56 protein-coding genes (1 of these 56 only partly in view) are annotated in these 56,256 nt (G+C 68.8%); 27 read left to right on the top strand and 29 right to left on the bottom strand.

The annotated features are described in order from the left end of the window. Nucleotides 1-1,778, bottom strand: the 5' portion of a protein-coding gene (locus AADI75_RS03005; RefSeq protein ID WP_341207567.1) for an efflux RND transporter permease subunit. Its footprint begins 1,432 nt before the window's first position; the window shows 1,778 of its 3,210 coding nt (coding positions 1-1,778); it begins with the start codon at nt 1,776-1,778; the stop codon falls past the left edge of the window. 14 nt (nt 1,779-1,792) lie between these two features. Further along, nucleotides 1,793-2,971 carry an efflux RND transporter periplasmic adaptor subunit gene (locus tag AADI75_RS03000; RefSeq protein WP_341207566.1) on the bottom strand — a complete coding sequence of 393 codons (1,179 nt, stop codon included), beginning with the start codon at nt 2,969-2,971 and terminating at the stop codon, nt 1,793-1,795. Between the two features lie 164 nt (nt 2,972-3,135). Between AADI75_RS03000 and AADI75_RS02995 the strand changes: the two genes are divergently transcribed. Next, nucleotides 3,136-3,867, top strand: coding sequence for an SIMPL domain-containing protein (locus tag AADI75_RS02995; protein ID WP_341207565.1), 732 nt, complete (start codon nt 3,136-3,138; stop codon nt 3,865-3,867). Between the two features lie 153 nt (nt 3,868-4,020). On the opposite strand, the gene AADI75_RS02990 is transcribed toward AADI75_RS02995, so the two are convergent. From AADI75_RS02990 to AADI75_RS02980, 3 genes are all read right to left on the bottom strand, one after another. Beyond that, complete coding sequence (locus tag AADI75_RS02990) at nt 4,021-4,278, bottom strand: GlsB/YeaQ/YmgE family stress response membrane protein (RefSeq protein WP_159758412.1); 258 nt, start codon at nt 4,276-4,278, stop codon at nt 4,021-4,023. A gap of 155 nt (nt 4,279-4,433) precedes the next feature. Then, nucleotides 4,434-4,736 (bottom strand): DUF1153 domain-containing protein, encoded by a 303-nt coding sequence (locus tag AADI75_RS02985; RefSeq protein ID WP_341207564.1) that lies wholly within the window; start codon nt 4,734-4,736, stop codon nt 4,434-4,436. A 101-nt stretch (nt 4,737-4,837) separates the two neighbouring features. After that, the gene (locus AADI75_RS02980) at nt 4,838-4,966 is read right to left on the bottom strand and encodes a hypothetical protein (protein WP_341207563.1); all 129 of its coding nucleotides are present in this window, start codon (nt 4,964-4,966) and stop codon (nt 4,838-4,840) included. Between the two features lie 152 nt (nt 4,967-5,118). On the opposite strand from AADI75_RS02980, the gene mnmA reads away from it, so the two are divergent. Beyond that, nucleotides 5,119-6,252 carry a tRNA 2-thiouridine(34) synthase MnmA gene (gene mnmA, locus AADI75_RS02975; protein ID WP_341207585.1) on the top strand — a complete coding sequence of 378 codons (1,134 nt, stop codon included), beginning with the start codon at nt 5,119-5,121 and terminating at the stop codon, nt 6,250-6,252. A gap of 137 nt (nt 6,253-6,389) precedes the next feature. Here mnmA and AADI75_RS02970 read toward each other — a convergent pair whose 3' ends face one another. Both AADI75_RS02970 and AADI75_RS02965 read right to left on the bottom strand, forming a co-directional pair. Beyond that, nucleotides 6,390-6,620: a hypothetical protein gene (locus tag AADI75_RS02970; RefSeq protein ID WP_341207562.1), complete on the bottom strand. Its 231-nt coding sequence runs from the start codon at nt 6,618-6,620 to the stop codon at nt 6,390-6,392. A 99-nt stretch (nt 6,621-6,719) separates the two neighbouring features. Further along, nucleotides 6,720-7,748 (bottom strand): SMP-30/gluconolactonase/LRE family protein, encoded by a 1,029-nt coding sequence (locus tag AADI75_RS02965; RefSeq protein ID WP_341207561.1) that lies wholly within the window; start codon nt 7,746-7,748, stop codon nt 6,720-6,722. A 76-nt stretch (nt 7,749-7,824) separates the two neighbouring features. Between AADI75_RS02965 and AADI75_RS02960 the strand changes: the two genes are divergently transcribed. Next, on the top strand, nt 7,825-7,974 hold the full coding sequence (locus AADI75_RS02960; RefSeq protein ID WP_341207560.1) for a DUF2256 domain-containing protein: 150 nt from the start codon (nt 7,825-7,827) through the stop codon (nt 7,972-7,974). 55 nt (nt 7,975-8,029) lie between these two features. Here the strand turns inward: AADI75_RS02960 and AADI75_RS02955 are convergent, their stop codons facing one another. Then, nucleotides 8,030-8,884 (bottom strand): type 1 glutamine amidotransferase, encoded by an 855-nt coding sequence (locus AADI75_RS02955; protein ID WP_341207559.1) that lies wholly within the window; start codon nt 8,882-8,884, stop codon nt 8,030-8,032. A 164-nt stretch (nt 8,885-9,048) separates the two neighbouring features. Here AADI75_RS02955 and AADI75_RS02950 point away from each other — a divergent pair, with 164 nt between their 5' ends. From AADI75_RS02950 to AADI75_RS02920, 7 genes are all read left to right on the top strand, one after another. Then, the gene (locus AADI75_RS02950; protein ID WP_341207558.1) at nt 9,049-10,638 is read left to right on the top strand and encodes an alkaline phosphatase D family protein; all 1,590 of its coding nucleotides are present in this window, start codon (nt 9,049-9,051) and stop codon (nt 10,636-10,638) included. A 200-nt stretch (nt 10,639-10,838) separates the two neighbouring features. Beyond that, nucleotides 10,839-13,160 carry a TonB-dependent receptor gene (locus AADI75_RS02945; RefSeq protein ID WP_341207557.1) on the top strand — a complete coding sequence of 774 codons (2,322 nt, stop codon included), beginning with the start codon at nt 10,839-10,841 and terminating at the stop codon, nt 13,158-13,160. Between the two features lie 29 nt (nt 13,161-13,189). Then, on the top strand, nt 13,190-15,607 hold the full coding sequence (locus tag AADI75_RS02940; protein WP_341207556.1) for a TonB-dependent receptor plug domain-containing protein: 2,418 nt from the start codon (nt 13,190-13,192) through the stop codon (nt 15,605-15,607). 5 nt (nt 15,608-15,612) lie between these two features. After that, entirely contained in the window at nt 15,613-16,704 is a 1,092-nt protein-coding gene (locus AADI75_RS02935; protein ID WP_341207584.1) for a glycerophosphodiester phosphodiesterase, read from the top strand. A 154-nt stretch (nt 16,705-16,858) separates the two neighbouring features. Further along, complete coding sequence (locus tag AADI75_RS02930) at nt 16,859-17,221, top strand: DUF6481 family protein (protein ID WP_028966862.1); 363 nt, start codon at nt 16,859-16,861, stop codon at nt 17,219-17,221. Next, nucleotides 17,218-17,889, top strand: coding sequence for a spermidine synthase (locus tag AADI75_RS02925; protein WP_341207555.1), 672 nt, complete (start codon nt 17,218-17,220; stop codon nt 17,887-17,889). The genes AADI75_RS02930 and AADI75_RS02925 overlap by 4 nt, the downstream gene beginning before the upstream one ends. 141 nt (nt 17,890-18,030) lie before the next feature. Then, nucleotides 18,031-18,999: a cation diffusion facilitator family transporter gene (locus tag AADI75_RS02920; protein WP_341207554.1), complete on the top strand. Its 969-nt coding sequence runs from the start codon at nt 18,031-18,033 to the stop codon at nt 18,997-18,999. Between the two features lies 1 nt (nt 19,000). Here AADI75_RS02920 and AADI75_RS02915 read toward each other — a convergent pair whose 3' ends face one another. The 7 genes from AADI75_RS02915 to AADI75_RS02885 all read right to left on the bottom strand — a co-directional run bounded on the left by AADI75_RS02915 (nt 19,001) and on the right by AADI75_RS02885 (nt 28,141). Beyond that, the gene (locus AADI75_RS02915; RefSeq protein ID WP_341207553.1) at nt 19,001-21,085 is read right to left on the bottom strand and encodes a prolyl oligopeptidase family serine peptidase; all 2,085 of its coding nucleotides are present in this window, start codon (nt 21,083-21,085) and stop codon (nt 19,001-19,003) included. A gap of 264 nt (nt 21,086-21,349) precedes the next feature. Continuing rightward, a complete protein-coding gene (gene nadA / locus AADI75_RS02910) occupies nt 21,350-22,348 on the bottom strand; it encodes a quinolinate synthase NadA (RefSeq protein ID WP_341207552.1) in 999 nt (332 codons plus the stop codon). Between the two features lie 319 nt (nt 22,349-22,667). Further along, nucleotides 22,668-23,375 carry a DUF4230 domain-containing protein gene (locus AADI75_RS02905; RefSeq protein WP_341207551.1) on the bottom strand — a complete coding sequence of 236 codons (708 nt, stop codon included), beginning with the start codon at nt 23,373-23,375 and terminating at the stop codon, nt 22,668-22,670. Next, complete coding sequence (locus AADI75_RS02900; RefSeq protein ID WP_341207550.1) at nt 23,360-24,217, bottom strand: MBL fold metallo-hydrolase; 858 nt, start codon at nt 24,215-24,217, stop codon at nt 23,360-23,362. The genes AADI75_RS02905 and AADI75_RS02900 overlap by 16 nt, the downstream gene beginning before the upstream one ends. Nucleotides 24,218-24,416: 199 nt before the next feature. Further along, the gene (locus AADI75_RS02895; RefSeq protein WP_341207549.1) at nt 24,417-26,027 is read right to left on the bottom strand and encodes a M56 family metallopeptidase; all 1,611 of its coding nucleotides are present in this window, start codon (nt 26,025-26,027) and stop codon (nt 24,417-24,419) included. Continuing rightward, nucleotides 26,024-26,392: a BlaI/MecI/CopY family transcriptional regulator gene (locus AADI75_RS02890; RefSeq protein ID WP_159758448.1), complete on the bottom strand. Its 369-nt coding sequence runs from the start codon at nt 26,390-26,392 to the stop codon at nt 26,024-26,026. Before AADI75_RS02890 ends, AADI75_RS02895 begins: the two co-directional genes overlap by 4 nt. A gap of 96 nt (nt 26,393-26,488) precedes the next feature. After that, a complete protein-coding gene (locus AADI75_RS02885) occupies nt 26,489-28,141 on the bottom strand; it encodes a thiamine pyrophosphate-binding protein (protein WP_341207548.1) in 1,653 nt (550 codons plus the stop codon). A 162-nt stretch (nt 28,142-28,303) separates the two neighbouring features. Between AADI75_RS02885 and AADI75_RS02880 the strand changes: the two genes are divergently transcribed. The 12 genes from AADI75_RS02880 (at nt 28,304) to AADI75_RS02825 (ending at nt 36,524) form a co-directional block, all read left to right on the top strand. Beyond that, nucleotides 28,304-29,017, top strand: coding sequence for a CoA transferase subunit A (locus AADI75_RS02880; protein WP_341207547.1), 714 nt, complete (start codon nt 28,304-28,306; stop codon nt 29,015-29,017). Next, nucleotides 29,014-29,961 carry an HAD family acid phosphatase gene (locus AADI75_RS02875; RefSeq protein WP_341207546.1) on the top strand — a complete coding sequence of 316 codons (948 nt, stop codon included), beginning with the start codon at nt 29,014-29,016 and terminating at the stop codon, nt 29,959-29,961. Before AADI75_RS02880 ends, AADI75_RS02875 begins: the two co-directional genes overlap by 4 nt. Further along, on the top strand, nt 29,958-30,272 hold the full coding sequence (locus tag AADI75_RS02870) for a DUF5076 domain-containing protein (protein WP_341207545.1): 315 nt from the start codon (nt 29,958-29,960) through the stop codon (nt 30,270-30,272). Before AADI75_RS02875 ends, AADI75_RS02870 begins: the two co-directional genes overlap by 4 nt. Further along, a complete protein-coding gene (locus AADI75_RS02865) occupies nt 30,272-30,922 on the top strand; it encodes a 3-oxoacid CoA-transferase subunit B (protein WP_341207544.1) in 651 nt (216 codons plus the stop codon). The genes AADI75_RS02870 and AADI75_RS02865 overlap by 1 nt, the downstream gene beginning before the upstream one ends. Before the next feature lie 5 nt (nt 30,923-30,927). Further along, on the top strand, nt 30,928-31,620 hold the full coding sequence (locus AADI75_RS02860) for a glutathione S-transferase family protein (RefSeq protein WP_341207543.1): 693 nt from the start codon (nt 30,928-30,930) through the stop codon (nt 31,618-31,620). 112 nt (nt 31,621-31,732) lie between these two features. Next, a complete protein-coding gene (gene leuC, locus AADI75_RS02855) occupies nt 31,733-33,163 on the top strand; it encodes a 3-isopropylmalate dehydratase large subunit (RefSeq protein ID WP_341207542.1) in 1,431 nt (476 codons plus the stop codon). Nucleotides 33,164-33,287: 124 nt separating this feature from the next. Next, the gene (gene leuD / locus AADI75_RS02850) at nt 33,288-33,917 is read left to right on the top strand and encodes a 3-isopropylmalate dehydratase small subunit (RefSeq protein WP_341207541.1); all 630 of its coding nucleotides are present in this window, start codon (nt 33,288-33,290) and stop codon (nt 33,915-33,917) included. Then, nucleotides 33,880-34,881, top strand: a complete 1,002-nt coding sequence (locus AADI75_RS02845) for an NADPH:quinone oxidoreductase family protein (RefSeq protein WP_341207540.1) — start codon at nt 33,880-33,882, stop codon at nt 34,879-34,881. Before leuD ends, AADI75_RS02845 begins: the two co-directional genes overlap by 38 nt. A 77-nt stretch (nt 34,882-34,958) precedes the next feature. After that, entirely contained in the window at nt 34,959-35,282 is a 324-nt protein-coding gene (locus AADI75_RS02840; RefSeq protein WP_341207539.1) for a DUF1476 domain-containing protein, read from the top strand. A gap of 5 nt (nt 35,283-35,287) precedes the next feature. After that, complete coding sequence (locus AADI75_RS02835; protein ID WP_184504217.1) at nt 35,288-35,521, top strand: BolA family transcriptional regulator; 234 nt, start codon at nt 35,288-35,290, stop codon at nt 35,519-35,521. A 36-nt stretch (nt 35,522-35,557) separates the two neighbouring features. Further along, nucleotides 35,558-35,896 carry a Grx4 family monothiol glutaredoxin gene (gene grxD, locus AADI75_RS02830; RefSeq protein ID WP_341207538.1) on the top strand — a complete coding sequence of 113 codons (339 nt, stop codon included), beginning with the start codon at nt 35,558-35,560 and terminating at the stop codon, nt 35,894-35,896. Nucleotides 35,897-35,930: 34 nt separating this feature from the next. Then, complete coding sequence (locus AADI75_RS02825) at nt 35,931-36,524, top strand: exopolysaccharide biosynthesis protein (RefSeq protein ID WP_341207537.1); 594 nt, start codon at nt 35,931-35,933, stop codon at nt 36,522-36,524. 230 nt (nt 36,525-36,754) lie between these two features. Here AADI75_RS02825 and AADI75_RS02820 read toward each other — a convergent pair whose 3' ends face one another. Then, nucleotides 36,755-36,937: a CsbD family protein gene (locus tag AADI75_RS02820; RefSeq protein WP_341207536.1), complete on the bottom strand. Its 183-nt coding sequence runs from the start codon at nt 36,935-36,937 to the stop codon at nt 36,755-36,757. Between the two features lie 83 nt (nt 36,938-37,020). Further along, a complete protein-coding gene (thiS, locus tag AADI75_RS02815) occupies nt 37,021-38,028 on the bottom strand; it encodes a sulfur carrier protein ThiS (RefSeq protein ID WP_341207535.1) in 1,008 nt (335 codons plus the stop codon). Between the two features lie 74 nt (nt 38,029-38,102). Here thiS and aroQ point away from each other — a divergent pair, with 74 nt between their 5' ends. From aroQ to accC, 3 genes are all read left to right on the top strand, one after another. Then, on the top strand, nt 38,103-38,537 hold the full coding sequence (gene aroQ / locus AADI75_RS02810) for a type II 3-dehydroquinate dehydratase (RefSeq protein ID WP_341207534.1): 435 nt from the start codon (nt 38,103-38,105) through the stop codon (nt 38,535-38,537). A gap of 39 nt (nt 38,538-38,576) precedes the next feature. Next, a complete protein-coding gene (gene accB / locus AADI75_RS02805) occupies nt 38,577-39,062 on the top strand; it encodes an acetyl-CoA carboxylase biotin carboxyl carrier protein (protein ID WP_341207533.1) in 486 nt (161 codons plus the stop codon). A gap of 131 nt (nt 39,063-39,193) precedes the next feature. Then, the gene (gene accC, locus AADI75_RS02800) at nt 39,194-40,543 is read left to right on the top strand and encodes an acetyl-CoA carboxylase biotin carboxylase subunit (RefSeq protein ID WP_341207532.1); all 1,350 of its coding nucleotides are present in this window, start codon (nt 39,194-39,196) and stop codon (nt 40,541-40,543) included. Nucleotides 40,544-40,939: 396 nt separating this feature from the next. Here accC and AADI75_RS02795 read toward each other — a convergent pair whose 3' ends face one another. Next, nucleotides 40,940-41,941: a glycoside hydrolase family 3 N-terminal domain-containing protein gene (locus AADI75_RS02795; protein WP_341207531.1), complete on the bottom strand. Its 1,002-nt coding sequence runs from the start codon at nt 41,939-41,941 to the stop codon at nt 40,940-40,942. Nucleotides 41,942-42,033: 92 nt separating this feature from the next. Between AADI75_RS02795 and AADI75_RS02790 the strand changes: the two genes are divergently transcribed. After that, entirely contained in the window at nt 42,034-42,906 is an 873-nt protein-coding gene (locus AADI75_RS02790) for a MipA/OmpV family protein (protein WP_341207530.1), read from the top strand. Here AADI75_RS02790 and AADI75_RS02785 read toward each other — a convergent pair. Together AADI75_RS02785 and argS are read right to left on the bottom strand one after the other, a co-directional pair. After that, complete coding sequence (locus AADI75_RS02785) at nt 42,896-43,630, bottom strand: SPOR domain-containing protein (RefSeq protein WP_341207529.1); 735 nt, start codon at nt 43,628-43,630, stop codon at nt 42,896-42,898. The genes AADI75_RS02790 and AADI75_RS02785 overlap by 11 nt on opposite strands. Beyond that, entirely contained in the window at nt 43,630-45,357 is a 1,728-nt protein-coding gene (gene argS / locus AADI75_RS02780; RefSeq protein ID WP_341207528.1) for an arginine--tRNA ligase, read from the bottom strand. The genes AADI75_RS02785 and argS overlap by 1 nt, the downstream gene beginning before the upstream one ends. Before the next feature lie 154 nt (nt 45,358-45,511). On the opposite strand from argS, the gene AADI75_RS02775 reads away from it, so the two are divergent. After that, the gene (locus AADI75_RS02775) at nt 45,512-45,799 is read left to right on the top strand and encodes a hypothetical protein (protein WP_341207527.1); all 288 of its coding nucleotides are present in this window, start codon (nt 45,512-45,514) and stop codon (nt 45,797-45,799) included. A gap of 183 nt (nt 45,800-45,982) precedes the next feature. On the opposite strand, the gene AADI75_RS02770 is transcribed toward AADI75_RS02775, so the two are convergent. The 9 genes from AADI75_RS02770 to AADI75_RS02730 form a co-directional block, all read right to left on the bottom strand. Beyond that, nucleotides 45,983-47,146, bottom strand: a complete 1,164-nt coding sequence (locus tag AADI75_RS02770) for a deoxyguanosinetriphosphate triphosphohydrolase (protein ID WP_341207526.1) — start codon at nt 47,144-47,146, stop codon at nt 45,983-45,985. Between the two features lies 1 nt (nt 47,147). Further along, nucleotides 47,148-49,142 carry an SPOR domain-containing protein gene (locus tag AADI75_RS02765; RefSeq protein WP_341207525.1) on the bottom strand — a complete coding sequence of 665 codons (1,995 nt, stop codon included), beginning with the start codon at nt 49,140-49,142 and terminating at the stop codon, nt 47,148-47,150. Nucleotides 49,143-49,391: 249 nt separating this feature from the next. After that, complete coding sequence (ftsZ, locus tag AADI75_RS02760; protein ID WP_341207524.1) at nt 49,392-50,900, bottom strand: cell division protein FtsZ; 1,509 nt, start codon at nt 50,898-50,900, stop codon at nt 49,392-49,394. A gap of 116 nt (nt 50,901-51,016) precedes the next feature. Next, nucleotides 51,017-52,276 (bottom strand): cell division protein FtsA, encoded by a 1,260-nt coding sequence (gene ftsA, locus AADI75_RS02755; protein ID WP_341207523.1) that lies wholly within the window; start codon nt 52,274-52,276, stop codon nt 51,017-51,019. Between the two features lie 12 nt (nt 52,277-52,288). Next, nucleotides 52,289-53,278: a cell division protein FtsQ/DivIB gene (locus AADI75_RS02750; RefSeq protein ID WP_341207522.1), complete on the bottom strand. Its 990-nt coding sequence runs from the start codon at nt 53,276-53,278 to the stop codon at nt 52,289-52,291. After that, nucleotides 53,275-54,222: a D-alanine--D-alanine ligase gene (locus AADI75_RS02745; protein ID WP_341207521.1), complete on the bottom strand. Its 948-nt coding sequence runs from the start codon at nt 54,220-54,222 to the stop codon at nt 53,275-53,277. The genes AADI75_RS02750 and AADI75_RS02745 overlap by 4 nt, the downstream gene beginning before the upstream one ends. Next, complete coding sequence (murB, locus tag AADI75_RS02740) at nt 54,219-55,127, bottom strand: UDP-N-acetylmuramate dehydrogenase (RefSeq protein ID WP_341207520.1); 909 nt, start codon at nt 55,125-55,127, stop codon at nt 54,219-54,221. Before murB ends, AADI75_RS02745 begins: the two co-directional genes overlap by 4 nt. Then, nucleotides 55,124-55,324 (bottom strand): hypothetical protein, encoded by a 201-nt coding sequence (locus tag AADI75_RS02735; protein ID WP_341207519.1) that lies wholly within the window; start codon nt 55,322-55,324, stop codon nt 55,124-55,126. The genes murB and AADI75_RS02735 overlap by 4 nt, the downstream gene beginning before the upstream one ends. Then, nucleotides 55,321-56,256: Mur ligase family protein (locus tag AADI75_RS02730; RefSeq protein WP_341207518.1), on the bottom strand; the 936-nt coding region annotated here is incomplete at its 5' end. The genes AADI75_RS02735 and AADI75_RS02730, both read right to left, overlap by 4 nt.

The raw sequence follows: 56,256 nt of genomic DNA, 5'->3' as shown, positions 1-56,256 counted from the left end.
ACGCCCTGCGTCGTCTGGAGCGTGCTGCCCGGCGGCATCGTGATCGTCACCGTCGAGCGTGGCATGTCGCGCGCCGGCTGGAAGGTCATTGCGGAGGTCGCGAACATCGCGATCGTCGCCACGAACGCCAGCACGCCCGCACCGATCATCCACAGGCGATGATCGCGCCAGTAGCCGACGACGCGGTGCACCCCGCCCTTGGCGCGCGCGCGCGCCGCGCGGGTGCCGTCGAGCGTCCAGATCAGCAGCCGCTGATAGGTGTTGAGCAACCAGCCCCCGCCATGTTCGACATGCCCGCCGGCCTTGAGGAAGTACGCCGCGACCATCGGGGTGATGAGCCGCGCGACCGCCAGACTCATCAGCACCGCCGCGACGACGGTCAGCCCGAAATTCTTGAAGAACTGGCCCGCGATCCCCGGCATCAGCCCGACCGGCAGGAACACCGCGACGATCGCCATCGTCGTCGCCAGCACCGCCAGCCCGATCTCGTCGGCGGCGTCGATCGACGCCTGATACGCGGTCTTGCCCATCCGCATGTGGCGGACGATGTTCTCGATCTCCACGATCGCATCGTCGACCAGCACGCCCGCCACCAGGCTGAGCGCCAGCATCGTCATGTTGTTGAGCGTAAAGCCCATCAGGTCCATGAACCAGAACGCCGGGATTGCCGACAGCGGGATCGCCAGCGCCGAGATGATCGTCGCGCGCCAGTCGCGCAGGAACAGGAAGACGACGATCACCGCAAGGATCGCGCCCTCGATCATCGCGTGGATCGCGGTCTTGAACTGCTCCAGCGGATATTTCGACCCGTCGAGCCGCATCTTGAAGCGGACCTGCGGGTTGCGCTTCTCTAATGCCTCCAGCTTGGCCTTCGCCTCGCGGAACACGGTGACGTCCGAATAGCCCTTGGCGCGCGTGAAATCGAACGACAGCGCCTGCCGCCCGTCGACCGACGCGGCCGACCGCTGCTCGGCATAGAGGTCGCGGACCGTCGCGACATCGGACAGCCGGACGGTGCGGCCATTGCCGACGTTGATCTGCAACTGCCCCAGCTCATAGGCGGTGTGCGCATTACCGAGCACGCGCACCGATTGCTCGGCGCCCGCGATCTCGGCGCGCCCGCCCGGAGCGTTGAGGTTCACCTGCCGCAATTGCGCGTTGATCTGGCTGGCGGTCAGCCCCTGCGCGGCGAGCCGCGCGGGGTCGAGGATCACGCGGATTTCGCGACTGACCCCGCCGTTGCGCGTCACCCCGCCCATGCCGGGCACCGACATCAGCTCCTTGGTCACCGTATTGTCGATGTACCAGCTGAGCTGTTCCAGCGTCATATCGGTCCCGACCGCGGTATAGCTGCCCAGATCGTTGTCGTTGATTTTCACCCGCGCGACCTGCGGCTCGAGAATCCCCTCGGGCAGGTTGCCGCGGATCTGCGTGATCGCATCGCGCGCCTCGTTCACCGCGCGATCGATCGGGGTGCCGATGTCGAGCTGGACGATCGTGGTCGACGTGCCCTCGGACACGTAGGACTGGATCTCGTCGATCCCTTCCAGCGAGCGCACCGCCGCCTCGACGCGCTGCGTGACCTGCGTCTCCAGCTCGCTGGGCGCGGCACCCGGCTGGGTGATGTCGATCGAGACGATCGGGAAATCGATATCGGGCTGTTCGTTGATGTCCATCCGCACGAAGCTGACGATCCCGGCGACCGTCAGCATCAGGAACAGGACGATCGACGGCACCGGGTTGCGGATCGACCAGGCGGAGATATTGCGAAAGCCCATGACGTCCCGTCCTCCTATCGCGCGGCGGTCGGCTTGGCGCGCTGCGGCTTCACCAATTGTCCGGGGTTGAGGAACGCACCGGCCGATTGCACGACGCGCTCGTCGCCGTTCAGCCCGCTGGCGATCGCAACGCGATCGTCGGCGACCGTACCCAGCGTCACCGCGCGGCGCTCGACCTTGTTCTGCGCATCGACGATATAGACGTAATTGCCCTTCTCGTCGCTCAGCAACGCCGATTGCGGCAGTTCCGGCTGGCGCGCGCCGCCCGCGGTGATCGTCGCGCTCGCGAAGCCGCCGGGGCGCAGCGCCGGGTCATAGGACAGCTTGATCCGCGCGATCCCCTGCCGCGTTTGCGGGTCGATCACCGGCGCCACCTGCCACACCATCCCCACGAACGCGCGCGTGTCGCCGACCGGCACCACCTTTGCCGGCGATCCGACGCGCACCACCTGCAAATCGCCCTCGGCGAGCTGTGCGCGCATCTCCATCTCGCCGCCCTTGGCCATGCGGAACAGCATCCCCGAGCCCGAGCTGACGATCTGCCCCGGCTCGACGCCGCGCGTCAGGATCAGTCCGGCGGCCGGCGCGCGGATGTCGAGCCGTGCGTTGCGCGCGCGCTGCTCGGACAAGGTCGCCTGCGCCACCTGCAACCGTGCGCGCGCCGCGTCGCGGGTCGCGATCCGGCGCTGGACGTCGGCCTTCGAAATGAAGCCGCGATCGACGAGGCTCTGCGCGCGCTCCAGCTCGGCCTGCGCCAGCGTCAGGTCTGATTTGGCGACATTGATCTGCGCGGCCAGCGATTGCGCGGTCTGCGCCTGCACCGAACGGTCGATCGTCGCCAGCACCTGCCCGGCGCGCACCCACTGGCCCGGCTCGACCAGCACGCGGCTGACCATTCCGCCCTCACCCGCGACGCCGACCGGCATCTCGCGCGTCGCCGCCAGCGTGCCCGTCGCGCTGATGATGCGGGCGACCGATTGTGCCCCCGGCACGATCACCGTCACCGCCGGCGCCTGACTGGAGGCGGTGGCGGGCGGGGCCTCGTCGCCCTTGGGTCGGAGCACGTACCAGGCGACGGCCGCAACGATCAGCACCACCAGTCCACCGATCAGCAGCCAGCGACGCCGCGTGCGTGGCGAGCGATCCTCCAGCACCAGCTGTTCGCCCTGCATCTCCCCGCCCTGGTACGTCATGATTCCCCTTTCGCGCCCCGGCGTGTATTACACGCATACGTCACCGTGACAAGCGGCGCGCGGTTGGCCGCGTCTTATCGTGGTTGCAACGGCCTGTCCCGTTCATCTTGCATTCCGACGCACCGCGGCAGAGGTCTTCTTAACTGGATTAAGGGAGTTTTCGCATGAACCGCCTGTTGCCCGCGCTGATGCTGTCCGCCGCCGCCGTCATGGCGATGCCGGCCGCCGCGCAGGTCGCGCTGCCGATGGCGACGGTCGTGCCGGAGGGTACCGTGCTCGACGTCACCACCACCGGCCGCGTGTCGCGCACCCCGGATCTCGCGACGATCACCGCGGGCGTGGTCACGCAGGCGCCGGTCGCCGCCGCGGCCCTTTCGGAAAATGCGCAGCGGATGGACGCGGTCATCAAGGCGCTGAAGGCCGCCGGCCTCGCCGCGCGTGACCTGTCGACCAGCAACGTCGCGCTGTCGCCGCAATATCGCTATCAGGACGGCAAGCCGCCGGTCGTCACAGGCTATCAGGCGAGCAACTCGGTCGCGATCCGCTTCCGCGACATCGCCAGGGCCGGCGCGGTGCTCGACGCTTTGGTGCGCGCCGGGGCCAATCAGATCGACGGCCCGAACCTGTCGCTTTCCGATCCGAACGCGGCGCTCGACGAGGCGCGGACGCAGGCGATCGCCAAGGCGCGGGCGCGTGCCGACCTCTACGCCAAGGCCGCGGGCCTGTCGGTCGTCCGGATCGTCGCGATCAACGAAGCGGGTGAGAACGGCGGCGACCGTCCGCGCCCGATGCCGATGATGGCGCGCGCCGCCGTCCAATCGGACGCGGAAACCGTCGTGCTGCCGGGCGAAACCGACGTCACGGCCAGCGTCAACGTTCGCTTCTTGCTGAAGTAGGCCTCCCTCCGCCATCCCGGCCCCGATCGGGGATGAAGAAAGCCGGCGCTTTCTCGAGCGAAACCCGTCAAACCGACACGATCTCAGACACAAAAACGGCCGCCCGGTAATCCGGGCGGCCGCCTTGTCGTCGAACCGTGGTCGTCGGTGCGATTAACGCACGCGACCGCGACGGGCCAGGTTGACGATCGCCAACAGCACGACCGCACCCAGCAGCGAGACGAGGAACGAATAGATCGTCAGCGGCGCATTGTTGATCGAACCGCCCGAGAAGATCAGGCCGCCCAGGAACGCGCCGACGATGCCGACGACGATGTTGAGGAAGATACCCTGCTGCGCGTCAGTGCGCATGATCATGCTGGCCAGCCAGCCGATAACACCGCCGATGATAAGCCACAGAATGATACCCATGATAATACTCCCCTCAGATGCGCCCGGAGTGGCTGCTCTGGTGGGAATTACTCACGAGCCCGGCACATTGTTCCGGTCGCGTAATCCATAATGTAACAAGGTTTTGCACCCCGTCCCGCGCACCTGTATCGCCGCGGGACGGATGTGGGCAATCGTCAGAATTTCTGCTGACGCTCGTACAGCGATTTGTAGTGCTGGATACGCGTGACCCGCAGCCCGGGCATCCCCGAGCGGTCGATCGCGCGTTGCCAGCCGGCGAACTCCTCGACCGTCAGGCCATAGCGGGTGCAGACGTCGTCGACGCTCAGCAGCCCGCCGTTAACCGCGGCGACCACCTCCGCCTTGCGTCGCACCACCCAGCGGGTGGTGTTCGACGGCGGCAGCGTGTCGAGCGTCAACGGCTCCCCTAACGGACCTATGACCTTGGCAGGGCGACAATTATTTTGTTGTTCGATCATTCCAAACCTCGGTTCGGGGGCGCGACCCCATTCCATGTCGTGACTGTCGCGTAACGGCGATGGATTGAACGCCTCCTAAAGCGGTGCGGTAAACGACCTCTTCACGAGCGTTTCCAGTTGTTGAGCGCAGCCGCGGCATCGGCGTTGAAGGCGCCGCCATGCGGGCGCGTCGGCTCGTCCAGCGTCCGCGCAACCTGCGCGGTGCGCGAGGCGAGCTGGCGCGCCCGCAAGCTGCAAAGCAGCGGCACATCTTGAGGGGGTGTCTCGGCTGTCATCCCACCGATGTACGCCACACGGTCTGAAAGCCCGGTAAAGCCACGCGAAACGGTTCGTTCATTTCAGTTTACGCCGGGGGGCCGGCGGCTGTATGCTGCACGCCATCATGGACAGCGGTGAATTCCAGCTCGCGCCCGGTGCGCGACGCATCGTCGTGGCGATGTCGGGCGGGGTCGACAGCTCGGTGGTGGCGGCACTCGCCGCGCGCCAACCGGGAGCGGAGGTGATCGGCGTCACGCTCCAGCTCTACGATCATGGCGAGGCAACGAAGCGCGCGGGTGCGTGCTGTGCGGGTCGCGACATCCGCGACGCGCGCGCGGTCTGCGACAGGCTCGGCATCGCGCATTACGTGTTCGATCACGAAAGCAGCTTCCGCGCGACCGTCGTCGACGCCTTCGCCGACGAATATCTCGCCGGGCGCACTCCGATCCCGTGCGTCCAGTGCAACATGGGGCCGAAGTTCACCGATCTGCTGGCGCTCGCCCGCGATCTCGGCGCGGACTGTCTCGCCACCGGCCATTACGTGCGCCGCGTCGAAGGGCCCGCGGGTGCGGAACTGCACCGCGCCGCCGATCCGGCGCGCGACCAGAGCTATTTCCTGTTCGCCACCACGCAGGAACAGCTCGAATTCCTCCGCTTCCCGCTTGGCGGACTGCCAAAGGCGCGCGTGCGCGAACTCGCCGCCGAGCTTGCGCTGCTGGTCGCGGACAAGCCCGACAGCCAGGACATCTGCTTCGTCCCCGACGGCGATTATGCCTCGCTGGTCAAGAAATTGCGCCCGGAGGCAGCGACCGGCGGCGACATCGTCGACCTTTCCGGCCGCAAGCTCGGCGAACATCGCGGGCTCGTCCATTACACGGTCGGGCAGCGGCGCGGGCTGGAGATCGGCGGCACGCCCGAACCGCTCTATGTCGTGCGGCTCGATCCGGAGCTGCAGCGGGTCGTGGTCGGTCCGCGCGCAGCGCTGGCGGTCGCCGCCGCGCGGCTCGAGCGGCTCAACGTGCTCGGCCCGCTCGACGGTCCGCTCACCGCCAAGGTGCGGTCGATGGCCCGGCCGGTGCCGGCGCAGATGGTCGGAGAGCGACTGATATTCGACACCCCCGAATATGGCGTCGCGCCCGGTCAGGCGGCGGTGCTCTACGCGGGCGATCGCGTGCTGGGCGGCGGCTGGATCGCGGAGACCCAGCCGGCGCTCGCATTGGCCGAGGACGCAGCGCTCATGGCGTCCGCCTCAACCTGACCGCTCGTTGATCCGCAGCCGCTCCCCAGACAAAAGGTCCGGCGCCGCATGGGAGCACCGGACCAGTTTCGTCTAGGGAGCAACTCCAGACGGTAAGGATTGGCGGGCGGCGCCGTGGCGCGCCGCCCGCAAAATCGTCAAAGCGCGTTGGTGGTCGCGGCGCCCGCAACGTTGCCGTCGGTGGCGTTCAGCGGCAGCGCGCCCGCATCCGACAGGTTCTCGTCGACCGGCAGCGTCTCGTTCAGCGCCACGTCGTTGCCGATCTCGGCATTCAGCGCGGTGTCATTGGCGGTGTCGGTCTTCGTTCCGCACGCCGCCAGCGAGAGCGCCAGCGCCACCGCGGACATGCCCGCAACGATCTTCTTCATCAACGCACATCCCCTTCATGGTCGATGGCAATGCGCCATCGTCCCCGGTAAACTACACCGATTTAGTAGGAGATCAACCCCGATCTGTCTCCCGGTCCTTCATCGCTGCCATCCCGGCCGTAGCGCGACGCGCAGCACCTCATGATTGTTGGTGACGTACAGCGCCTTGCCGCCCTCGCCGAACGCCGCATTGGCGGCCGGCGTCGTCGTCTCGATCAGACCGATCGGCTCGCCCTCCGGGGTGAGGAACATGATGCCGCCCGGCATCGAACAGACCAGAGTGCCGTCGCGCGCCACCTTCATTCCGTCGGGCAGCCCCGGCTTGCCCTGCGCATGCCCGGCCTTCGCCGACACCAGCACCCGCGACGCGGTCGGCATCCCGTTGCGGCCAAGGTCATAGACCATGACGCGCGGGTCGTCGGCGTCGGAGATCGCGACGTACAGCCGCCGCTCGTCGGGCGACAGCGCGATGCCGTTCGGTCGGGTCAGCGATCCATCGACCAGCACCGCCTCACCGCCTTCCCGCCAGCGATAGACGCCGTTGATCGTCAATTCCTTGGCGGGCGACCGGTCGTCGCCCGCCAGTCCATAGGGCGGATCGGTGAACCAGATCGCGCCATCGCGCGCGACATGCATGTCGTTGGGGCTGTTGAACTTCTTGCCCTTGTAGCGATCGACCAGCACCGTGCGGGCGCGCGTCTTCAGGTCGACGCGATCGATCGACCGACCGCCGCTGTTCGCGATCAGCAACCGCCCGCCCCGATCGAGCGCCAGCCCGTTCGCGCCCGGCTCGCGCAGCACCGCGCGGTCGGGATCGGCTGCACCCGACGGCGACAGGAACGTCGCCACCCCGCCCCCGTGCGACCAGCGCCGCACGATATTGGCGGGCGGATCGGAGAACAGCAGATAGCCGCCACCTTCGGGCACCCACACCGGCCCCTCGGCCCACTGAATGTCGCGCGCGATCACCTCGACGCGCGTTCCCGGTGCGATGATCCGGTCGAACGCGGGCGTCATCCGCCGCAGCGTCACCACTGATGCCGGATCAGCGAATCCGCACAGCCCCGCCCCCGCGATCCCCGCCAGCACCGCGCGCCGTCCCGGCCGGATCGTCCCCTTGGCTATCATCCTGCATCCTCTCGCCAATTCTCTCGGTCGGCACGCTGGCACGGATCGCACCACGCGCCAAACGGGTTCAGCGGCGATGGCACACAAGAAACCGCATTTGCCCGAGAAGATCTGCGCGAGCTGCCACCGCCCGTTCGCGTGGCGGAAGAAATGGGAGCGCGATTGGGAGCAGGTCAAATATTGCTCGGATCGCTGCCGCGGCATCGGGGAGCAGCCCGCACCCTAGCGAGCGGCCGGGCCGCCGGTTTTTCCACACCGTTTTAGCGGCAACTTCGCAACCTTCACCGCGCCCCGCGCCGGTCGATCGTCGGCAGGGCCGCCAGGAAGTTCGCGATCTCCCGCCGTCGCGCGTCGGTGTCGGCCAGTTCCCCGTCCACCCCCAGCCGCCACCGCAGCGATCGCCGCTCCGGCGCCTCGTGCAGCGCCGCGATTACGTCGGCGCGTTCCTCGACCTCGTCCGGCGTCTCCGCCAGGCCCGCCTCGACCAGCCCGTCCGCCTGCCGCCGCAGCGCGATCGCGATCTCGCCCAGCGACAGTTCGGGATGATATTGCACGCCCCAGAACACGCCCTTGTCATGCCGGATCTCGGCGGCCTGGACGTGCGTCACCGCATTGCCCGCCAGCCGCGTCGCGCCCGGCGGTAACGTCTCGACCTCGTCGCCATGCACCGCCGGCGCGTCCCAGGTCGCGGCGCGCCCGGCAAGCAGCGGGTGGTCGCGTCCCTCGGTCGTGGCGACGATCCGTCGCGACAGCCCTGCCTCCATGCGCTCGGGCATCTTGCGCACCGTGCCACCCGCCGCCGCCACCGCGACCTGCAACCCGGCGCATGATCCGAACGACGGCGCGCCCGACGCGAACACCGCGCGCATAAACGCCAGTTGCCTGCGCACCTCGGGCGTGTCGTCATAGACGTGCAGCGGCGATCCGGTCAGGAACACCGCATCATACGCCGCCAACTGCGCGGGCGTGAACACCGGCGAGTCGTCGTCGGCCGGTTGGCAGATCTCGATCTCGGCATCGGGTGCCATCTGGTTCAGCGTGTCGGCATAGCTCTCGCCCGAACTTTGCCCGGTATGCGCCCGGCGCGCCTCGCGCTCCTCGGGGGTTTCGCTCTGCGCGATCAGAAATCGGGGCACGCCGGTTCACCTATGGTCATGTCGAGAAGTGGGGCAACGCACCGTGCCGCCGCCAAGCCCCTGCCCAGCCGCGAAAACGTCGGCGCGACACCATTTGTCATCAAGCCTCCACAAACCGCGCCCATCCGCGCCGCGATCCGCTCGCACAGAAAAGAGGTCAGCCCGTGCTCGTCTCCCGCCGCTCCCTGCTCGCCGGCGCCGGTGCCCTCACCGCCGCGCCGTTGTTCGCCGCCGGCGTCGCCGCCACCCGCGGCTTCACCCATTCGGTCGCGAGCGGCGAGCCGGGGGCAGACTCGGTATTGCTGTGGACGCGCTGCGTGATGGCGGGCGCGGGCGAGGTCACCGCCGAGATCGCCGAGCAGGCAGACATGAGCGGGGCGCGCGTCGTCGGCGCGCAGATCACCGGCCCGTGGCGGGACTGGACCGTGAAGCTCACCGCCGACGGCCTCGCGCCCGATCGCTGGTACTGGTTCCGCTTCGTCGCGCCGGACGGCACGCGCTCGGCGATCGGGCGTACCCGCACCCTCCCCGCCGACGGCGTCCGCCCGTGGCGCGCGGCGATCTTCTCGTGCTCGAACATGGGATACGGCTGGTTCAACGCCTATGGCCATGCCGCGGCGCGCGACGACCTCGACTGCGCGATCCACCTCGGCGACTATTTCTACGAATACGCGCCGGATCATTATCCGAAGACCGCCGAGCTGATCGCCGGCCGACTGCCGCAGCCGCTCGGCGAAACCGTCCACCTCGCCGACTATCGCCAGCGCTTCGCCAGCTACCGCGCCGACCCCGATCTTCAGGCGCTTCACGCGCGGCTGCCGATGATCGCGCAATGGGACGATCACGAAAGCGCCAACGATAGCTGGGAGGGCGGCGCGCAGAACCACGATCCCGCCACCGAAGGCGACTGGAACCAGCGGCGCGCCGCGTCGATCCAGGCGTATCGCGAATGGATGCCGGTCTCCGACGAGCCGTGGAAGAGCTACGATATCGGCGCGCTCGCCACCCTGTTCCGCACCGAAACCCGCCTGCTCGGGCGCACGCAACAGCCCGATCTCGGCCCGCTGTTCAAGGCCGCCGACCCCGCCGCCGCGCTGCGCGCGTTCCGCGACGGCGCGTGGCAGGATCCCGGCGTGACGATGATGGGCTGGCAACAGGAAAGCTGGCTCGACCATGCGCTCGCCGCGTCGGTGCGCAGCGGGCGGCGCTGGCAGGTGGTCGGCTTTGGCACGATCATGGGCCAGACGATGATGCCCGCCGATGCCGGAACCTGGACGGGCGGTAAGCAGGACGGCTATGTCAGCGAAGGCATCGCCGCGGCGAAGGCCGGGCTGCCGTTCAATTTCGACAATTGGGGCGGCTACCCTGCCGCCCGCGCGCGCTTTCTGCGCAAGGCGCAGCAGCTTGGCGGCAGCACGGTGCTGATCTCGGGCGACAGCCACAACGCCTGGGCCTATAATCTCGCGCAGGACGGCCACGCCGCAGCGGTCGAGTTCGCCGGGCACAGCGTCACCTCGCCGGGCTTCGAGAGCGGCACCGCCTACGATCCGCGCCGCATCGCCGCCGATCTGGTGCGTACCAATCCCGAGCTGAAATGGTGCGACACGTCGCGCCGCGGCTATATGGCGCTGACGATCGAGTCCGATCGCGTCCGCAACGACTGGATCATGGTCGAGACGATCACGAAGCGCACCACCGCCGCGACGATCGGTCACACCGCAACCGTCGCGCGCGGCCGCAACGTCATGGCGTAACTTGGCCCGTCCTCATTCCCGCACCGGCGGGAATGAGGATGCCGGCATGCCCGCGCACAAACGCCACGCAATCCGATAATCAACGCGATCGGCCCCGCCGTCACGAACCTGCAACCAATCGGTCACGCAGACGAAAGGAGCAGCGCCCAAAGGCTCGGTAACGACGGCCGTTAACGGCTGCGTCATCAAAGGGATTCACCATGCTCCGTTCGATGCTGCTCGCCGGCAGTGCGCTGTTCGCCGTCACCGCGACTCCTGCGCTCGCCGCGGATACGCCGCCCGCCATTTCCGCCGCCGACACGCCCGCCGAGACCCCGGCCGACACGCAAGGCAGCGAGGTCGTCGTGCTCGGCTTCGGGCAGGCGCGGCAGGTGCAGACGATCACCGCAGCCGACATCGAACGCCAGACGCCCGGCACCACCCCACTGAAGGCGCTCGCGAAGCTGCCGGGCGTGAATTTCCAGTCCGCCGACGCGTTCGGGGCGTATGAATGGGCGAGCCGCATCTCGCTGCGCGGCTTCAACCAGAACCAGCTCGGCTTCACGCTCGACGGCATCCCGCTGGGCGACATGAGCTACGGCAACGCCAATGGCCTGCACATCAGCCGCGCGATCATCTCCGAAAACGTCGGCACCTCGACCGTGGCGCAGGGCGCCGGCGCGCTGGGCGAGGCGTCGACCTCGAACCTTGGCGGCACGTTGCAATTCACCTCGCGCCGGCCGTCGGACGAGTTCGGGATCGCGGCCTCGGGCACGTATGGCTCCAACGACACGTACCGCGGCTTCGTGCGCGTCGACAGCGGCGACCTGACCGGCAACGGGCTGCGCGGCTATCTCAGCTACGGCTATCTCGAGGCTGGCAAGTGGAAGGGCGACGGCGTCCAGCGCCAGCATCAGGCGAATGCCAAGCTGGTGCAGGATTTCGGCGCGCGCGGCTCGATCACTGCCTTCTTCAACTTCTCCGACCGGCGCGAGAACGACTATCAGGATCTCAGCCTGGAGATGATCCGGCGGCTCGGGTACGATACCGACAACCTGAACCCCGATTACGCCACCGCGGTGCGGATGAGCCAGGTCTATTGGAACCAGCAGACGCGCGCCGCCTCGGCGACCGCGACGCTGCCCTATCCGGATGCCGGGCTGACCTTCCCGTCCCCCTATACCTCCGTCGACGACGCCTATTTCGACGCGGCGGGTCTGCGCCGCGATTATCTGACCGGGATCATGATGGACGCGCCGGTCAATGATGCCATCAAGCTGTCGCTGACCGGCTATTATCACGGCAACGAAGGTCAGGGTGTGTGGGTGACGCCCTATGTGCGCACGCCCGGCGGCGCGCCGCTGTCGATCCGCACGACCGAATATGGCATCGACCGCTTCGGCTCGATCGCGCGCGTCTCGGTCGATACCGGCGCGAATCATCTCGAACTCGGCGGCTGGTTCGAGGCGAACGGCTTCCGCCAGGCGCGGCGCTTCTACGGCCTTGCGGATCAGGCGACGATCTCGCGCAACGTGCTCAGCTTCCAGCGTGACCCGCTCGCCACGCAGTTCAACGTCGATTTCCAGACCAACACGACCATGTATTATGTCAGCGACCGGCTGACGCTCGGCCAGCTCACGCTGAACGGCGGCTGGAAGGGCTACAAGGTCACCAACAAGGCGATTCCGCTGGTCGGCACGCTCGCCAGCGGCACGATCGATGCGCGCGACTGGTTCCTGCCGCAGGTCGGCGCGGTGTACGGCTTTGGTCCCGCCGAGGCGTTCGTGACCTATACCGAGAACATGCGTGCCTTCGTCTCGTCGGCGACCGGCGCCTCGCCCTTCGCGACCACGCAGGACGGTTTCAACGCGATCCGTAACACGCTGCGCCCGGAACGGTCGAAGACCGCCGAGGCCGGCGTGCGCTTCCGTTCGGGCGGGTTCCAGGGGTCGATCGCGGGCTATTACGTCGACTTCGCGAACCGGCTGCTCGCCTACACCAACGGGGCCGGGATCGTCGGCAATCCGGTGACGCTCCAGAACGTCGGCGGCGTCGAGAATTACGGTGCCGAAGCCACCGCGCTCTACAGGATCACGCCCCCGCTCTCGATCTTCGCCTCCTATTCGTACAACCACTCCGAATATAAGGACAACGTTCTCGGCGCGAACGGCGCGCTCATCACCGCGACCCGCGGCAAGACCGTCGTCGACAGCCCGCGCCACATGGCCAAGGGCGAGATCGTCTATGACGACGGCCGCTTCCTCGCACGCGTGGGCGCCGATTACATGAGCAAGCGCTATTTCACCTATACCAACGACCAGTCGGTCGGTGACCGCGTGCTGGTGGATGCGACGATCGGCTATACGATCGGCGACTTCGGCGGGCTGCACGGCGTCCGGATCGAGGGCAGCGCCACCAACCTGCTCGACAAGCGCTACGTCTCGACGATCGGCTCGAACGGCTACACCGCCAGCGGCGACAGCCAGACGCTGCTCGCCGGCGCGCCCCGCCAGTTCTTCGTCTCGCTGCGCACCGGCTTGTGACCGCCTCTTTTTACCGAAAGTCTTTGCATATGCGTCATCTCCTGATCGCAGGCGTCGCGCCGCTCGCCCTGATCGTATCGGCCCCCGCGGTCGCGCAAAGCACCGCGCCTGCTCCGGCGGACGACACCGCCGCGGCCACGACGCCGGGTGACGACATCATCGTCACCGGCACCGCCACGCGCGCGGTGGCGCAGATCACCAATGTCGAGATCCAGAAGGTGCTGCCCGGCATCAGCCCGCTCAAGGCGCTCCAGACGCTGCCCGGCGTCACCTATCTGACCGCCGATCCGTGGGGCAACAACGAGCAGAACATCTCGCTGTTCGTTCACGGCTTCAACGCGCAGCAGCTCGGCTACACGCTCGACGGCGTGCCGCTCGGCGATCAGCAATACGGCAATTACAACGGCCTGAGCCCGCAGCGCGCCACGATCTCGGAGAATGTCGGCCGCGTCGTGCTCGCCTCGGGCGCGGGCGATCTCGGCACGGCGTCGACCAGCAACCTCGGCGGCACGATCGACACCTTCACCAGCGATCCGAAGCCCGAGTTCGGCATCTCGGCGGCGCAGACCGTCGGCAGCTACGAGGCGACGCGCAGCTACGTCCGCCTCGACAGCGGCGACATCGGCCAGAACACGCGCTTCTACATCTCCGGCGTGCGCCAGCGTGCGCGGGCGTGGGATTTCGAGGGCTATCAGAAGGGGTGGCAGGGCAATGCCAAGCTGGTCCACGATGATTCGAACGGCAAGCTGACCGCCTATTTCGCCTATTCCGACAAGGCCGAGCCGAACGAGGACGCGACCGTCGTCTCCGCGACGCAGACCTACCAGCCGTACATCCGTCCGTTCCTCTACCCGAACTTCGCGGGCATGCAGGCGTATCTCGCCAACCAGCTGCCCTACAACAACGCCGCCAGCTATGCGGCGTCGGGCGCGAACTACAGCAATTACTACAGCGCGGCGCTGCGCACCGACTATCTCGGCTATCTCAAGTACGACTGGAACGTCACCGATCGCGTGACCTTCTCCAACCAGGCGTATTTCCACCATAACGACGGCGTTGGCATCGTCGCCGGCCCGATCACCGTCGCCGGGCTGCCGCAGCTCTTCTCCTTCTATTATCCGGGTGTAGCGGGCAGCAGCCCGACCTCGACCGCCAACCTGGCGCGGCTGTCGACGATCTTCGGCGGCTCCGGCCTTGCGACCCGCACCACCGAATATCGCATCGACCGCGTCGGCGGCATCTCGACGCTGCGCGCCGAGCTGGGCAACCACACGATCGAACTGGGCGGCTGGTACGAGCATCAAAGCTCGGCCGCCTATCGCCGCTGGTACGCACTCGACGTCAACAATCCGTCCTCGCCCTATGAGCGTCCGCTCGACCTCGCCGATCCGCTCATCACGCAATATGGCAGCGAGATCCGCGTGACCGAGATCCAGGCGCACCTGCAGGACGCATGGAAGATCGTGCCGACGCTGACGCTCCAGGCCGGGTTCAAGAGCACCTTCCAGCACGCGCGCCAGCGCGTGCCCGTGCAGCCGATCCCGGGCTCGTTCACCGGCTCGCGCGAGCTGCCGGTCGGGCGGATCAACACCGACGAATGGTTCCTGCCGCAGGTCGGCGTGCTGTGGGATGCGACCGACCACGAGCAGGTGTTCGTCAACGCACAAAAGAACATCCGCCAGTTCCAGACCAGCGCCGCCGCCGGCCTGTCGCCGTTCGCGCTCGGCAGCCAGACGCTGTTCGAATTTTTCAAGGACAATACCAAGCCGGAAACGAGCTGGACCTACGAAGGCGGCATCCGCACCCGCCGCGCGCTCGATCTCGGGCCGCTGACCGGGTTCGAGGGCCAGATCAGCTATTATCACGTCGACTTCTCGAACCGGCTGCTCGCGATCAGCCCGACCACGACGATCACCGCAATCATCAGCGGCGCACCGATCATCGCCAACGTCGGCAGCGTGAAGACCGACGGCGTCGACGCGGCGGCGACGCTGCGCTTCGGCGACCGTTTCTCGCTCTACAATGCGCTGTCGTACAACAACTCGCGCTACGCGGATAACTACACGGTCGGCGCCGCGCAGACCGTCGTCCCCACCGCCGGCAAGAAGGTCCCCGGTTCGCCCGACTGGCTCAACAAGACCGTCGCCACGCTCAGCGGCGACGGGGTGGAGCTGCAACTGATCGGTGACTATATCGGTCGGCGCTATGCCACGTTCACGAACGATCTGAAGGTGCCGGGCTATTTCACGCTATCGGGTCGGGTCGGCTTCGACATGCCGCTGTCGGGCGAAGGCTTGGCCAAGAAGCTGAACGTCAGCCTCAACGTCACCAACATCACCGACAAGAAGGCTTTTTCGACGATCAGCGTCGGCGCGGCATCGGGGACGTACAATTTCTTCCCGCTCGCGCCGCGTCAGGCGTTCGTCACGCTCAGCGCTGGCTTCTGAGCGTGATGACCCGCCGCGCCGCCATCGGCTCCGCGCTCGCGCTGGGGGTGGCCTCCACCGCCGGCGCGGCCCCGGCTGCGAAGACGCCGCTGGTGTTCGCGCACCGCGGCGCCTCGGCGCTCCGCCCCGAACACACGCTGGGCGCCTATGCCAAGGCGATCGCGGACGGCGCGGACTTCATTGAACCCGATCTGGTCCCCACGAAGGACGGCGTGCTGGTCGCGCGGCACGAGAACAACATCGTCGAGACGACCGATGTTGCCGATCACCCCGAATTCGCCGCGCGCCGCACGACGAAGACAATCGATGGCGAGCAACAGACCGGGTGGTTCACCGAGGATTTCACGCTCGCCGAGCTGAAGACGCTGCGCGCCAAGGAACGGCTCGGCGCCGTCCGCCCCGAAAGCCGCAGCTATGACGGCCAGTTCCAGATCGTCACGCTCGACGAGGTCATCGACTTCGCCGCGGCCGAGGCGGCGGCGCGCGGTCGGACGATCGGGCTGGTGCCCGAGCTGAAACACTCTACCTATTTCGCGGGCATCGGCTTGCCCGTCGAGGACCGCTTCCTCGCGGTGCTCGCCGCGCACGCCTATACCCGTCGCGCGCCGGTGCAATTGCAGTCGTTCGAGGTCGCGAACCTGCGCTACGTCCGCGGCAAGCGGCCGAAGGGCGGCAACCTACGGCTCGTCCAGCTGATCGGCGACCCCACGCAAAAGCCTGCGGACGTCGCCAAAGCCGGCGGTGCGCTCGATTACCGCACGATGGTGTCGCCCGCCGGGCTGCGCGAGATGGCGGGGTACGCCGACATCGTCGCCCCGAACACGCGGATGCTGATCCCGCTCGCCGCCGACGAACGACTCGGTGCCCCGACCACGCTGGTAGCGGACGCGCATGCTGCCGGCCTCGAGGTCTGCCCGTGGACGTTCCGGCCTGAAAACCGTTTTCTCGCCGCCGACTTCCGCAGCACCGCCGGACCCGACGCACGCCACGATGCCGGATCGATCGCCGAGATGCGCCGCTATATCGCGCTCGGCATCGATTCGTTCTTCACCGACGATCCGGCGCTCGGGCGGCAGGCAGTGGACGGCGGCCGATAAAGCGGTTGCGCTCAAGTCGCCCGGCTCGTATATTCGGATGCGGCTGGTGTAGCCTTTCGCTTCATCGGCTTTCCCGACGGCTCCGCAGCGATGCGGGGCCGTTGTGCTTTTCGTCGGTTTCGGCGTTATCGTTCCCCAAGGAGAATTTCGCAGCATGGCAGGTTACAAGGCCCCTGACTTCAACCAGCGCGCCGCCGCCGCCCGCGACGCTAAGGCACGCGCGCTCGAGGCGTTGAAGAACAAGGCCGCCCCCGATCCTGCAGAGGTCGCCGCGCGTCTCGCCGCGCGCGAGGCGAAGGAAGCCGCGGAGGCCGAGAAGCGCGAGCAGCGCAAGGCTGCGATCGCCGCCGAAAAGGCCGCCAAGGAAGAGGCGCGCGCGCAGGCCGCTGCCGAGGAGGCCGCCGCCGCCGAGGCCGCCGCTGCCGCCAAGCGCCCACCGGTCATGCCGACAGCAGCCGAGATGAAGGCGGCGCGCGACGCCCGCTACGCCGCGCGCAAGGCCCGCCAGAAGAAGTGATCCGCCCCGAATTGCTCGGGGTTGCGGAGGTGCCGGACGGGCCGCCCTTGCGGCTGTTCCGTCGCGGTGCCGACTTCATGATCGTGCTCGAACGCAACGAACTGATGAGTACGCGGATGAGCGGCTCGGAAGTCGCGCTCGGCACGATGACGTGCGACCGGCTGGCCGACACGCCCGGACCGCACTTGCTGATCGGCGGCTATGGCATGGGCTTCACGCTCCGCGCCGTGCTCGGTCGGCTGGGTGCCGCAGCGCAGGTCACCGTCGCCGAGTTGGTCCCCGGCATCATCGAATGGGCGCGCGGCCCGATGGCGGCGCTGACCGACGGCTGCCTCGACGATCCGCGCGTCACGCTAGAGATGGGCGATGTCGGCGCGGTGATCGCCGCAGGCAGTGGGCGCTACGACGCGATCCTGCTCGACGTCGACAACGGCCCGGACGGGCTGACCCGCCCCGCCAACGACGGCCTGTACGGCCCGCGTGGGCTGGCCGCGGCACGCGCCGCGTTGCGCCCCGGCGGCGTGCTGGCGGTATGGTCGGCAGCACCAGACCCGCGCTTCGCCCGTCGCTTCGCCGACAGCGGCTTCGCGGTCGACGAGGTCAAGGTCCGCGCGCGCGAAAACGGCAAGGGCGCGACCCACGTCATATGGTTCGGCACGCGGCGGTAGGGCCGGTCGTCGTCACCCAGTCCAGACCGGTTCAGTCGACCGCACGTCACCATTATTCAAAGCTTGGCGTCACCCCGGCCTTCGCCGGAGCACATACCTAGCCGGCTGTCACCCTCGCCAGCCTGATGGTAGAGGCCGCACATGGCTCACGGGCATCACCACCACCATCACCATCACCATCACGGCCACGATCATGGGCATCACCACGATCATGGCCATTCCCATGCACATGCCACCCCGCCCGAGCGCTGGGATCATGTGTTCGCGATCGGGATCGCGCTGAACCTCATCTATGTCGTCGCCGAAGGCGTGGCCGGCTGGCTGTTCGACTCGGTCGCGCTGCTCGCCGACGCCGGGCACAATCTCTCCGACGTGCTCGGGCTGGCGGTGGCGTGGGGCGGTGCAGCTCTGGCGCGGACGGCGCCGTCGAAGCGCTTCACCTATGGGCTGAAAGGGTCGACGATCCTCGCCGCGCTCGCCAACGCGCTGCTGCTGCTGGTTGCGATCGGTGCGATTGCATGGGAGTCGGTGCACCGCTTCGGGTCGGCACCCGTGGTGCCGGGGCTTACCGTTTCCGCCGTCGCCGCGCTCGGCATCGCCGTCAACGCGATCACCGCGTGGCTGTTCGCGCGCGGGCGCAAGGGCGACGTGAACGTTCGCGGCGCCTATCTCCACATGCTCGCCGACGCACTGGTCTCGGCCGGGGTGGTCGCGGCGGGGGTGGTCATCTGGCTGACCGGCGCGGCGTGGATCGACCCGCTCGTCAGCCTCGTCATTGCGGTAGTGATCTTCTGGCAGACGTGGGGGCTGCTGCGCGAGACGGTCGAGATGTCGCTGTCGGCGGTGCCGCGGGGGATCGACTATGACCGGGTCAAGGACGCGCTCGCGGCCTTGCCCGGCGTCGAGGCGGTTCACGACCTCCACATCTGGCCGATGTCGACGACCGAACCGAGCCTGACCGCGCATCTGCGCATCCCGGCCGGGCATCCGGGCGACGCGTTTCTGGAGGACGTGCAGGGGATGCTGCACGAACGCTTCGGAATCGGCCATACGACGGTACAGATCGAAACCGGCACCGCCTGCGCGCTCGCCGATGAGCGCACCGTCTAGGCTATTTTCGCATCAGTTCGCGTCCCAGGAACGCATTTAGCAGCGCCGCGCGGCGCGCGTCTTCGGCGTGATCGGCGCCGACCGAATGCCCGCCCTCCAGATATTCATGAAAGTAGACGGTGTTTCCGTTCTGCTTCAGCAGCGCCGCCAGCTTGCGCGCATGGCCGGGATGAACGCGGTCATCCTTGGTCGAAAGATAAAAGAACACAGGCGGATAGCGGACCCCTGCCTTCACGTTCTGATACGGTGAGTAGCGGCGGATGAACGCCCAGTCGGCCGGCTTGTCGGGATCTCCATATTCATCGATCCACGACGCGCCGGCGGACAGATGCGAATAGCGCTGCATATCCTCCAGCGGCGACCCCGCAATCACCGCGCCGTACAGGTCCGGCCGCTGCTGCATCGCGACCCCGACCAGCAATCCGCCGTTCGAACGTCCTGAAATCCCGATCTTTCCTTTGGCCGACACCCCGGTGCGCACCAGATCGTCGCCGACCGCATGGAGGTCGTCGAACACGTTCTGACGCTTTTCGCGCAGCCCCGCCTGATGCCAGCGCGGCCCATACTCCCCACCGCCACGCAGGTTGGCGAGCACATACGCCCCGCCCTGCTCGACCCAGAACAGCGCCAGCGGCCCCGCGCGATACGGCTGCTCGGTCAGGTACGTGGGCGTCTGCGCGTTGCGGAAGCCGCCGTAAGCGTGGATCAAGGCCGGCGCGGGAGCGGTTGTGCCTTTCTTGGTGACAAGGAAATACGGCACGCGCGTCCCGTCGCGCGAGGTCGCAAAGCGCTGAACGACCTGATATTTCGTCGCGTCGAACCGTGCCGGCAGCGCCTGCACCGCGCGCGGTGCCGCGCCGACCCGCACCGCATAGAGCGTCGGCGGGGTGAGCATCCCATCGACGGTGACGAACGCCGCGTCGCTCTTTCCCGTGGTTGCGCCGAGGTGGAGCGTGCTGTTGCCCGGCAGCGCGACCGGGGTCTGCGTCCAGCGTCCGTCCGCCTGCCGGCGCAGCGCGAGCAACCGGCCCGACACATCATCCAGCAATTTGACCCACAACACATTGTCGCTGGCCGAAACTTCCTCGATCGCCTGCGTCGCGCCAGGTGCCATCACCAGCTCGCCCTTCGGGTGGCGACCGGCGACGATGTCGGCAAGCGACCAGGCGACCAGCGCACCGGCCGGGAAGCCGTCCGCCGGCTTGTTCAACCTGGCGATCGCGCGCCCGCCGATCACGTCGGTGACGTCCGCGCCCTTGGGCAGCCCGAGCGGGACGAACCGGCCGTCGGACGCCTGCACCAGCAATTCGCGCTCGAAGAACGTGTGGCCGACGCTGACCATCGGCCAGCGCCGCGTGGCGTCGACGAACGCCGCCGCGCCGACCTGCACCGCGCTGGCGGGGGATTCATGGACGGTGGTCGCTGCCGCTAAGGGCGTGCCACGCTTCCACAATTTCGCGATCCGCGGATAGCCCGAGGTGGTGAGCGCACCCGCGCCCCAGTCGGTGGCGACCAGCAACGTGTCGCGATCGACCCAGGCGACGTCGCTCTTGGCCTCGGGGAGGACGAAGCCGTCGTCGACGAAGCGGCCGGTCGTCAGGTCGAACTCGCGCACCACCTGCGCGTCGGTGCCGCCGGGGCTGAGCCGGACGAGGCAGCGCGCGTAGTCGGGCTCAAGGCAGCTCGCGCCGTGCCAGACCCAGCTCTTGCCCTCCGCCTTGCCGAGCGCGTCGACGTCGATCAGCGTGCGCCATTGCGGGCGACCGGCCTGATAATCGGCTAGCGTCGCGATCCGCCACAGGCCGCGCGGATTTTTCGCGTCGCGCCAGAGGTTTGTGACGCGGTCGCCGAGCACGGTGTCGACCTCCGCGATCTGCGCCTCGTCATCGAGGATCGCCTTGGCGCGGGCGCGATCCTGTTCGAAACGCGGGCTTTTTGTCAGTTGCGCTTCGGTTTCGGCGTTCCACGCCTTTACCTGCTGGAGCGCGCGGGAGCCCTCGACGTCTTCGAGCCAGAGGTACGGATCGGCGGCGGGGGCGGCGGCGAGGACGATCGGGGCGAGCGCGAGCGGGATCAGACGTTTCATCGGCGACCAGCGTAGCGGGGCGCACCGGGATTAGGAAGCGCGGCCGCGGATGTTGGCGATGGTTGCGCAGAAACGCGGAGCGCGTGACGGCGGGGCCCCAGGTTGCTGGAAAGGCCCGTGAATGTTCGCCGGGATGGTGTGCAAAGCGTCGTGAATGTTTGCGATGTGATGCGCGGTTTGACACAGGTGCGGCCGTGATTGGGTCGGCGTTGCGCGTGACGTTGCTGACATGGGCCCCTGCCTTCGCAGGGGCGACGGCGTTGGTCAGTCGCCGGTCACCTTCGCCGGGCCGAGATCGCCCTGCCCGACCGTCGTGCTCGCCATTTCCAGCATCGCGTCGAGGCTCTTCTTGGCTTGCACGCGCAGCCCCTCGTCCATCTCGATTCGCGGGGTCAGATCACGCAGCGCGACGTAGAGCTTCTCCAGCGTGTTGAGCGCCATGTACGGGCAGATGTTGCAATTGCAGTTACCGTCCGCGCCCGGCGCACCGATGAACGTCTTGCCCGGCAGCGCCTTTTCCATCTGGTGGATGATGTGCGGCTCGGTCGCGACGATCAGCGTGTCGCCCGGCATCGCCATCGCATAATCGAGGATGCCGCGCGTCGAGCCGACGTAATCGGCATGGTCGAGGATCACCGCCGGGCATTCCGGGTGCGCCGCGATCGGCGCATTCGGGTGCTGCGCGCGCAGCTTGAGCAGTTCGGTTTCGCTGAACGCCTCGTGGACGATGCACACGCCCGGCCACAGGATCAGGTCGCGCCCGGTCTTGCGCGCCAGATAGCCCCCGAGGTTGCGGTCGGGGCCGAAGATGATCTTCTGCTCGGGCGGGATCTTCGACAGGATCGTCTCGGCGGAGGAGGAAGTGACGATGACGTCGCTGAGCGCCTTCACCGCCGCCGAGCAGTTGATGTAGGTGAGCGCGATCGCATCGGGGTGCTGCGCGCGGAACGCCGCGAATTGCTCGGGCGGGCAGCTGTCCTCCAGGCTGCACCCGGCGTCCATGTCGGGCAGGATCACGGTTTTCTGCGGCGACAGGATCTTGGCGGTCTCGGCCATGAAGCGCACGCCGCAGAAGGCGATGACGTCGGCGTCGGTCGCCTGCGCCTTGCGGCTGAGGTCGAGGCTGTCGCCGACGAAATCCGCAAGGTCCTGAATCTCGGGCTTTTGATAGTAATGCGCGAGGATCACGGCGTTGCGCTCGCGGCGGAGGCGGTCGATCTCGGCGCGCAGGTCGAGGCCCGTGAGGTTCGTCGGCTGTTCCATGCCGCAGCAGATGGCCCGTGCGGGGAGCGCAATCAAGCGAATCAGTGTGGGGGGCCTGAGCGTCGCCTCACATTCCCTTCCGTTCGCACTGAGCCTGTCGACGTGCGTGTTGCGGGTGCTTCGCTTGGGGCACGTGCTTCGACAGGCTCAGCACGAACGGGGAGAGAATGGGCACAACCTCCGCCGTCATCCCCGCGAGGGCGGGGATCCAGACGCGCAGGTCTTCGCAAGGGTCGAGACTTCAGAGGTTCTGGATTCCCGCCTTCGCGGGAATGACGGTGGGATGGTGGGAATGGGATGGGTATGCGAACGCCCGCCGCTACCGCGCGTTGCCGAGCACTTCCTCCAGCGAGCGGGTCAGGTCCCATTGGTCGCGGTTGTCGGGGCGCGGCTCGCCGGCGAAGCGTACCTCGACGTTGACGGGCAGATTGGCCGCCTCCAGCGTGCCCTCGAACAAGCGTTCGAGCGCGGTGCGGGCGTTCTCGCGCGCCTTGGCGATATTCTCCGGCTCGCGCGCCTTCGCGGCGACGACGTCGGTGGCCTTGGCGGAGACCTTCTTCTGCAATTCGGCCATCGCGCCGCGCGGGGGCAGGACGCCGGTGGTGGTGTCGATCGTCACGCGGCTTTCGTCGATGTTCGGCGCGCCGACCGTGACGTCGGGCACCTCGACCAGCAAGCGGCGGCGGCGTTCGTCGTAGCGGAAGTCGCGCGGGCGCAGGCTGCCGAGCGGCACAAAATAATCGACGTCATATGGTGCCTTGATGACGCGGACGTATTTCAGCCAGCCGAACATCCGCGTTGCCGCGGCCGTCGACTGGACGGTGCCCGACAGGTGGCTGACACGCAGTTCGTTGCTGCCGTACAGCCGGCCGGCGACGACGCGCGCGACCGCGACGCCGCTCTCATCGGTGGCGACGGTGTATTTTTCGGTGAAGTAGCGATAGCCGACGAAGGTCGCGACGAGGATCGCGGTGGCGATCGCCAGCGACACCAGCAGCTTGCCGAGCCCGGTCAGATGCTCCGCCATGCGTTCCCCTCCTCCACCACCAGCCCGCGCCGCGCGAGATCGATCAGATGCGCGAGCACCGAGCGCGATGCCGCGCCCAGCAACCGCGCGTCGAGCCCGACGTACATCCGCGCGACCATCGCCGCGATCGGCTGCGGCCGCTCGCGGAGCAGCCGCAGGATCTGTCCCTCGCGCTGCTTGCGGTGGCCGAGCATCCCGCGCACCAGCCGTTGCGGGCGCTCGACCGCCTCGCCGTGGCCGGGGTAATAAATGCGGTCGTCGCGCAGCAGGAGCTTTCCGAGGCTCGCCATGTAATCGCCCATGTCGCCGTCGGGGGGCGAGACGACGCTGGTCGCCCAGCCCATCACATGGTCGCCCGAGAAAAGCGCGTTCGTCTCGACGAGCGCGAAGGCGAGATGGTTGGCGGTGTGGCCGGGGGTGGCGATCGCGCGGAGCGTCCAGCCGCCGCCGGTGACCTCATCACCGTCCGTCAGCACGCGATCGGGGGCGTAATCGGCGTCGAACGCGGCATCGGCCTGCTCGCCCGCGTCGCGCACCACGATCGGGGCGCAGCCGACGATCGGCGCGCCGGTTTCCGCCGCGAGGCGGCGCGCGGCGGGCGAATGGTCGCGGTGGTGGTGGGTGACAAGGATCGCGCGCACCGGGCGACCGGCGATGGCGCGTGACAGTGCGGCATGGTGCGCGGGGTCGGCGGGGCCGGGATCGATGATCGCAAGGTCGCGCGTGCCGACGAGATGCGTCTGCGTGCCGGTATAGGTGTAGGCGGAGGCATTGGGGGCGAGGACGCGCGTCACCAGCGGTTCCAGCGTCATCGCCACGCCGGTGGGGAGGTCGTCTGCCATGTGGGCTTCACATGGCGGTGGTGTGGGGCCGGTGCAAGAGTTGGACGACTTGCCCCTCCCGCTCTCCCCGGTCGTCATTGCGAGCGTAGCGAAGCAATCCAGGGCGTCCTGGTCCGGCTCTGGATTGCTTCGCTACGCTCGCAATGACGGAAGAAGCCCAAGCGTCGTGCCGGGTTGCCCCGGCGACGACGGGTTACGATCAGTCCCGGTCGGCGACGCGGTCGCGCAATTTGGCGAGCTGGCCGTCGATCGCCGCCATCGCCGCGGCGCGTTGCGCGTCGGTCAGGTTGCGGTTGGCGGTCAGCCCGGCGCGGGCCTGCGCCAGCCCGCTCAGCGCGGCGCGAAGCGCCTGACGCTGCGTCTCCAGCGCGTCGCGCCGCAGTTGCGCGGTGTCGATTCGCGCCGCCTCGCGCGCCATCGCGGCAGCTTGCCGCTGGAGACGGGCCGAGTCGCGCAAAGCGTCGCGCTGCATCTGTGCGGCCTGACGTTGCAGGCGGGCGGCGTCGACCGCGGCAAGCCGGGCGGCATCGCGCCCCAGCTCGGCGGCGTGCGCGTTCAGCTCGGCCACGTCGGCATCACCCGGCACCGGTGGGACCGGCGGCATCGGCGGCACGGGCGGCACCGGGGCGACGCTCGGGGCCGGCGGCGCGGGTGGTGCCGGAGGCGCCGGGGGTGCCGGATGCGAGGCGAGATACCGCTCGGCCGCCTCACCGGTGTAGGTGACGGTGCGGCCATCGGTGGTGACGGTGACCCTCGTTTCACGACCTTCGTTGCGATCTGCGACCACATGGCGGGATTTGAACGGCGCCTCGGGCACGTCGGGCATCTCAGGCATTTCCGGCATCTCGGGCATGGTCATCTCGATCCCCGTCGCATCCTCCATCCCGGCGCGGACGCGCTCGGCGGCCTGCGTGCCCGAGGCGGTGAAGGCGAGCCCGCCGATCGCCAGCGCCATGATCGCCATGCTGCCGGTCGCCATCTGCGTGCGCGTGGCCGTTTTCTTGCCGAGCATCTTCAGTCTCCCCTTCAGATCCTTCACGGTGTTGAGGTGGCAGGCCGGCGACACCGCGCGGCCATGCGCGGCCTTCACGATCGCGCAGCCATACGCGTGGCGCGCGGCACTGTCGGCGCGCGCCAGCACGCGCGCGTCGTTCGCCATTTCCTGATCGGCGCGGAACTTGCGGAAGGCGATCCATGCCAGCGGATTGAACCAGTGGAGCGCGAGCACCGCCAGCGCGACCCAATTGGCGACCAGATCGCCGCGCGCATGGTGGCCCAGCTCGTGTTCGAGCGCGAGCGCGCGTTCCTCGGGATCGAAGCGCGCCGCGAAGTCGCGCGGGAAGGCGACGACGCGGTCGAAGACCCCGAAGGCGAGCGGGCCGTCGGTGGCGGCGCTCTGCACGACGGTGATCGAGCCGACGCGGTCGACCGCGATCCCGAGCCGCAGGACGTCGTAGCGGAAGCGGAGGTAGCCGACCGCCTGCCACGCGAGCAGCAGCGCCGCGCCGCCCAGCCACAATCCCAGCGCGATCAGCGGCCAGCCGAGCGCGGTGTGCGTCGTCTCGACCGGCAGCGTCGCGACCGGATGCCCGAGCGAGATGACGAGCGGCTCGGGCGTCGGCAGCATCGGCAGCGCCTCGCCGCGCCACCCCTCGGGCAGCGGCGGCATCACCATCCGCAGCGCGGGCAGCGCCCAAAGCGCGTAGGCGACGCGCGCGCCGAACGCGGTACGGACCGGTCCACGCAGGACCAGGACGGCCAGCATCAGCAGCGCCGACGCCAGCATCGCCTCGATCGCCCAGCCGATCATTGCTTGAGCGCCTTGAGCAGCGCCTCGATCTCGCTGATGTCCTGATCGCTGAGCGCATCACGCTCGGCAAGGTGCGCGACCAGCGGGGTCAGCCGGCCGCCGAACAGCCGGTCGATCAGCCGGTCCGATTCGCGGGCGACATAATCCTCGCGGCGCACCGCCGGACTGTAGAGGTAGCGACGGCCGTCGACCTCATGCCGGACGGCTTCCTTGCCGAGCAGCCGCCCGAGCAAGGTCTTGACGGTGGCGGCGCTCCAGCCGCGTTCCGGGTCCACCCGCTCGGCCACATCCTGTGCGGTGAGCGGGCTTTCGTCCCACAGCACCTCCATGACCGCATGTTCGGCATCGCTGATCCGCTCGACCACGACTCGCTCCCTCGTCACGCTCTTCGACTACAGCTGTAATCATATCGATTACGTCTGTAGTCAATAGCCGGTGGCCGGGGTAGGCCGCGGTATTTCTTACAGCTTGCGCTGCTTGATCGCGGTCAGCGTGGAGGCGGGGGTGATCTGTTCGATGTCGGTGCGGCAATGGAGCAGCCGCACGCCCGAGGCAGCGCGCAAGCGGTCCAGCGCGGGGGCGAAGTCCCCGGTGCGCTCGACCGTCTCGGCGGTCGCGCCATAGGCGCGGGCGAGCGCGGCGAAATCGGGGTTGTGGAGCCGCGTTGCGGCGGGGCGGTCGGGGTATTCGCGCTCCTGGTGCATCCGGATCGTGCCATAGGCGCCGTTGTCGACGACGATCACGAGCAGGTCGGCGCCATGCTGGACCGCGGTGGCCAGTTCCTGCCCGTTCATCAGGAAATCGCCGTCGCCCGCCAGCGCGACGACGCTGCGCCCCGGGCGGCGCAAGGCGGCGGCGACCGCGGCGGGCAGGCCGTAGCCCATCGCCCCGGCGGTCGGCGCGAGCTGCGTCCCCGGTCCGGCGTAGCGCCAGTAGCGGTGCCACCAGCTCGAAAAATTGCCCGCGCCGTTGCAGATGATCGTGTCCGCGGGCAGCGCGTCGCGCATCGCGGCGACGCACGGGCCGAGATCGAGCGCGACGCCGTCGCGTGGCTGCGGCACTGACCACGCTTCGTAGTCGCGGCGCGCCTCGGCGGCGTGCGGGTGCGCGCCGCCGTCGAGCGGGACGAGCGCCTCGGCGAACTCCGCCATGCCGGCGCAGATCGCGAGATCGGTGGCGTAGACGCGGTGCAGCTCTTCCGGATCGGGGTGGACGTGCACGAGCCGCTGCCCGGCGTGGTCTGGGGTGACGAGGGCGTAGCCGTCGGTGGTCGCCTCGCCGAGCCGTGCGCCGACGACCAGCAGCAGATCGGCATCGCGGACGCGCGCGACCAGCGCCGGGTTCGGGCCATAGCCGAGGTTGCCGGCATAGGCCGGGCAGTCGTTGGCGATCGCGTCCTGCCGACGGAAGGCGGCGGCGACGGGCACGCCGGCGCGCGTCGCCCAGTCCGCGAAGGCGTTGGCGGCGGCGGTGTCCCACCCCGCCCCGCCGACGATCGCGAGCGGCCGCTCGGCGGTGGCGAGCAGGTCGCGCAGCCGGTCGAGCGTGTCGGCGTCGACGTCCTGCGACACGCGGTCGACGCGCGCGCGATCGGTCGCCTCCACCGCATCGAGCAGCATGTCCTCGGGCAGCGCCAGCACCACCGGGCCCGGCCGGCCGCTGACCGCGGTGGCATAAGCGCGCGCGACATATTCGGGGATGCGCCGCGCATCGTCGATCCGCGCCGCCCATTTGCACATAGGCGCGAACATCGCGGCGAAGTCGATCTCCTGAAACGCCTCGCGGTCGCGGGTGCCGCGGTCGACGTCGCCGACGAACAGGATCATCGGCTGCGAATCTTGGCAAGCGACATGGACGCCGATCGCGGCATTGGTCGCGCCCGGCCCGCGCGTGACGAGGGCGACGCCGGGACGGTGCGTCAGCGTGCCGTCGGCGCAGGCCATGAACGCCGCCCCGCCCTCCTGCCGGCACGTCACCACTTGGATCGCCGGCGTGTCGTGGAGCGCGTCGAGCACCGCGAGGAAACTCTCCCCCGGCACGGTGAACACGCGGTCGCAGCCCTGTGCGACGAGCTGGTCGACCAGGATGCGGCCGCCGTTTCTGAGGCTTGTCATGGACACACAGCCTATCGTGTGGCGGAGGGGCCGCAAGGGGGTTGTGGTCGGGCACGCGCACGGCCGTTGCCTTCGCGGTGCCGCGCGCTAAGGAGCGTGGGTGCGCGACACGGGGCACCGTGAACGCGCGCGATCTTAGGGCCGGACGGGAGTGGGCAAGCCGTGGTCAACAAGGTGTATGACGATGCCGCCGCCGCGCTGGACGGGCTGCTGTTCGACGGCATGACGATCTGCGCGGGCGGGTTCGGGCTGTGCGGCATCCCCGAACGCCTGATCGATGCGATCCGCGATGCCGGCACCAAAGACCTGACGATCGCGAGCAACAATGCCGGTGTCGACGGCGAAGGGCTCGGCAAGCTGCTGCGCACGCGGCAGGTGAAGAAGATGATTTCGTCTTATGTCGGCGAGAACAAGGAGTTCGAGCGGCAATTCCTGTCCGGCGAGCTGGAGGTGGAATTCTGCCCGCAAGGCACGCTGGCCGAGCGCTGCCGCGCCGGCGGCGCGGGCATCCCTGGCTTCTATACCAAGACCGGCGTCGGCACGCAGGTGGCCGAGGGCAAGGAAGTGAAGGTGTTCGACGGCGAGGACTATATCCTCGAACGCGGCATCCGCGCCGATCTGTCGATCATCAAGGGCTGGAAGGCCGACGAGAGCGGCAATCTGATCTTCCGCAAGACCGCGCGCAACTTCAACCAGCCGATGGCGACCGCCGGGCGCGTCTGCGTCGCCGAGGTCGAGGAAGTGGTGCCGGTCGGCACGCTCGACCCCGATCACATCCATTTGCCCGGCATCTATGTGAAGCGGATGATCGTAGGCAGCCCGTACGAGAAGAAGATCGAGTTCCGCACCACCCGCCCGCGCGTGCAAGCGGCGTGAAGCGCGCGGGCGTCCTGCTGGCGCTCGCCGCGACGCTGGGCGGCTGCGCGGCGCAGCGGCAGGTGCTGCTCGGCCGGCCGAGTACGCCGCCGCCCGCGGTCGACCCGCCCGCGCCGCCAGGGGTGCCGCCTGCGATGGCGTGGCTCTATGGCTCGGGCGAGGCGGCGGCGCTGTCGGAACAGGCGTATAACGGCATGGTCCGCTATGTCCGCGACGTGCTGACCGCCGCGCGCGACCGGCGCGGGCGGCTGCCGTCGCAGCGCAAGCCCGGCACGCTGCCGCGCTGGCCGGCGTCGGTGGTGCTGGCGCCGGGCGCGACCGCGGCGAGCGCCGAGACGATGCCGTGCGGCACGCTGCCGCCTGCGGTGGTGCTCGACATGGACGAAACCGCGGTGCTCAACCTCGGTTACGAATATGACGATGCGCAAACGCAGCGCGGATTCGACCAGCAACGCTGGGAACGCTGGGAAAAGGCCGGCGCGACGCGCGTCACCGCGGTGCCGGGCGCAGTGGCGGCATTCCACGCGCTGCGCGCGATGGGGGTGACGATGGTCGTCAACACCAATCGCTCGGCCGGGAATGCCGAGGCGACCGTGCAGGCGCTGGCCAACGCCGGGCTGGGCGACTTCCGCCACGGCGAGACGCTGTTCCTCAAGGGCGATGTCGACGGCAAGTCTGGCAAGGACGGACGGCGCGCGGCGATCGCGGCGAAATTTTGCGTCATCGCGCTGGCGGGCGACCAGCTCGGAGACTTCGCCGACCTGTTCAACCCGCCCGGCCCCGCCCCGGCAGTCGGGCGGCGGATGCTGACCGCGGTCGCGCCGATCGAGCCGCGCTGGGGCAATGGCTGGTTCGTGCTGCCCAACCCGGTCTACGGCACCGGGCTCGGCACCGGCTGGGACGAGACCTTCCCGGCCGACAAACGCTGGAAGGACGTGCCGTGACCGACGAACCCGCGGGCGCGATCTCGCTGGAACATGGCGACGAGCTGACCGATCGCTCCGCCGAGGTGGCGCGAATCTGGGTGACCGACGGCGCGGGCGCATCGGTGTGGATCGACGCACGCGTGCTCGGCGACGCGCATATCTTCGGCTATCTGATGGCCGACACGATCCGGCACGCCGCGCGTGCCTACGCAGGCACGTACGGGTTGACGGAAGACGCCGCGTTGCAGGCGATCGTCGCCGGGCTGAGCGAGCAATTGCGCGAGCAGGCGACCGAGATCACCACCATTCAGAACGGGAGCCTGAACTGATGTCGCAGGAAGCGAAAGGCTGGGATCGTAACGGCATGGCGGCGCGGGCGGCGCGCGAGCTAAAGGACGGCTATTACGTCAACCTCGGCATCGGCATCCCGACGCTGGTCGCGAACAACATTCCCGACGGCATGACGGTGACGCTGCAATCCGAGAACGGGATGCTGGGGATCGGGCCGTTCCCGTATGACGACGAGGTCGACCCCGATCTGATCAACGCCGGCAAGCAGACGATCAGCGAACTGCCGTCGTCGGCCTATTTCGGCAGCGAGCAGAGCTTCGCGATGATCCGCGGCGGGCATATCGACCTGACCGTGCTGGGCGCGATGGAAGTGTCGGAAGGCGGCGACATCGCCAATTGGATGATCCCCGGCAAGATGATCAAGGGGATGGGCGGCGCGATGGATCTGGTCGCGGGCGTCAAGAAGATCATCGTCGTGATGGAGCATGTCTCCAAGGATGGTTCGCCGAAGTTCCTGCCGGCGTGCAGCCTGCCGCTGACGGGGAAGAACGTCGTCGACATGATCGTCACCGATCTCGCGGTGTTCCAGCGCGCGGATCACGACACGCCGTTCCGGCTGGTCGAACTGGCACCGGGCGTAACCGCGGACGAGGTCGCGGCGAAGACGGCGGCGCATTACGAGGTCTGAGGCGGATGGCCTATACGCTCATCACCGCGAACCGGAATTATTCGAGCTGGTCGCTGCGCCCGTGGATGCTGATGACCGCGCTGGGCATCCCGTTCGAGGATCGCATCGAACCGTTCGCGTCGATGGACAATTACGACGCGTTCCACGCCTTCTCGCCGACCGGACAGGTGCCGGTGCTGATCGACGATGGGCGGACGGTGTGGGATTCGCTCGGCATCGCGCTGTATCTCGGCGAGCGGCACGACGGAGTGTGGCCGGTCGAGGCGGCGGCGCGTGCATGGGCGATGTGCGCCGCGACCGAGATGCACGGCGGGTTCGGCGCGCTGCGCGACGAGCGCACGATGACGGTCGGGCAGCGCGTGACGCCGCACGGCACCTCGCCGCGACTCGCGCGCGACGTCGCGCGGCTGGCGGAGCTGTGGGAAGAGGGGTTGGCGCGGTTCGGCGGGCCGTTTCTGGCGGGCGAGCGGTTCGGCGCGGTCGACGCGTTCTTCGCGCCGGTGGTGTTCCGGGTGCGGACCTATGGCATCGACGTCGGCGCAGCAGGCGCCGGGTGGGTGGCGCGGATGCTGGCGCATCCGGCGATGCGCGCGTGGGAAGATGCAGCGTTGGCGGAGACGTTCCGCGAAGCCTCGCACGAGGCGGAGGTTGATGCGGTCGGCGTGGTAACCGAGGATCATCGCGCACTACCGTCGTAAGGCTTTGGAGGTGCATCCTTCTCTGCCGTGGCCCGCGCGACCGTCACTCCCACGCCATTTTGTTACGCCTGAACTTGGACGCGCGATGCTTTTCGGTTAACAGCCGCGGATCATGTCCTCCGCTCCCCGCACATTGTACGAGAAGGTCTGGGACGCGCACGTGGTCGAGCGTCGCGACGATGGTTCCTGCCTGATCTATATCGACCGGCACCTCGTTCATGAGGTGACCAGCCCGCAGGCGTTCGAGGGCTTGCGCGCCGCCGGGCGGCGGGTGCGGCGACCGGACCTGACGCTGGCGGTGCCCGACCACAATCTGCCGACCACCGCGCGGGTCGATGCGAACGGGCACGAGCTGCCGATCGCCGACCGCGACAGCGCCGAGCAACTGGGCGCGCTGCGCCGGAACGTCGCCGACTTCGGCGTGCCCTATATCGACGCCTTGTCGGCGAAGCAGGGCATCGTCCATGTCGTCGGCCCCGAACAGGGCTTCACGCTGCCCGGCACGACGATGGTGTGCGGCGACAGCCATACCTCGGCGCATGGCGCGCTCGGCGCGCTGGCGTTCGGGATCGGCACAAGCGAGGTCGAGCATGTGCTGGCGACGCAGACGCTGATCCTGTCGCCGTCGAAGACGATGGAAGTGCGCATCGACGGCACGCTCGGCTTCGGGGTCAGCGCCAAGGATGTCGTGCTCGCGATCATCGGCAAGATCGGTGCCGCAGGCGGGACCGGCTATGTGATCGAATTCACCGGCGAGGTGATCCGAAATCTGTCGGTCGAGGGCCGGCTGACGATCGCGAACATGTCGATCGAGGGCGGCGCGCGCGCCGGGATGATCGCGCCCGACGAGACGACCTTCGCCTATCTCAAGGGCCGCCCGCTCGCGCCGCAAGGCGCGGACTGGGACAAAGCGGTCGCGTGGTGGCGGACGCTGCCGAGTGACGCGGGCGCGCGTTACGACAGAAGCGTGGTGCTGAACGCCGCCGACATCGCGCCGTCGCTGACCTGGGGCACCAGCCCCGAGGATGTCGTGCCGATCACCGGTATCGTCCCCGCCCCCGACAGCTTCGCCGATCCGTCGAAGCGCGAGGCGGCGCAGAAGTCGCTCGATTACATGGGGCTGACGCCGGGGATGCGGATGCAGGACGTGGCCGTCCAGCATGTCTTCATCGGCAGCTGCACCAACAGCCGGATCGAGGATCTGCGCGCCGCCGCTGGGGTGGCGAGCGGGCGGCATGTCGCCGACGGCGTGCGCGCGATGGTGGTGCCGGGGTCGGGGCTGGTGAAGCGGCAGGCCGAGGCGGAGGGGCTGGACCGCATCTTCACCGAGGCCGGGTTCGAGTGGCGCGAGCCGGGCTGTTCGATGTGTCTGGCGATGAACCCCGACAAGGTGCCGCCGGGTGAGCGCTGCGCCTCGACCAGCAACAGGAATTTCGTGGGACGTCAGGGACCTGGCGCCCGTACCCATTTGTTGTCGCCGGCAATGGCGGCGGCGGCGGCGGTCACCGGACGGCTTGCCGACGTTCGCGAACTGATGGGTTGAGGATAAGGGAACGCGCCATGAAGAAGATCTTCGTTTTCCTGATCGCCGGGTCGGTGTTGAGCGGGGTCGCCGCTTATGCCGCGATCGCGCGCCCCGCGATCCCGGCCAGCCGTCCGGCGCGCTGATGGAGCCGGTCACGCGCGTTTCGGGCACCGCTTATCCCTGGGGTGCGAAGAATATCGATACCGACGTCATCATCCCGGCGCACTGGCTGAAGACGATCAAGCGTTCGGGGCTGGGCAAGGGCGCGTTCGAGACGGTGCGCGCGCAGCCGGGGAACATCTTCGACGATCCGCGCTATGCCGGCGCACCGATCCTGATCGCGGGCGACAATTTCGGCTGCGGATCGAGCCGCGAACATGCCGCCTGGGCGTTGGGCGACATGGGCGTCAGGGCGGTGATCGCGCCGAGCTTTTCCGACATCTTCTCGGGCAATGCGTTCAAGAACGGCATCGTCCCCGTCGTGCTGCCGCAGGAGGCGGTCGACCGGCTGATCGAGGTGGCGAAGACCGATCCGGTCACGATCGATCTGGAGACGATGACCGTCACCACCCCCTATCAGGACCGCTTTGCGTTCGAGCTCGACGCCTTTCGTCGCCGGTGCCTGATGGAAGGGCTGGACGAGGTCGGCCTGACGCTGGCAAAGGATACCGCGATTTCGAAATTCGAGGAGCGGCTCGACGACGAGCGGCCCTGGATCAGGAGAGATGCGGCACATGCGGGCTTTGCTGTCGAGGGCGCCGGGCGGACCTGAAACTCTGGAAGTCGGTGATCTGCCCGATCCGGTTGCGGGACCGGGCGAGGTGGTGGTCGCGATCAAGGCGTGTTCGATCAACTATCCCGACGTGCTGGTGATCGAGGACCGCTACCAATTCCAGCCGCCCCGCCCCTTCGCGCCGGGCGGTGACATCGCCGGCATCGTCGCCGACGTCGGGGCGGGCGTGACGCAATGGCAGGTCGGGGACCGCGTGATGGGAACCGTGCTGATGGGCGGGCTCGCCGAGCGGCGCGCGGTCCCGGCGGACGCGCTCTACCCGCTGCCCGACGGACGCGGGTTCGAGGAAGGCGCGGCGCTGCTGCTCACTTATGCCACCAGCATCCATGCGCTGGTCGATCGCGGGCGCATCGCGGCGGGCGACCGCGTGCTGGTGCTGGGTGCGGCGGGCGGCGTCGGGCTGGCGGCGGTCGAACTGGCCAAGGCGTTCGGCGCGCAGGTGGTCGGCGCGGTATCGAGCGAGGACAAGGCGCAGGCGGTGCGCGATGCCGGTGCCGACGACGTGCTCGTCTACCCGCACGCGCCGTTCGACAAGGCGGCCTCCAAGGCGCTGGCCGATCGCTTCAAGCAGGCCGGCGGCGCCAACGGCTTTCAGGTGATCTACGACGCGGTCGGCGGCGATTATGCCGAGCCGGCGCTGCGCGCGATCGGCTGGGAGGGACGCTATCTGGTGGTCGGGTTCCCGGCCGGCATCCCCAAGCTGCCGCTGAACCTGACGCTGCTGAAAAGCTGCGACGTGTGCGGGGTGTTCTGGGGCGCGTTCGCGGGGCGCGAGCCGGCGGCCAATCGCGCGCACATCCACCACCTGCTCGAACTATGGGAAGCCGGGCGGATCGCGCCGCGCGTCACCGAGGTGTTCCCGCTGGCGCAGGGCGGCGCGGCGATCGCGCGATTGGGTCAGCGCAGCGCGATCGGCAAGTTGGTGGTGCGCGTCGCCGACTGAGCGGCGGTGCCATCGAGCGACGTTGAATGTCGGCGGGGCGCGCACTATCCATCGGTGATGTACCGACGGGAGCCAGCATGACCCTTTTCGACGATCGTGAACGCGCATTCGAGGCGAAGTTCGCCCGCGACGAGGAAGTGGCGTTCCGGATCATCGCGCGCCGCAACCGGCTGGTCGGGCAATGGGCCGCGCAGCTGATGCAGCTGACCCCCGCCGAAACCGACGCCTATGCCAAGGCGGTGGTGCAGGCCGATTTCGAGGAAGCCGGCGACGAGGACGTCGTCCACAAGGTGTACGGCGACCTGACCGCGGCCAACGTCGATGTCGACGAGGCGGCGGTGCGCCAGGCGCTGGCGGAGCAGACCGTCGAGGCGCGTCGCCAGCTGATGCAACCGGAGTAACGCGCATGCCGATGGAAGGAAGCGACATCGCCGCGCTCATCAAGGCCGGCATCCCCGACGCGGAGGTCGAAATGACCGATCTGGCCGGCGACGGCGATCACTGGTCGGCGCGCGTCGTGTCGGCGTCGTTCGCGGGGATGCCGCGCGTCAAACAGCATCAGGCGGTCTATGCCGCGCTGGGCGGGCGGATGGGCGGCGTGCTCCACGCCTTGCAGTTGACCACCGCCGTTCCGAAGTAAGCGCGCACGCACGACCGCATTCGCAAGGAAGACGATATGACCGACGATACCAACGCCCGCATCGATGCGCTGGTGAAGAACAACCCGGTGGTGCTGTTCATGAAGGGCTCGCCGCTGTTCCCGCAATGCGGTTTTTCGAGCCGCGCGATCGCGATCCTCGAGCGGCTGGGCGTGCAGTTCGAGAGCGTCGACGTGCTGCAGGATCAGGCGATCCGGCAGGGCATCAAGGGCTATTCGGACTGGCCGACGATCCCGCAGCTCTACGTCGGCGGCGAATTCGTCGGGGGATCGGACATCATGATGGAGATGTACGAGGCCGGCGAGCTGGGGGAACTGTTCCAGAAGGCGGGTGCCGCGCCGGCCGCCCAGGCCTAAGGAAACCTGCGCCGCGCCGGTCGGTTGATCGGCGATGGCGAACGAACCTCACAGTGTCGGCGACATCCTCGACGCGATCGGCAAGCTTGCCGACGCGCAGGACGAGGTCGCGGTCGGCGACGTTGTCGAGGCGCTGGGCGCACGCGGGTTCGGCCCGTTCCTGATCGTCATGCCGCTGATCGACATTTCGCCGATCGGCAGCATCCCCGGCCTGCCGTCCGCGATGGCGGCGATCATCATGCTGATCGCGGTGCAGATGGCGCTGGGGCGGCAGCATCTGTGGCTGCCTGCGTTCGTGCGGCGACGCGCCGTGTCGTCGGACAAGGTGCGCAAGGCCGTCGACAAGACGCGCGGCGTGGCGCGGTTCATGGATCGCTCGTTCCACGGCCGCTTTCCGGCGCTGACGCGCGGACCGTTCGCGCGCGCGGCGCCGTTCGGGGTGATCGCGCTGGCGTGCGCGGTGCCGCCGCTCGAGCTGCTGCCGCTGGCGACCACCGTGCCAATGCTGGCGATCGCGGCCTTCGGACTGGCGATCACGGTGCGCGACGGGTTGCTGATGATCGTGGCCATGGTGCTGGCGGTGGCGGCGGTCGGGGTTGGTGTCGGATTGTGGAGTGGGCGGGGTTAGCGCTCGGTCGTCATTGCGAGCGTAGCGAAGCAATCCAGGGCGCCCTGATCCGGCCCTGGATTGCTTCGCTACGCTCGCAATGACAGAAATACATGGTGCCGCGGACTTGATCCGCAGCTCCGCTACTTCTGATGGAAGAAGCGACATCCCGGATCAAATACGGGCTGACGAAGAAAAGGCCGCCCCGTTCTGCACGAGGCGGCCTTTTCATTTTACAAGCGTTGGCCAGATCAGATGTCGTCGCCGAGCGCGCCCTTGACCTTGCCCTTGAACTGCTCGCCCTTGCCTTCGGCCTGCTGGGCCTTGCCTTCGGCAGCAAGATCGGTGTCATGGTTGTGGTTGCCGACGGCTTCCTTCACCTTGCCGATCGCTTCGTTGACGTTGCCCTTGATCTTGTCGGTCAGCTCGCCCATCGTCGATCTCCTTATTCGAAACCCTGTGACGATGAAACGGTGCTGCAACGACGCGGTTCCGTAACGGCAGGACAATCCTTTCTTTAGATCAATCCCGACAGCGGGCTCGACGGGTCGGCATAGCGACGTTTGCCCATGCGGCCGGCGCGATAGCTCATCCGCCCGCCCTCGACCGCCGCCTTCATCGCCGCCGCCATCAGCACCGGGTCCCTCGCTTCGGCGATCGCGGTGTTCATCAGCACCCCGTCGCAGCCCAGCTCCATCGCCACCGCCGCATCGCTCGCCTGCCCGACCCCGGCGTCGACCAGCACGGGCACGTTCGCACCCTCGACGATCAGCCGGATCGTCACCTGATTCTGGATGCCCAGCCCCGAGCCGATCGGCGCGCCGAGCGGCATGATCGCCACCGCGCCCGCCTCTTCGAGCTGCTTCGCCGCGATCGGATCGTCGACGCAATAGACCATCGGCTTGAAGCCTTCGCGCACCAGCACCTCGGTCGCCTTCAGTGTCTCGCGCATGTTCGGGTAGAGCGTGCGCGCCTCGCCTAGCACCTCCAGCTTGACGAGATCCCATCCGCCCGCCTCGCGCGCCAGCCGCAGCGTGCGGATCGCGTCCTCGGCGGAGAAACAGCCCGCGGTATTGGGCAGATAGGTAACCTTCTTCGGGTCGATAAAGTCGGTCAGCATCGGCGCGTTCGGATCGCTGACGTTGACGCGGCGCACCGCGACGGTGACGATCTCCGCGCCGGATGCCTCCACCGCGGCGGCGTTCTGCGCGAAGTCCTTGTACTTGCCGGTGCCGACGATCAGCCGCGAGCGGAAGGTGCGGCCCGCGACGGTCCATGTGTCTTCGGTGATCGCCTGGACATGATCGCCGCCGCCGACAAAGTGGACGATCTCCAATTCGTCGCCATCCTCGACCACGACCTGCGTCAGCGTCGAGCGCGGCACGACCTCTAGGTTGCGCTCGACCGCCACCTTTTCGGGGACCAGCCCGAGCGATTCCGCCAGAGCGGCAAGGGTGATCCCGGCGGTCACACGCTTGTGCTCGCCGTTCACGGAAATGGTGATGGTGCCGTCGGTATGTGCCATGCGGGTCATCTAGGACTGCGGACGTCGTGGGGCAACGTTGCGTCGCATGTCGCCGGATGCGATGAAGCGCGACGATGACCGACACTGTCTATGTCCTCAACGGACCGAACCTGAACCTGCTCGGCATGCGCGAGCCCGACATCTATGGGCACGACACGCTGGACGATATCGCCGGCGCGCTGGAAGACCGGGCGCGGGCGTTGGGGCTGGCGATCGACATGCGCCAGTCGAACCATGAGGGGCATCTGGTCGACTGGCTGCACGAGGCGCAGGCGCATGACGCGCGCGCCGTGCTGCTCAACGCCGGGGCGTTCACGCATACCTCGATCGCGATCCACGATGCGATCAAGGCGATCAGGACGCCGGTGATCGAGGTGCATCTGTCGAACCCGCACACGCGCGAGGCATTCCGTCATGTGTCCTTCGTCGGACGCGCCGCGAAGGGCAGCATTGCCGGTTTCGGCGCACTGTCGTACCAGCTCGCGCTTGAAGCCGCGGCGCGCTTCTGACAGGAGCCGCGGCCAAAGGTCAGGGATAATCGGGGTTCAATGGCTGACATTTCACACAATAGCGGGTCGATGCAGGTCGACGTCGATCTGGTCCGCCAGCTCGCCGAGCTGCTCGACACCACGCAGCTGACCGAGATCGAAGTCGAGGACGGCGATCGCAAGATCCGCGTGGCGCGCAAGGCGGCGGCGGTCAGTGCTGCGCCGGCGATGCATTATGCGCCGGCGCCTGCCGCCCCCGCCGCGCCGGCCGCGCCGCAGGTCGATGTCGCCGGGCCGTCCGCGCCGTCGGACGCCAATGCGGTGCGCTCGCCGATGGTCGGCACCGTCTATCTCGCCGCCGAGCCGGGCGCGAAGCCGTTCTCCGCGGTTGGGCAGACCGTGGCGGCGGGCGATACGCTGCTGATCGTCGAGGCGATGAAGGTGATGAATCCGATCACCGCGCCGTCGGCAGGCGTCGTGAAGGCGATCCTGGTCGACAACGGCCAGCCGGTCGAGTTCGACCAGCCGTTGGTGGTGGTGGAGTAGGCTACGCCGCTCCCGCGCGCCTTTCTCTTCCCCGTTCGTGCTGAGCCTGTCGAAGCACGTGCCGCAAGCATCGCGCTTCGGACACGCCCTTCGACAAGCTCAGGGCGAACGGATCTCTAGGTTTGTCACCCATGCCCCAGATCAAGAAACTGCTGATCGCCAATCGCGGCGAGATCGCGCTGCGCATTCACCGTGCGTGTCACGAAATGGGCATCAAGACCGTCGCGGTCCATTCGACCGCCGACGCCGATGCGATGCACGTCCGGCTGGCGGACGAGGCGATCTGCATCGGGCCGCCGGCGGCGGCGGACAGCTATCTCAACATCCCGAACATCATCTCGGCCGCCGAGATCAGCGGCGCGGACGCGATCCATCCCGGCTATGGCTTCCTGAGCGAAAACGCCAAGTTCGCCGAGATCGTCGAGCTGCATAATCTGATCTTCGTCGGGCCGAAGCCCGAGCATATCCGCGTGATGGGCGACAAGGTGGAGGCCAAGCGCACCGCGGGGGCTCTGGGGCTGCCGCTGGTGCCGGGCTCGGACGGCGCGATCAGCGATGTCGCGGAGGCGCAGGCGCTGGCGGAAGCGATCGGCTATCCGGTCATCATCAAGGCCGCCAGCGGCGGCGGCGGGCGCGGCATGAAGGTGTGCCAGTCCGCCGACCAGCTCGAAACGCTGATGCAGCAGGCGGGCAGCGAGGCGAAGGCGGCGTTCGGTGACGCGACCGTCTATATGGAAAAATACCTCGGCAATCCGCGGCATATCGAATTCCAGGTGTTCGGCGACGGCAACGGCCACGCCATCCATCTCGGCGAGCGCGACTGCTCGCTCCAGCGCCGTCACCAGAAGGTGGTCGAGGAAGCCCCCTCCCCGGTCATCACGCCCGAAGAACGCGAGCGGATGGGCGGGATCGTCGCCAAAGCGATGGCCGATATGGCGTATCGCGGCGCGGGGACGATCGAATTCCTGTGGGAAAACGGCGAATTCTACTTCATCGAGATGAACACCCGGCTGCAGGTCGAGCATCCGGTGACCGAGGCGATCACCGGGCTCGATCTGGTCCGCGAGCAGATCCGCGTCGCCGAGGGGCACCCGCTGACGCTGCGTCAGGAAGACGTGGTGTTCCGCGGCCATGCGATCGAATGCCGGATCAACGCCGAGGACCCGCGCACCTTCGCGCCGTCACCGGGGCTGGTGAAGCAATATCACGCGCCGGGCGGGATGCACGTGCGCGTCGATTCAGGGCTCTACGCGGGCTATAAGGTGCCGCCTTATTACGACAGCATGATCGCCAAGCTGATCGTCTATGGCACCACTCGCGAGGGCGCGCTGCGCCGCCTGCGCCGCGCGCTGGAGGAGTTCGTGATCGAGGGGATGAAGACGACCATCCCGCTCCACCAGGCGCTGCTCGACGATCCCGAGTTCCGCGAGGGCGCGTACACGATCAAGTGGCTGGAGGAGTGGCTGGCGAGGCAGGGGTGAGGTAGCCTCCCCATTCTGCGTCGCCCCGGGCTTGAGCCGGGGCCCCGCTTCGTTCGCGGCAGGATATATGCCTGCGTGACGGTAGATTTATCGCATGCGTCACTCAGCAACGCGGGTGACAAGTGAAAGGCGCGTGACGATATCAAGCCCCTCCCCTTCAGGGGAGGGGTTGGGGTGGGGTACGCGAGGATCGGTCTCGGTGAGACACTACCCCACCCCTGCCCCTCCCCTGAAGGGGAGGGGTAAGTCTACTTCACTTTATCTTGAGCTAAACGCTGGCGACGCGAATGGAAGTTCGCGTTGATCGAGCAGGACAATCCCGACTGGCTCGATCTTTTCGAGCGGTTCGCCTGAAGAAGCGGGGCCCCGGATCAAGTCCGGGGCGACGAGTCTCGGCTATACCAACGCCAACAGCCGGTCGCGCTTGTCGAGCAGCGGCGCCATGTCGCCCTTCGCCGCCACGCGCCCCGCCATTGCCCGGTCGAGCCGCTCGCGCGCCGCGGGTGTGATCTCCCCCAGCCGCGCGGCGATCTCCTCCATCTCCGCCATCCGCGCCCAGCAATCGAGCACCACGTCGCACCCCGCCGCGATCGCGCCCGCCGCTTTGTCCCCCGCCGAGCCCGAAAGCGCCTTCATGTCGATGTCGTCGGTCATCAACAGCCCGTCGAAGCCGATCCGCCCGCGGATCACCTCGTCGATCACCACCGGCGACAGCGTCGCGGGCCGCTCGGCGTCCCACGCCTGGTAGACGATGTGGCTGGTCATCCCCATCGGCGCATGCGCCATCGTGCGGAACGGCGCGAGATCGTCTTCCAGCTCCTCCGCCGACGCGGTGACGGTCGGCAGGTGATAATGCGTGTCGACCAGCGCACGGCCATGCCCCGGCATGTGCTTGACGACGCCGACCACGCCGCCCGCCGCCAGCCCCTCCAGCGTCGCACGGCCCATCGCGGCGACCCGCATCGGCTCGCGCCCGAACGCGCGACCGGTGATCGCCTCGGTCGTCTCGGGGCGCGCGACGTCAAGGATCGGGTGGCAGTCGACGGTGATCCCGACCTCCGACAGCATCAGCCCCAAGGCGTGGCCGTTGGCGCGCGCGGCCTCGATCCCCGACATCGGGGCCAATTCATAGAGGCGGTCGAACTCAGGCCCGGCGGGAAAGGCCGGCCATTCCGGCGGCGCAAGCCGCGCGACGCGTCCACCCTCCTGATCGACGAGGATCGCGACATCGTCGCGCCCCTCCAGTTCGCGCAGCGAGTCGGTGAGCGCCCGCAGCTGCGCGCGCGTCTCGACGTTGCGGCGGAACAGGATGTAGCCAGCGGGGCGCACCGCATGGAAGAAGGCGCGTTCCGCCGCGGTGAGGACGGGGCCGGACAGGCCGAAGATCACAGGCTTCATGCGCGCGCTTCTAGGGCGGAACGCGGCGCGGAGGAAATGACTTTGGAAGTCCGCGCGTCCGGCCTAGCTATGGGCGATTGCAGGAGAAGACGATGCGCGTTTCGGGTTGCCTGGCTTGCCTGTTGGTCGCTGCCCTGCCCCAAGCTGCATTGGCGCAGGACGCGCCGCCGCCGGCCGATCCGGGCGCGCTGCAATCGACCACCCCTGACGATGTCCCCCCGCCCCGTGTCCCGATGCGCGTGCAGGTTGCCGCCGGGCCGCAATGGCAGCCGTGGTTCCCCGGTGACGATCAGCGCCGCCTGAGCCCGTGGTTCAGCCTCTCGCGGACACGCGGCGACACGCCGTTCGCGTTCGGCGCGCCCGACGACGGCACCAACCTGACGCTGATTCGGCGCGGACGGACCGAATATGCGATCGCGCTGCGCCGCGAAGGGCGGCGGCGCGGCGGCGATCTCGTCCCCGGCTTGCCGGGTGTCGGGCGGACGCTGGAACTGGGTGGCTCGATCGAGACGTGGACCGGCGATCAGGTCCGCTGGCGTGGCGACGTGCGCAAGGGCGTCAACGGCCACAAAGGCTTCATCAGCCAGCTCGGGATGGATTACGTCCGCCGCGACGGCGACGACTGGCTGGTGTCGCTGGGCCCGCGCGTGCTGCTGGGCGACGGGCGCTATCAGCGCGCCTGGTTCGGGGTCGACGATCGCGCGGCGGCCGCGACCGGATTGCAGCGCTATACGCCCAAGGCCGGGCTGCGCTCGGTCGCGCTGACCGGCAGCGCCTCGAAGGAGATTTCGCGCCATTGGGGCATCGAGGCGCAAGCCACCTACGAACGGCTGGTCGGGGATGCCGCCGACTCGCCGATCATCCGCCGCGCCGATTCGGCGACGCAGCTACAGGTGGCGATCGGGATGCACTATACCTTCTCGGTACGGCTGCCCGATCGCGGCATCTTCCGGCTTATCCGGTGACGAAACAGCCCTCGCCGGCCAGCTTCAGCCGCGCGCAGAGATCGGCGGCGGCGGCGGCGTTGCCGGCGTTGACGCGCAGGCGGTAGACGGTGCGCCCCTTGACCACCGCCGGCTGCACGACCTTTTCCAGTGTCGCGACATAGCCGAAGCGGCGCGCGATCTGGCTCCACGCGCCGTTCGCGACCGCCTGGCTGGGGAAGGCGCCGAGCTGAACCATCGCCCCGCCCGACGATGCGCCCGACACCTGCGTCGCGGGCGCGCTGACCGGACGTTGCGCGCGCAGCGGCGCGGCGGCCTGTGGCACCGCGACGCTGGCAGTCGGCGCGCCGCTCGCGGGGGTGCTGGCGCTCGGCACCGGCGTCGTCGCGCGCGCCACCGGCGCTTCGGGTACCTGCCCGAGATCGATCGCGGCGTCGGTATGGCTGCCCGCGCTGGCGGCGATCGCCGAATCGCCCTCGCCAATCACCTTCATCCCGCCGGGCTCGTCGGGGCGGATCTTATAGTCGCCGGCCGGCGCGGCGATCAGCCGCCCGTCGCCGCCGCTCCCGGAAAACTGCCAGCGATAGAGACCGAACAGGATCGCACCGAGCACCAGCAAGCCGATCGCGACCAGCACGACGATCCGCCCGACCGGCACCGCATAGGGATCGTCGGCCTCGACGGTATCGAGCCACGGCAGGCGATCCGCGTCGCTCATCCGCCCGATCGGCTCCCCCTCACGCATCAGTGCATCTCCGCCACCGCCTCTACCCCCATGATGGCGAGGCCGTTTCGGATAATCTGGCCGATCGCGGCGGCCAAGGACAGCCTTGCGGCGGTGACGGCGTGGTCGTCGGGGACGAGGAAGCGGCGGTCCGGCCGATCGTTGCCGGCATTCCACAGCGAATGGAATTCGGCCGCCAGATCATAGAGATAAAAGGCGATGCGATGCGGCTCGCGCGCCGCCGCCGCGGTCTCCACGACGCGCGGGAACTGGCTGGCGAGCCGGATCAGCGCCAATTCTTCCGTATCGAGACGGGACAGATCGGCATCTGCGGCCGAAATACCCGCCTCCGACGCGCGCCGGTGCAACGAATGGACGCGCGCGTGCGCATATTGGACGTAGAAAACCGGGTTCTCCTTCGACGCCTCGACCACCTTGGCGAAGTCAAAGTCCATCTGCGCATCCGAGCGCCGCGTCAGCATGGTGAAGCGTACGACGTCCTTGCCGACCTCGCGCACGACATCGGCGAGCGTGACGAAATTGCCCGCGCGCTTCGACATCTTGACCGGCTCGCCGCCGCGCAGCAGCCGCACCATCTGGACGAGCTTGACGTCGAAGCGCGTCTTGCCCTCGGTCAGCGCGGCGACCGCGGCCTGGATACGCTTGACGGTGCCGGCGTGGTCGGCGCCCCAGATGTCGATCAACTGGTCGGCGCTTTCGGCCTTCTGGAAGTGATAGGCCATGTCGGCGCCGAAATAGGTCCAGCTGCCGTTCGACTTGCGGATCGGGCGATCCTGATCGTCGCCGAACTGCGTCGAGCGGAACAGCGGCAGTTCGACCGGCTCCCAGTCCTCGGGGGTCTCGCCCTTGGGCGCGTCGAGCACGCCGTCGTAGATCAGGCCGCGCGCGCGCAGCACCGCTTCGGCAGCCTCGGGCTTCTTCGCGGCCTGCAACGCCGCCTCAGACGAGAAGAGGTCGTGGTGGATGCCGAGCAAGGCGAGATCGTCCTTGATGAGCACCAGCATCGCCGCGACCGCACGCGTGCGGAACAGCGCCAGCCATTCGTCCTCCGGCGCGGCGGCATAACGGTCGCCGAATTCCTGCGCGAGCGCCTGCCCGACGGGCACGAGGTAATCGCCCGGATACAGCCCCTCGGGAATCGCGCCGACCTCCTCGCCCAGCGCCTCGCGGTAACGCAGGTGCGCCGAACGCGCGAGCACGTCGACCTGCCCGCCGGCGTCGTTGACGTAATATTCGCGGATCACCTTGTGTCCGGCGAATTCGAGCAGACTGGCGAGCGCATCGCCGACCACCGCGCCGCGGCAATGCCCCATGTGCATCGGGCCGGTCGGATTGGCGGAGACATATTCGATGTTGACCGACACGCCCTGCCCGCGTGTCGAGCGGCCATAATCGCCGCCCTCGCCGACGATCGTCGCGATCTCCCGCCGCCAGACGTCGTCGTGGAGGCGCAGGTTGATGAAGCCTGGCCCGGCGACCGACACGTCGGCCACTTCCGGCAGCGCGCGCAGCTCGCCCGCCAGCGCCTCGGCCAGCGCGCGCGGGTTGGTCCCGGCGGGCTTCGCGAGCACCATCGCGGCGTTGGTCGCCAGATCGCCATGCGTCGCGTCGCGCGGCGGCTCGACCGTGACGTTGCGGCGGTCGAGGTCGGCCGGGAGCGTGCCGGCGGCGGTCAGCGCGTCGAGTGCGGCATCAACATGGGCGGTGAAACGGGTGAAGAGCGTCATGCGCGCCGCTTAGCCCAAGGGCGGCGCGGACGCAAAAGGCCGGGCCACGCGCGTAGTTGCAGCAGCCGCAACGACGAATGCGCGACCGGCAATTGCGCTGTTGCAGCGCAGCATGGATGCTGCACCGCATCATCTTCAGACAGGGAAACGTCTCATGCGCTCTTCGATCGCTCTCGTCCTGACCGCCGCCGCGCTGGTCCCCGCCGTTGCCGCCGCCGCGACGTCCGAGCGCAGCTTCACCCGCGACGGGCACACCTATGTCTATTCGCTGACTCCGAACCAAGACGGCACCACGCTGATCCAGGGCCATGAAGTCGGCAGCAGCGCCGGCCGCTTCCGTCTGACCGTCAAGGGCACGCGCGTTTCGGGCCAGGCCAACGGCCGCGACGTTTCGTTCCGCACTGCCCGCCCGCTGGCGCCGGTGTCGGTCGCGGCGAACTGATCTCGCGTCGCCCCGGACTTGATCCGGGGCCCCGCTTTACGCCGACGGCCAAAAGAAGAAGCGGGATCCCGGGTCAAGCCCGGGATGACGAAAGGTTTACGTCATTGCGAGCGTAGCCAAGCGAACCAGGGCGTCCTGATCCGGCCCTGGATTGCTTCGCTACGCTCGCAATGACGTTCTTGGTCAGAAGCCCTCGGGCAGGTCGATCGCGCCGACCGTCTCGCGATAGCGTGAGATCGCGTATCGATCCGTCATCCCGGCGATGAAGTCGGCGATGTGGCGGCTGACCGCCGGCTCGCCCTCGGGCAGCCGGTCGCGCCATTCCTCCGGCAACAGCCGCGGATCATCGCGATAGGCGGCGAACAGCCCCGATACCACGCGCTGCGCCGCGCCCGCTGCCGCCAGTTGCCGCGGATGGTGGTAGAGATTGGCGTACATGAAGCGCTTCAGCTCGCGCTCCGCCGTCGCCATCGCGGGCGAGAAGCCGATCAGCGCGCGCCCCGCCGCGCGCACGTCCTCGACGCTTCGCACCCCCGCGGCAGCGATCCGGGTGCGCGACTCGGAAATCAGGTCGTTGACCATCGCGCCGATCTGGCTGCGGATCAGCTCGCCCGCCAGCCGGTCGCGCGGCACGTCCGCGAAGCGCGCGGTGACCCGCCGCCAGCCGTCCGCGACCAGCGGCACCGCCGCGATCTGGTCGAGCGTCAGCAGCCCGGCGCGCAGGCCGTCGTCGATGTCGTGATTGTCATAGGCGATATCGTCGGCGAGCGCCGCGACCTGCGCCTCCAGCGACGCATGGCAGGTCAGGTCGAGCGCCGCCTCGGCATCCGCCTCCGCCAGCGCCCATGCCGGCACCGCGATCGGGCCGTTGTGCTTGGCCAGCCCCTCCAGCGTCTCCCACGTCAGGTTGAGCCCGGGCCAGCGCGGATAGGGCCGCTCGATCCGCATCAGCGTGCGCAGCGTGTGCCCGTTGTGATCGAAGCCGCCCGCCGCGCCCATCGCCTGTCGCAGCGCATCCTCGCCGGCGTGGCCGAACGGCGGGTGGCCGATGTCGTGCGCGAGGCAGAGCGCCTCGGTCAGATCCTCGTTGAGCCCCAGCACGCGCGCGATCGTGCGGCCGATCTGCGCGACCTCCAGGCTGTGGGTCAGGCGGACGCGGAAATGGTCGCCGTCGGGGGCGAGGAACACCTGCGTCTTGTGCCGCAGCCGGCGGAAGCTGATCGAGTGGATGATCCGGTCTCGGTCGCGCTGGAACGCGTCGCGCGGGCCGCGATCGGCGCTTTCCTCGACATGCAGCCGCCCGCGGCTGCGCGCCGGATCGGCCGCCCACGCTGCCAGCGCGGCCATGTTACTTGCCGCCCAGCCTGGTCATCTTCTGCCCGGGCTCGCTGGTGAAGGTGAAGGCGGACAGCCCCTGCTTCTTCAGCGCGTTGACCGCCGCGCGCGCCTCGGCCTCGGTCTTGTACGGGCCGGTGACCAGCCGGTTGGTCGCGCGGTTGGGGACGGTGTAGGCGCGCTTGCCCGCGAGCGCATCGGCCTTGGCCTGCGCATTCTTCCACGCCTTGGGCATGTCGTCGGCGTTCGCGCCGCTCGCGACCTGCACCCAGATCCGCGCCGGCTCGGCGCGCGCGGCCTTCTTCTCGGCAGCTTCCTTGGCGGCGGCGTCCTTCTTCGCCTTCTCGGCGGCGAGTTCCTTGGCGCGTGCCTTGCGGTCGAGCGGCTTGGCCGCCGGCTTCCCTGCGGTGTCCGCCGCAGCCCGTTCCTTCGCGCGCGCCTTGCGGTCGAGCGGTTTGGCGGCGGACGCCTCCTCGGGCTGCTCGGCGGCGGCGACCGCCTTTTGCGACAGCCGCTTGGTAGCGGCGAGCCTGGTGCGCTTCTGCTCGTCGGCGGCGGCGTTGCGCTCGGCGGTCTGCGCGGCATCCTCCAGCGTCGCGGCGGCCGGGGCCGGCGGCGCGACGACCGGGACGCGTTGCGCGCCCGGCATCGGCGCGACGCCCAGTTCGGCGGCCGGGACCGAGATGCCGGCGACGATCCGCGCCAGGATCGAATCCTCGCTGATCCGCGGCGGGCTGACGCGCAACGGCGGCGCGCGGCGTGTGGCCTCGGGGCGCGGCGGCGTGGTGTTCGCGGCGGCGAGCTGCGGCGCGGGCGTGATCGTCCGCGCAGGAACCGGCTGGCTCTGCGCAACGGAAGTCGGCATCGGCGTGGGCGTCGCCGCAGCGACTTGTGCCGCCGGCCGCGCCGGCTCGGTAACGGATTGTGGTGCGGCGCGCGGCGCTTGCACCGCCGCCTGCTGCACGGGCGCGGTGGCCGTCGGCGTCGGCGTCGGCGTCGGCGTTGCGGCGGCGGGGGTCGGCACGGGCGAACGCGTGTTCGCCGCCGCCAGCTGCGCCTCGGCCCGATCGCGACGGCGCTGCTCGCTGCGCGACAGCTTCTTTTGCGGTGTCGGCAGCGGCTGGACGGTCGGGGCCACGGCGGCGACCTGCGTGCGGGCCGGCGTACCCGCCAGCGGCGTCAGCGGCGGGACCATCCGCGCGTCGGCGAGCCGCGCCGGGGTGGGCGCGACCTCACCGAAATGGACCGCGAAGGCGCGGTCGACCGGCGATAGCGTCGGCAGCCGCTGGAAGAACGCCGCCAGCCCGCCGGCCATGCCGCGCGGCATCATGCTGGTCGCGATCTTGTTCGCGCCCGACACGTCGCCGTTCATCGCCAGGATGAAGGCGCGCGCGCGCCATGCGCCGCGATCCTGACGGCGCAGCAACGGCTCGATCTGCGCCAGCGCGTCGTCACGCCGCCCCGAGATGCCGAGCGACAGCGCATAGCGGCGGCGGATCTCGTCCTCGCGCGTCGCCTCGCGCCCGCCCTGCGCCAGCGCGAGGCGATAGTCCTGCTGCGCACGTTCCTGTTCGCCGATCAGGTCATAGGCGAGCCCGCGATCGTCGGCATATTGCGGCATCGGCGCACCGTGGCGCTGCGCCTGCTCGAAATAGCGCAACGCCTCACCCGGACGCTCGCCGTTGACGAGGATGCGCGCGATGCCCGCCTTGACGCGACCGTTATTGGGATCGACCGCTTCCGCGCGCTTGTACAGCGCCGCCGCGGCGGTGGCGTCGCCGAGCGCGAACGACAGGTCGCCCGCCTCGATCAGCGCGGACAGGTCGCGCGGCGCGCTGCCCAGCCGGCGCACGACATCGGCGAGCCGATCGGCATCGGGATTGGGGGTCGCGACCACCTCTTGCGCCACCGCCCCGCCCGCCGCCGTCATCGACAGGGCGGCGAGCGACACGGCAAGGCAACCGGCGAGGCGGAAACGTCCCGATCGCGATCGAGCGACATGGGTCATGCGTAAAGCTCCCCGTCGCGGCCCGCGAACGGGCCGGACGGACCGGAAGAAAGAACTATCGAAACCGTGCGCGGCGCGTCCGTCCCCCGGAAGGCCGCGGTGACGGCAGCAACAAGGGCGAACGGACGGGCGACCATCGCGCCATAGAGCCGTTCGGCGCCGACCCGGCAATGACACGGCTCCCCCGCCTGCGACGAAGCGAGCCTGGGCGGCGGTGCACGGTCGATCCGCGCACCGCCGGCGACAAGGTTACTGGTTGTTCTGGCGGTGCAGGAAGCGGGGCAGGTCGCCGGGCTCGCGGCCGTCGTCCTCGGCGGCACGGCCACCGGCGTTGCGGGTGGCATTCTGCATCCGCTCGAACAGCGTGCCGCCCAGCTTGACGCGCGGCGCGGCCGGTGCCGGCGTTTCCTCCTCGGGCGCACCCGGCGACAGGAAGCGACGGCGCTGCGCCTCCCCGGCCGGCGGGGTCGCGCCCGGCGCGGGCATCAGCGACTCGGCGCCCAGCACCAGTTCGTCCTCGGCCGGGCGCGCCGGCGACGGATCGACACCGACGCCGCCGTTGGCCGGCGGGACGCCCTCGGCCATCGCATCCGCCGCGGCGCCGCTCGGCCGCTGCGGCGGAACCGCCGGGGTCGGCTCGTATGCGACCGGCTGCGGTGCGGGCGTCGGGGCCGGCGCGGCGGCGACCGGCGCCGGGGCCGGCGCGGCCTCGTTGCGGCGCGGCGCGGAGAAGCTGAAGGTGCGCGGCGGCTCGGACGGCGCGCTGGCGGCGGCGGGTGCGGTCGCCTGACCGACACTCTCTATGCCGGTCGCGACGACCGAGACGCGGATCTTGCCTTCCAGCTCCGGATTGAACGCCGAACCCCAGATGATGTTCGCATCCGGGTCGACCAGCTCGCGGATGTGGTTCGCGGCCTCGTCGACCTCGAGCAGGCGCATGTCGTCGCCGCCGGTGATCGAGACGATCACGCCCTTGGCCCCCTGCATCGACACGCCGTCGAGCAGCGGGTTGGCGATCGCCTTCTGCGCCGCGATCAACGCGCGGTCGTCGCCTTCCGCCTCGCCGGTGCCCATCATCGCCTTGCCCATCTCCTGCATCACCGAGCGGACGTCGGCGAAGTCGAGGTTGATGAGGCCGGGCATGACCATCAGGTCGGTGATGCCGCGCACGCCCTGTTGCAGGACCTCGTCGGCCATCTCGAACGCCTGCTTGAACGTGGTGTTGGCGTTGGCGACCAGGAACAGATTCTGGTTCGGGATCACGATCAGCGTGTCGACGAACTTCTGCAGCTCCTCGATGCCCGCCTCGGCCGACTTCGAGCGGCGATTGCCCTCGAAGCTGAACGGCTTGGTCACGACGCCGACCGTCAGGATCCCCATGTCGCGCGCCGCCTTGGCGATGACCGGAGCCGCGCCGGTGCCGGTGCCGCCGCCCATGCCCGCGGCGATGAAGCACATGTGGCTGCCCTCGAGCAGCCGGCCCAGTTCCTCAATCGTTTCCTCGGCGGCGGCGCGCCCGATTTCGGGGCGGCTGCCCGCGCCCAGACCTTGCGTGATCTTCGCGCCGAGCTGGATCTTCTGCTCCGCCTCCGACTGCTTGAGCGCCTGTGCGTCGGTGTTCGCGACCAGGAAGTTCACGCCCTGCACGTCCGCGCGCATCATGTTCGCGATCGCATTGCCGCCGGCCCCGCCGACGCCGATCACGGTGATCCGCGGGGTCAGGTCGTCCAGATCGGGCGTGATGAATTCGATGCTCATCGCAACATTACTCCGTCCGCCCGCATCGCATGGTTCATAACGGGCCGTTTACACCGATGTGCAACATGCGGGCGTCGGGTGAAAGAGGAAACACCGTCAACCGCCCTGTTGTCGCGTCAATAATTCGCTTTCGCCGCCTGAACGAGCTTCCAGAACCCGCGCAGGCCACGCTGACGGTGGACCATCTGCTGCGTCGGCGCGAGGCCGCGCAGGTCGATGGGATCGCTGGCCGCGAAGAACGCGAGGCCCGCCAGGGTTGCAAATCCCGGGCCGGCATGCGCCTCCGGCAGTCCGGTCAGCCCGCGTGGGCGACCGATCCGCACCGATCGGCCCAGCGCCTGCTGCGCGTAATCGGCAATGCCCTTCAGCTCGGCGCCGCCACCGGTCAGCACCACCTGCCGACCAACCGGCCCCTCGAACTTCAGTTCCTTGAGCGCGGCCTGAATCTCGCCGACCAGATGCTCCAGCCGCTGGCGGATCACCGCGATCAACGCCGCCTTGGTGATCTGAAGCGCCTCCGAGTCCTCTTCCTGCGTCCGCTCGCGAATCGTGACCATCTCATGATTATCGCGCGGGGACGCGTTGGCGGAGCCGTGGAAGCATTTGATCCGCTCGGCCTGCAGCCGCGTGGTGCCGAACGCCGATGCGATATCGTCGGTGATGTCGGCGGCACCGAACGGGATCGACTTGAGCCCGACGAGCATCGACCCCGCGAACAGCGAGACGTTGGTGATCCCCGCCCCGATCTCGACCAGCGCGACGCCCAGATCGCGCTCCTCGCTGGTCAGGCAGGCGAGCCCGGTCGCGACCGGCGACGCGATGATCGACTTCACCTCCAGATGCGCCGAGCGCACGCACAGATCGAGGTTGCGCACCGGCGACCCGTCGGCGGCGATGACGTGGATGTGAACGCCGAGCCGGTCGGCGTGGAGGCCGAGCGGCTTCTTCACCCCGGTCAGCCCGTCGAGCGTATAAAGCGCCGGCTGCGCGTGGAGCACCATGCGACCCTGCGGATCGATCGACTGCCGCCCTTCGTGGAGCAAGGCATCGATATCGGCCTGTTCGATGCGCATCCCGCCGAGTTCGGCCTCGATGAACGCCTCGTCGCTGACCAGCCCGCCCGCGGAAAAGCCCGCCCAGACGTTCTCGATATTGAACCCGGCGATCCGCTCCGCCTGCTCCACCGCCTCGCGAACCGCAACCTCGGTCGCGCCCATGTCGGCGATATAGCCGCGCTTGACGCCGCGGCTCTCGCGCTGGCCGGTGCCGAGCACGTTGAGTTCGCCGCCATCGCCCTTTTGCGCGATCATCGCCGATACCTTGGACGATCCGATGTCCAGTGCGGTAATCAGGCCGTCGGGTGCTACCTTCGCCATCGTTCTACCCCCTCATGCTTCGCCGGAGCGCAACGCTTCCCCGGCGCGCGCCTCGATCGTTCGGTCGTTGTCGCCGATCACGTTGTTGCCCGTCGCCGCGGCGGCATCGGCGGGCGGGTCGTTGCGGCCGTCATCGGCGACCTGTTGCTTATCCTGCCCTGCGCGACGCGCGTACATCTTGGCCGGGTCACGCAGGTCGAAGCGCAGCCAGCCCTTGCCGAGCAGCGGATCCGCGCCGTCCATCTGCGCGAACTTGATGAGCGCCTGCGGTGCCCCGTCCTGCGGCAGCGCCAGCGTCTCGCCGGTGGTGAAGGTCAGGTCCCAGCGGCGATTGCCGACCCAGGTCGCGGCGCGGATGCGCGGCCGCAGCGCGGGCGCGGCGGCGAGCAACGCCTGATAACCCGGCTCCTGCTGGTTCGCGCCGGGACCGATCACCAACGGCAGGTCGGGCATGTGCGAGGGCGCGACCGGCGCGAGCAGCCGACCGGTCGCGTCGATCAGCGTCAACTGCCCCTTGTCCTGCCAGATCGCCGCCGGCTCGCGCTCGGTGATGTGGATCACCAATCGGTCGGGCAGCCGCCGCGCGACATAGGCGTCGGAAATCCAGCCATAGGCGAGCAACCGCTCGCGGACGCGTTCCAGATCGACGCGCAGCATCGCGCGCGACGACTGATCCTCCAGCGCGATCGCATAGACCGTCTCGCGGTCCATCCGCTTGAGCCCGGTGATGTCGACCTGTTCGACCCGCAAGCCGGCGCGCCCCGCCGCCTCGGCGATGCCCGCGCCGATCGCCTGCGGCACGCCCATCAGATTGGCGACGAACAAGGTCGCGACGCCGACGCCGCCCAGCACCGTCCAAGTCACCGCCTTGCGCAGCGCATCCTCGCTGATCGGCATTTTGGCGAGCAGCCGGTCGCCCAGCGACGCCTTGGGCACGCGGCGGCGGTTCGGGGTCGGGCGACGCCCCGGGTGAGCCGCGCCGCGTTTGATCGTGCGGCTCATGAGAGCCCGGCCTCCGCCATCGCCTCGTCGACGATCGCCTGCACCAGTCGCGGGTAGCTCATGCCGGTGTGGCGGGCCTGTTCGGGGACGAGGCTGAGCGGGGTCATGCCGGGCTGCGTATTGACCTCGAGCAGGAACAGCCCGTCGACGCCGCGCTCGTCGTCCCAGCGGAAGTCGGAGCGGCTGGTGCCGCGGCAGCCGAGCACGCGATGCGCCTGCAACGCCAGCGCCATGCACGCCTGCGTGATCTCGTCGGGGATCTCGGCCGGGAAAATATGGTCGGTCATCCCGTCGGTATATTTGGCGTCGTAATCGTACCAGCCGGACTTCGGTCGCAATTCGGTGACGCCGAGCGCCCGAGGACCATCCACACCGCCCAGCACCGCGGTGGTCAGCTCGCGCCCGCGGACATAGGGTTCGGCGAGCAACTCGTCGAATTCCTGCCACGGGCCGGTCGCGTCGCGCGCGATCGGATTGCCGTAATTGCCTTCGTGGGTGACGATCGCGACCCCGACCGACGAGCCTTCGTTGACCGGCTTCAGCACGTACGGGCGCGGCAACGGATCGGCGTCGTGGACGTCGGCGCTCTTCACGATCCGGCCGCCGGGCATCGGGATGCCGGCGGGAACCAGCACCTGCTTGGTCAGCACCTTGTCGATCGCGATCACCGAGGTGGCGAGCCCGGAATGCGTGTAGCGCACGCCCATAAGGTCCATCAGCCCTTGCACGCTGCCGTCCTCGCCCGGCGTGCCGTGGAGCGCGTTGAAGACCAGATCGGGCTTGGCGTCGGCCAGCCGCGCGGCGACGTCGCGCGCCATGTCGATGCGCGTCACGCGGTGGCCAAGCGATTCGAGCGCGTCGGCGACGCCGTTGCCGGAGGACAGCGACACCTCGCGCTCGGCCGACCAGCCGCCCATCAGGACCGCGATGTGGAGCGGGGTCATGCGGCCCCTCCGTGATCGGTCGCCACGCCCACGCGCTGTATCTCCCATTCCAGTTCGACGCCGCTCGCCGCCTTCACGCGGGTGCGGACCTCCTCGCCCAGCGCCTCGATATCGGCGCTGGTCGCGCCCCCGAGGTTGAGGAGGAAATTGGTGTGCTTTTCGCTCACCTGCGCATCGCCGCGCCGCAAGCCGCGACAGCCGGCCGCATCGACCAGCGCCCAGGCCTTGTGGCCGTCGGGGTTCTTGAAGGTCGAGCCGCCGGTCTTCGAGCGCAGCGGCTGCGAGGCCTCGCGCGCGGCGCCGATGCGGTCCATCTCCGCCTGGATCGCCTCAGGGTCACCGGGTTGCCCGCGGAAGGTGGCGGCGATCACCACCGCGCCCTCCGGCAGCGCGGAGTGGCGATAGGTGTAGCCCAGCTCGGCCGCCGCCAGCGTCCGCCGCTCGCCCGAGCGCAGCGCCACTTCGACCGCGACCAGCACGTCCGCGGTCTCACGCCCATAAGCGCCGCCGTTCATGCGCACGAACCCGCCGACCGTGCCGGGGATCGAGCGTAGGAATTCGAGCCCCGCCACCCCCGCGTCGCGCGCGGTCGAGGAGACGAGGATCCCGCTCGCACCGCCCCCGCAGCGCAGCGTCACCTCGTCCAGCGCGGTCGCGGTCGCGAACGGCTTGCCGAGCCGGATCACCACGCCCGGCACCCCGCCGTCGCGGACGATCAGGTTCGAGCCGAGCCCGAGCGGCATCACCGGCACCGCGGGGTCGAGCGCGGCGAGGAACGCGCACAGATCGTCCGAGTCGGCGGGCTCGAATAGCCATTCCGCCGCCCCGCCCGCCTTGAACCACACGAGCGGCGCGAGCGGCGCGTGGGGCGTCAGCCGTCCGCGGACCTCGGGAAGCGCGCTCACCACGGCCCGGCGCGCCACAATTGCGCCCAGGCCTGCCACGCCGCCATGTTCGCCTCGCCCGCGCGCCGCGTCGCCTCCTGCGCCGCGATCAGCGCCGCCCCGGCATCGGTGGCGTGGCGACCGGCCTCCAGCGCGGTGCGCTGCGTGTCGAGCAATTGCTTCTGCCAGTTGATCGCGGCGTCGAACCAGTTGGTCATGCGCGTTCTCCGATCGCGGCGGCCAGCCCGGCTGCCCATTTGGTGATATCGCCCGCGCCGAGGCAGATCACCTGATCGCTCGCCCGTACCTCGCGCGCCAGCACATCGGCGAGCGCGGCGGCGTCCGCCACCACCGCCGCCTGGCGATGCCCGCGTTCCTGCAATCCCGCGACCAGCGCCTCGGCATCGACGCCGGGCACCGGCGCCTCGCCCGCGGCATAGACCGGAGTGACATAGACCTGATCGGCGTCGTTGAACGCGCCGCGGAAATCTTCCATCAGATTGCCGAGCCGCGAGTAACGGTGCGGCTGGACGACCGCGATCACGCGCCCCTGCGCACTCTCGCGCGCAGCGGCGAGCACCGCGCGGATTTCTACCGGATGGTGCCCGTAATCGTCGATGATCGTCGCACCATTGACCTCACCGACCTTGGTGAAGCGGCGCTTGACCCCCGAAAAGCGCTCGAAGCCCTTCTGGATAGTGGCATCGTCGATGCCCAGTTCCAGCGCGACGCCGATCGCAGCCAGCGCGTTCTGGACGTTGTGGCGGCCGGGCATCGGCAAATCGATCCCCTCGATCGAGCGTACCCCGCCGTCGCGCGCGCGGATCAGCGCCTCGAAGCGATTGCCGCCCGGATAGGGAGTGACATTGACCCCGCGCACATCCGCCGACGCCGCAAAGCCATAAGTGACGATCCGTCGGTCGCGAACGCGCGGGATCAGCGCCTGCACCTCCGGGTGGTCGAGGCACAGCAGCGCCGCGCCGTAGAAGGGCACGTTCTCGACGAACTCGACATAGGCGTCCTTGGCGCGGTCGAAGCTGCCATAATGGTCGAGGTGCTCGGGATCGATGTTGGTGACGACCGCGATCGTCCCGTCGAGCCGCAGGAAACTGCCGTCGCTCTCGTCGGCCTCCACCACCATCCAGTCGCT

Origin of the sequence: uncultured Sphingomonas sp. (assembly GCF_964021865.1) — a bacterium.
In the GTDB taxonomy this organism is placed as follows: Bacteria; Pseudomonadota; Alphaproteobacteria; order Sphingomonadales; family Sphingomonadaceae; genus Sphingomonas.
This window is presented reverse-complemented; position numbering and strand designations above follow the sequence as displayed.

Coding starts and splice junctions, on each gene's coding strand:
- accC (WP_341207532.1), top strand. CDS start 39,194: ATGCCCCAGATCAAGAAACTGCTGATCGCCAATCGCGGCGAGATCGCG.
- AADI75_RS02990 (WP_159758412.1), bottom strand. CDS start 4,278: ATGGGTATCATTCTGTGGCTTATCATCGGCGGTGTTATCGGCTGGCTG.
- AADI75_RS02765 (WP_341207525.1), bottom strand. CDS start 49,142: ATGACCCATGTCGCTCGATCGCGATCGGGACGTTTCCGCCTCGCCGGT.
- AADI75_RS02960 (WP_341207560.1), top strand. CDS start 7,825: ATGGCACACAAGAAACCGCATTTGCCCGAGAAGATCTGCGCGAGCTGC.
- AADI75_RS02825 (WP_341207537.1), top strand. CDS start 35,931: ATGGCGAACGAACCTCACAGTGTCGGCGACATCCTCGACGCGATCGGC.
- thiS (WP_341207535.1), bottom strand. CDS start 38,028: ATGGCACATACCGACGGCACCATCACCATTTCCGTGAACGGCGAGCAC.
- AADI75_RS02750 (WP_341207522.1), bottom strand. CDS start 53,278: ATGAGCCGCACGATCAAACGCGGCGCGGCTCACCCGGGGCGTCGCCCG.
- AADI75_RS02770 (WP_341207526.1), bottom strand. CDS start 47,146: ATGGCCGCGCTGGCAGCGTGGGCGGCCGATCCGGCGCGCAGCCGCGGG.
- AADI75_RS02745 (WP_341207521.1), bottom strand. CDS start 54,222: ATGACCCCGCTCCACATCGCGGTCCTGATGGGCGGCTGGTCGGCCGAG.
- AADI75_RS02900 (WP_341207550.1), bottom strand. CDS start 24,217: ATGGCAGACGACCTCCCCACCGGCGTGGCGATGACGCTGGAACCGCTG.
- leuC (WP_341207542.1), top strand. CDS start 31,733: ATGTCCTCCGCTCCCCGCACATTGTACGAGAAGGTCTGGGACGCGCAC.
- AADI75_RS02965 (WP_341207561.1), bottom strand. CDS start 7,748: ATGATAGCCAAGGGGACGATCCGGCCGGGACGGCGCGCGGTGCTGGCG.
- accB (WP_341207533.1), top strand. CDS start 38,577: ATGGCTGACATTTCACACAATAGCGGGTCGATGCAGGTCGACGTCGAT.
- AADI75_RS02835 (WP_184504217.1), top strand. CDS start 35,288: ATGCCGATGGAAGGAAGCGACATCGCCGCGCTCATCAAGGCCGGCATC.
- nadA (WP_341207552.1), bottom strand. CDS start 22,348: ATGGAACAGCCGACGAACCTCACGGGCCTCGACCTGCGCGCCGAGATC.
- AADI75_RS02895 (WP_341207549.1), bottom strand. CDS start 26,027: ATGATCGGCTGGGCGATCGAGGCGATGCTGGCGTCGGCGCTGCTGATG.
- leuD (WP_341207541.1), top strand. CDS start 33,288: ATGGAGCCGGTCACGCGCGTTTCGGGCACCGCTTATCCCTGGGGTGCG.
- AADI75_RS02865 (WP_341207544.1), top strand. CDS start 30,272: ATGTCGCAGGAAGCGAAAGGCTGGGATCGTAACGGCATGGCGGCGCGG.
- mnmA (WP_341207585.1), top strand. CDS start 5,119: ATGGACAGCGGTGAATTCCAGCTCGCGCCCGGTGCGCGACGCATCGTC.
- ftsA (WP_341207523.1), bottom strand. CDS start 52,276: ATGGCGAAGGTAGCACCCGACGGCCTGATTACCGCACTGGACATCGGA.
- AADI75_RS02930 (WP_028966862.1), top strand. CDS start 16,859: ATGGCAGGTTACAAGGCCCCTGACTTCAACCAGCGCGCCGCCGCCGCC.
- AADI75_RS02840 (WP_341207539.1), top strand. CDS start 34,959: ATGACCCTTTTCGACGATCGTGAACGCGCATTCGAGGCGAAGTTCGCC.
- AADI75_RS02860 (WP_341207543.1), top strand. CDS start 30,928: ATGGCCTATACGCTCATCACCGCGAACCGGAATTATTCGAGCTGGTCG.
- grxD (WP_341207538.1), top strand. CDS start 35,558: ATGACCGACGATACCAACGCCCGCATCGATGCGCTGGTGAAGAACAAC.
- AADI75_RS02905 (WP_341207551.1), bottom strand. CDS start 23,375: ATGGCGGAGCATCTGACCGGGCTCGGCAAGCTGCTGGTGTCGCTGGCG.
- AADI75_RS02735 (WP_341207519.1), bottom strand. CDS start 55,324: ATGACCAACTGGTTCGACGCCGCGATCAACTGGCAGAAGCAATTGCTC.
- AADI75_RS02820 (WP_341207536.1), bottom strand. CDS start 36,937: ATGGGCGAGCTGACCGACAAGATCAAGGGCAACGTCAACGAAGCGATC.
- AADI75_RS02790 (WP_341207530.1), top strand. CDS start 42,034: ATGCGCGTTTCGGGTTGCCTGGCTTGCCTGTTGGTCGCTGCCCTGCCC.
- AADI75_RS02940 (WP_341207556.1), top strand. CDS start 13,190: ATGCGTCATCTCCTGATCGCAGGCGTCGCGCCGCTCGCCCTGATCGTA.
- AADI75_RS02935 (WP_341207584.1), top strand. CDS start 15,613: ATGACCCGCCGCGCCGCCATCGGCTCCGCGCTCGCGCTGGGGGTGGCC.
- AADI75_RS02920 (WP_341207554.1), top strand. CDS start 18,031: ATGGCTCACGGGCATCACCACCACCATCACCATCACCATCACGGCCAC.
- AADI75_RS02885 (WP_341207548.1), bottom strand. CDS start 28,141: ATGACAAGCCTCAGAAACGGCGGCCGCATCCTGGTCGACCAGCTCGTC.
- AADI75_RS02795 (WP_341207531.1), bottom strand. CDS start 41,941: ATGAAGCCTGTGATCTTCGGCCTGTCCGGCCCCGTCCTCACCGCGGCG.
- AADI75_RS02785 (WP_341207529.1), bottom strand. CDS start 43,630: ATGCGTGAGGGGGAGCCGATCGGGCGGATGAGCGACGCGGATCGCCTG.
- AADI75_RS02915 (WP_341207553.1), bottom strand. CDS start 21,085: ATGAAACGTCTGATCCCGCTCGCGCTCGCCCCGATCGTCCTCGCCGCC.
- ftsZ (WP_341207524.1), bottom strand. CDS start 50,900: ATGAGCATCGAATTCATCACGCCCGATCTGGACGACCTGACCCCGCGG.
- AADI75_RS02995 (WP_341207565.1), top strand. CDS start 3,136: ATGAACCGCCTGTTGCCCGCGCTGATGCTGTCCGCCGCCGCCGTCATG.
- aroQ (WP_341207534.1), top strand. CDS start 38,103: ATGACCGACACTGTCTATGTCCTCAACGGACCGAACCTGAACCTGCTC.
- AADI75_RS02845 (WP_341207540.1), top strand. CDS start 33,880: ATGCGGGCTTTGCTGTCGAGGGCGCCGGGCGGACCTGAAACTCTGGAA.
- AADI75_RS02945 (WP_341207557.1), top strand. CDS start 10,839: ATGCTCCGTTCGATGCTGCTCGCCGGCAGTGCGCTGTTCGCCGTCACC.
- AADI75_RS02775 (WP_341207527.1), top strand. CDS start 45,512: ATGCGCTCTTCGATCGCTCTCGTCCTGACCGCCGCCGCGCTGGTCCCC.
- argS (WP_341207528.1), bottom strand. CDS start 45,357: ATGACGCTCTTCACCCGTTTCACCGCCCATGTTGATGCCGCACTCGAC.
- AADI75_RS02985 (WP_341207564.1), bottom strand. CDS start 4,736: ATGATCGAACAACAAAATAATTGTCGCCCTGCCAAGGTCATAGGTCCG.
- AADI75_RS02970 (WP_341207562.1), bottom strand. CDS start 6,620: ATGAAGAAGATCGTTGCGGGCATGTCCGCGGTGGCGCTGGCGCTCTCG.
- AADI75_RS03000 (WP_341207566.1), bottom strand. CDS start 2,971: ATGACGTACCAGGGCGGGGAGATGCAGGGCGAACAGCTGGTGCTGGAG.